This window comes from Actinoplanes sp. NPDC019969 (genome assembly GCF_055562375.1).
Genome location: NZ_JBVHFK010000010.1, coordinates 334,528 through 378,524, shown reverse-complemented (window position 1 = coordinate 378,524; position 43,997 = coordinate 334,528). Strand labels below are relative to the sequence as shown.

The 43,997-nt window shown below is 70.9% G+C and carries 48 protein-coding genes and 1 tRNA gene (1 of these 49 running past the window's edge); 25 read left to right on the top strand and 24 right to left on the bottom strand.

Features of this window, described 5'->3' with window-relative positions; all coding sequences use genetic code 11:
* Positions 1-194: 194 nt before the first annotated feature.
* Positions 195-500, top strand: coding sequence for a hypothetical protein (locus ACZ3II_RS29505; protein ID WP_465521285.1), 306 nt, complete (start codon positions 195-197; stop codon positions 498-500).
* Between the two features lie 4 nt (positions 501-504).
* Here ACZ3II_RS29505 and ACZ3II_RS29500 read toward each other — a convergent pair whose 3' ends face one another.
* Complete coding sequence (locus tag ACZ3II_RS29500; RefSeq protein WP_465521284.1) at positions 505-1,395, bottom strand: aminoglycoside phosphotransferase family protein; 891 nt, start codon at positions 1,393-1,395, stop codon at positions 505-507.
* A gap of 62 nt (positions 1,396-1,457) precedes the next feature.
* On the opposite strand from ACZ3II_RS29500, the gene ACZ3II_RS29495 reads away from it, so the two are divergent.
* The 5 genes from ACZ3II_RS29495 (at position 1,458) to ACZ3II_RS29475 (ending at position 6,658) form a co-directional block, all read left to right on the top strand.
* Positions 1,458-2,033, top strand: a complete 576-nt coding sequence (locus ACZ3II_RS29495; RefSeq protein ID WP_465521283.1) for a sugar O-acetyltransferase — start codon at positions 1,458-1,460, stop codon at positions 2,031-2,033.
* Positions 2,030-2,590, top strand: coding sequence for a TetR/AcrR family transcriptional regulator (locus tag ACZ3II_RS29490; protein ID WP_465521282.1), 561 nt, complete (start codon positions 2,030-2,032; stop codon positions 2,588-2,590). The genes ACZ3II_RS29495 and ACZ3II_RS29490 overlap by 4 nt, the downstream gene beginning before the upstream one ends.
* A gap of 22 nt (positions 2,591-2,612) precedes the next feature.
* On the top strand, positions 2,613-3,809 hold the full coding sequence (locus ACZ3II_RS29485) for an MFS transporter (protein WP_465521281.1): 1,197 nt from the start codon (positions 2,613-2,615) through the stop codon (positions 3,807-3,809).
* A gap of 185 nt (positions 3,810-3,994) precedes the next feature.
* Positions 3,995-5,920 (top strand): endo-1,4-beta-xylanase, encoded by a 1,926-nt coding sequence (locus ACZ3II_RS29480; protein WP_465521280.1) that lies wholly within the window; start codon positions 3,995-3,997, stop codon positions 5,918-5,920.
* Positions 5,921-6,073: 153 nt separating this feature from the next.
* Positions 6,074-6,658: a hypothetical protein gene (locus ACZ3II_RS29475; RefSeq protein ID WP_465521279.1), complete on the top strand. Its 585-nt coding sequence runs from the start codon at positions 6,074-6,076 to the stop codon at positions 6,656-6,658.
* Here the strand turns inward: ACZ3II_RS29475 and ACZ3II_RS29470 are convergent.
* The 4 genes from ACZ3II_RS29470 to ACZ3II_RS29455 all read right to left on the bottom strand — a co-directional run bounded on the left by ACZ3II_RS29470 (position 6,628) and on the right by ACZ3II_RS29455 (position 8,894).
* Positions 6,628-6,942, bottom strand: a complete 315-nt coding sequence (locus ACZ3II_RS29470; RefSeq protein WP_465521278.1) for a hypothetical protein — start codon at positions 6,940-6,942, stop codon at positions 6,628-6,630. The two genes, ACZ3II_RS29475 and ACZ3II_RS29470, sit on opposite strands and share 31 nt — an antisense overlap.
* Before the next feature lie 414 nt (positions 6,943-7,356).
* Positions 7,357-7,950: a DinB family protein gene (locus tag ACZ3II_RS29465; protein WP_465521306.1), complete on the bottom strand. Its 594-nt coding sequence runs from the start codon at positions 7,948-7,950 to the stop codon at positions 7,357-7,359.
* Positions 7,951-7,969: 19 nt separating this feature from the next.
* On the bottom strand, positions 7,970-8,329 hold the full coding sequence (locus tag ACZ3II_RS29460) for a hypothetical protein (protein ID WP_465521277.1): 360 nt from the start codon (positions 8,327-8,329) through the stop codon (positions 7,970-7,972).
* Complete coding sequence (locus tag ACZ3II_RS29455) at positions 8,316-8,894, bottom strand: TetR/AcrR family transcriptional regulator (RefSeq protein WP_465521276.1); 579 nt, start codon at positions 8,892-8,894, stop codon at positions 8,316-8,318. Before ACZ3II_RS29455 ends, ACZ3II_RS29460 begins: the two co-directional genes overlap by 14 nt.
* A gap of 63 nt (positions 8,895-8,957) precedes the next feature.
* Between ACZ3II_RS29455 and ACZ3II_RS29450 the strand changes: the two genes are divergently transcribed.
* Entirely contained in the window at positions 8,958-9,866 is a 909-nt protein-coding gene (locus tag ACZ3II_RS29450; RefSeq protein ID WP_465521274.1) for a TIGR03564 family F420-dependent LLM class oxidoreductase, read from the top strand.
* A gap of 179 nt (positions 9,867-10,045) precedes the next feature.
* On the opposite strand, the gene ACZ3II_RS29445 is transcribed toward ACZ3II_RS29450, so the two are convergent.
* On the bottom strand, positions 10,046-10,489 hold the full coding sequence (locus ACZ3II_RS29445) for a GNAT family N-acetyltransferase (RefSeq protein WP_465521272.1): 444 nt from the start codon (positions 10,487-10,489) through the stop codon (positions 10,046-10,048).
* Between the two features lie 35 nt (positions 10,490-10,524).
* Here ACZ3II_RS29445 and ACZ3II_RS29440 point away from each other — a divergent pair, with 35 nt between their 5' ends.
* The gene (locus tag ACZ3II_RS29440) at positions 10,525-11,034 is read left to right on the top strand and encodes a hypothetical protein (protein WP_465521270.1); all 510 of its coding nucleotides are present in this window, start codon (positions 10,525-10,527) and stop codon (positions 11,032-11,034) included.
* Positions 11,035-11,094: 60 nt separating this feature from the next.
* Positions 11,095-11,541 carry an SRPBCC family protein gene (locus ACZ3II_RS29435; RefSeq protein ID WP_465521268.1) on the top strand — a complete coding sequence of 149 codons (447 nt, stop codon included), beginning with the start codon at positions 11,095-11,097 and terminating at the stop codon, positions 11,539-11,541.
* 549 nt (positions 11,542-12,090) lie between these two features.
* On the opposite strand, the gene ACZ3II_RS29430 is transcribed toward ACZ3II_RS29435, so the two are convergent.
* Positions 12,091-12,765 (bottom strand): maleylpyruvate isomerase family mycothiol-dependent enzyme, encoded by a 675-nt coding sequence (locus tag ACZ3II_RS29430; RefSeq protein ID WP_465521266.1) that lies wholly within the window; start codon positions 12,763-12,765, stop codon positions 12,091-12,093.
* Positions 12,766-12,784: 19 nt separating this feature from the next.
* Positions 12,785-13,750, bottom strand: coding sequence for an NAD(P)-dependent alcohol dehydrogenase (locus tag ACZ3II_RS29425; protein ID WP_465521264.1), 966 nt, complete (start codon positions 13,748-13,750; stop codon positions 12,785-12,787).
* A 96-nt stretch (positions 13,751-13,846) separates the two neighbouring features.
* Here ACZ3II_RS29425 and ACZ3II_RS29420 point away from each other — a divergent pair, with 96 nt between their 5' ends.
* Positions 13,847-14,503, top strand: coding sequence for a TetR/AcrR family transcriptional regulator (locus ACZ3II_RS29420; RefSeq protein WP_465521262.1), 657 nt, complete (start codon positions 13,847-13,849; stop codon positions 14,501-14,503).
* Between the two features lie 2 nt (positions 14,504-14,505).
* Here ACZ3II_RS29420 and ACZ3II_RS29415 read toward each other — a convergent pair whose 3' ends face one another.
* A complete protein-coding gene (locus ACZ3II_RS29415; RefSeq protein ID WP_465521260.1) occupies positions 14,506-15,711 on the bottom strand; it encodes a mannosyltransferase family protein in 1,206 nt (401 codons plus the stop codon).
* Positions 15,712-15,993: 282 nt separating this feature from the next.
* Between ACZ3II_RS29415 and ACZ3II_RS29410 the strand changes: the two genes are divergently transcribed.
* Positions 15,994-16,078, top strand: a tRNA-Leu gene (locus ACZ3II_RS29410).
* 54 nt (positions 16,079-16,132) lie between these two features.
* Here the strand turns inward: ACZ3II_RS29410 and ACZ3II_RS29405 are convergent.
* Positions 16,133-16,684 carry a recombinase family protein gene (locus ACZ3II_RS29405; RefSeq protein WP_465521258.1) on the bottom strand — a complete coding sequence of 184 codons (552 nt, stop codon included), beginning with the start codon at positions 16,682-16,684 and terminating at the stop codon, positions 16,133-16,135.
* Between the two features lie 282 nt (positions 16,685-16,966).
* Between ACZ3II_RS29405 and ACZ3II_RS29400 the strand changes: the two genes are divergently transcribed.
* From ACZ3II_RS29400 to ACZ3II_RS29390, 3 genes are read left to right on the top strand one after another with little or no spacing between them, the layout of a single operon-like run.
* Complete coding sequence (locus tag ACZ3II_RS29400) at positions 16,967-18,154, top strand: NAD(P)/FAD-dependent oxidoreductase (protein ID WP_465521256.1); 1,188 nt, start codon at positions 16,967-16,969, stop codon at positions 18,152-18,154.
* A 10-nt stretch (positions 18,155-18,164) separates the two neighbouring features.
* A complete protein-coding gene (locus ACZ3II_RS29395; RefSeq protein ID WP_465521254.1) occupies positions 18,165-19,385 on the top strand; it encodes a cytochrome P450 in 1,221 nt (406 codons plus the stop codon).
* A 12-nt stretch (positions 19,386-19,397) separates the two neighbouring features.
* Positions 19,398-19,595: a ferredoxin gene (locus ACZ3II_RS29390; protein WP_465521252.1), complete on the top strand. Its 198-nt coding sequence runs from the start codon at positions 19,398-19,400 to the stop codon at positions 19,593-19,595.
* A 72-nt stretch (positions 19,596-19,667) separates the two neighbouring features.
* On the opposite strand, the gene ACZ3II_RS29385 is transcribed toward ACZ3II_RS29390, so the two are convergent.
* From ACZ3II_RS29385 to uxaC, 3 genes are read right to left on the bottom strand one after another with little or no spacing between them, the layout of a single operon-like run.
* Positions 19,668-20,948, bottom strand: coding sequence for an MFS transporter (locus tag ACZ3II_RS29385; RefSeq protein WP_465521250.1), 1,281 nt, complete (start codon positions 20,946-20,948; stop codon positions 19,668-19,670).
* 2 nt (positions 20,949-20,950) lie between these two features.
* On the bottom strand, positions 20,951-21,751 hold the full coding sequence (locus ACZ3II_RS29380) for an SDR family NAD(P)-dependent oxidoreductase (RefSeq protein ID WP_465521248.1): 801 nt from the start codon (positions 21,749-21,751) through the stop codon (positions 20,951-20,953).
* Between the two features lie 19 nt (positions 21,752-21,770).
* Complete coding sequence (gene uxaC / locus ACZ3II_RS29375) at positions 21,771-23,189, bottom strand: glucuronate isomerase (protein ID WP_465521246.1); 1,419 nt, start codon at positions 23,187-23,189, stop codon at positions 21,771-21,773.
* Between the two features lie 100 nt (positions 23,190-23,289).
* Between uxaC and ACZ3II_RS29370 the strand changes: the two genes are divergently transcribed.
* Positions 23,290-24,519, top strand: a complete 1,230-nt coding sequence (locus ACZ3II_RS29370; protein WP_465521244.1) for a lactate racemase domain-containing protein — start codon at positions 23,290-23,292, stop codon at positions 24,517-24,519.
* Here ACZ3II_RS29370 and ACZ3II_RS29365 read toward each other — a convergent pair.
* Positions 24,420-25,508: a LacI family DNA-binding transcriptional regulator gene (locus ACZ3II_RS29365; protein ID WP_465521242.1), complete on the bottom strand. Its 1,089-nt coding sequence runs from the start codon at positions 25,506-25,508 to the stop codon at positions 24,420-24,422. The two genes, ACZ3II_RS29370 and ACZ3II_RS29365, sit on opposite strands and share 100 nt — an antisense overlap.
* 116 nt (positions 25,509-25,624) lie before the next feature.
* Here ACZ3II_RS29365 and larE point away from each other — a divergent pair, with 116 nt between their 5' ends.
* From larE to larC, 3 genes are read left to right on the top strand one after another with little or no spacing between them, the layout of a single operon-like run.
* Entirely contained in the window at positions 25,625-26,464 is an 840-nt protein-coding gene (gene larE, locus ACZ3II_RS29360) for an ATP-dependent sacrificial sulfur transferase LarE (RefSeq protein WP_465521240.1), read from the top strand.
* Positions 26,457-27,125 (top strand): nickel pincer cofactor biosynthesis protein LarB, encoded by a 669-nt coding sequence (gene larB, locus ACZ3II_RS29355; protein WP_465521238.1) that lies wholly within the window; start codon positions 26,457-26,459, stop codon positions 27,123-27,125. Before larE ends, larB begins: the two co-directional genes overlap by 8 nt.
* Entirely contained in the window at positions 27,122-28,429 is a 1,308-nt protein-coding gene (gene larC, locus ACZ3II_RS29350; protein WP_465521236.1) for a nickel pincer cofactor biosynthesis protein LarC, read from the top strand. The genes larB and larC overlap by 4 nt, the downstream gene beginning before the upstream one ends.
* Here the strand turns inward: larC and ACZ3II_RS29345 are convergent.
* The 4 genes from ACZ3II_RS29345 to ACZ3II_RS29330 form a co-directional block, all read right to left on the bottom strand.
* Positions 28,396-28,917, bottom strand: coding sequence for a gluconokinase (locus ACZ3II_RS29345; protein ID WP_465521234.1), 522 nt, complete (start codon positions 28,915-28,917; stop codon positions 28,396-28,398). The two genes, larC and ACZ3II_RS29345, sit on opposite strands and share 34 nt — an antisense overlap.
* Positions 28,918-28,986: 69 nt before the next feature.
* Positions 28,987-30,723 (bottom strand): beta-glucuronidase, encoded by a 1,737-nt coding sequence (gene uidA / locus ACZ3II_RS29340; protein ID WP_465521232.1) that lies wholly within the window; start codon positions 30,721-30,723, stop codon positions 28,987-28,989.
* Positions 30,724-30,725: 2 nt separating this feature from the next.
* Entirely contained in the window at positions 30,726-31,913 is a 1,188-nt protein-coding gene (locus ACZ3II_RS29335) for a glycoside hydrolase family 1 protein (RefSeq protein ID WP_465521230.1), read from the bottom strand.
* Complete coding sequence (locus ACZ3II_RS29330; protein ID WP_465521228.1) at positions 31,914-33,179, bottom strand: mannitol dehydrogenase family protein; 1,266 nt, start codon at positions 33,177-33,179, stop codon at positions 31,914-31,916.
* Positions 33,180-33,306: 127 nt separating this feature from the next.
* On the opposite strand from ACZ3II_RS29330, the gene ACZ3II_RS29325 reads away from it, so the two are divergent.
* The 3 genes from ACZ3II_RS29325 (at position 33,307) to ACZ3II_RS29315 (ending at position 37,356) form a co-directional block, all read left to right on the top strand.
* A complete protein-coding gene (locus ACZ3II_RS29325) occupies positions 33,307-34,134 on the top strand; it encodes a sugar phosphate isomerase/epimerase family protein (protein WP_465521226.1) in 828 nt (275 codons plus the stop codon).
* The gene (locus ACZ3II_RS29320; protein ID WP_465521224.1) at positions 34,131-34,721 is read left to right on the top strand and encodes a TetR/AcrR family transcriptional regulator; all 591 of its coding nucleotides are present in this window, start codon (positions 34,131-34,133) and stop codon (positions 34,719-34,721) included. Before ACZ3II_RS29325 ends, ACZ3II_RS29320 begins: the two co-directional genes overlap by 4 nt.
* A 100-nt stretch (positions 34,722-34,821) precedes the next feature.
* Positions 34,822-37,356, top strand: a complete 2,535-nt coding sequence (locus tag ACZ3II_RS29315) for a family 78 glycoside hydrolase catalytic domain (RefSeq protein WP_465521222.1) — start codon at positions 34,822-34,824, stop codon at positions 37,354-37,356.
* 38 nt (positions 37,357-37,394) lie between these two features.
* Here the strand turns inward: ACZ3II_RS29315 and ACZ3II_RS29310 are convergent, their stop codons facing one another.
* On the bottom strand, positions 37,395-37,991 hold the full coding sequence (locus tag ACZ3II_RS29310) for a TetR/AcrR family transcriptional regulator (protein WP_465521220.1): 597 nt from the start codon (positions 37,989-37,991) through the stop codon (positions 37,395-37,397).
* A gap of 117 nt (positions 37,992-38,108) precedes the next feature.
* Here ACZ3II_RS29310 and ACZ3II_RS29305 point away from each other — a divergent pair, with 117 nt between their 5' ends.
* Positions 38,109-38,924, top strand: coding sequence for an SDR family NAD(P)-dependent oxidoreductase (locus ACZ3II_RS29305; protein WP_465521218.1), 816 nt, complete (start codon positions 38,109-38,111; stop codon positions 38,922-38,924).
* Positions 38,925-39,160: 236 nt separating this feature from the next.
* Here ACZ3II_RS29305 and ACZ3II_RS29300 read toward each other — a convergent pair whose 3' ends face one another.
* The 5 genes from ACZ3II_RS29300 to ACZ3II_RS29280 form a co-directional block, all read right to left on the bottom strand.
* Positions 39,161-39,292: a hypothetical protein gene (locus ACZ3II_RS29300; protein WP_465521216.1), complete on the bottom strand. Its 132-nt coding sequence runs from the start codon at positions 39,290-39,292 to the stop codon at positions 39,161-39,163.
* Between the two features lie 120 nt (positions 39,293-39,412).
* Entirely contained in the window at positions 39,413-39,772 is a 360-nt protein-coding gene (locus ACZ3II_RS29295) for a hypothetical protein (protein WP_465521214.1), read from the bottom strand.
* Entirely contained in the window at positions 39,765-39,956 is a 192-nt protein-coding gene (locus ACZ3II_RS29290) for a hypothetical protein (protein WP_465521212.1), read from the bottom strand. The genes ACZ3II_RS29295 and ACZ3II_RS29290 overlap by 8 nt, the downstream gene beginning before the upstream one ends.
* Before the next feature lie 418 nt (positions 39,957-40,374).
* Complete coding sequence (locus ACZ3II_RS29285; protein ID WP_465521210.1) at positions 40,375-41,646, bottom strand: MFS transporter; 1,272 nt, start codon at positions 41,644-41,646, stop codon at positions 40,375-40,377.
* Between the two features lie 5 nt (positions 41,647-41,651).
* A complete protein-coding gene (locus tag ACZ3II_RS29280) occupies positions 41,652-43,061 on the bottom strand; it encodes an NAD(P)-binding domain-containing protein (RefSeq protein ID WP_465521208.1) in 1,410 nt (469 codons plus the stop codon).
* Positions 43,062-43,149: 88 nt separating this feature from the next.
* Here ACZ3II_RS29280 and ACZ3II_RS29275 point away from each other — a divergent pair, with 88 nt between their 5' ends.
* The 3 genes from ACZ3II_RS29275 to ACZ3II_RS29265 form a co-directional block, all read left to right on the top strand.
* Positions 43,150-43,365 (top strand): hypothetical protein, encoded by a 216-nt coding sequence (locus ACZ3II_RS29275; protein ID WP_465521206.1) that lies wholly within the window; start codon positions 43,150-43,152, stop codon positions 43,363-43,365.
* Between the two features lie 86 nt (positions 43,366-43,451).
* Entirely contained in the window at positions 43,452-43,820 is a 369-nt protein-coding gene (locus ACZ3II_RS29270) for an ArsR/SmtB family transcription factor (RefSeq protein ID WP_465521204.1), read from the top strand.
* 91 nt (positions 43,821-43,911) lie between these two features.
* A protein-coding gene (locus ACZ3II_RS29265; RefSeq protein WP_465521202.1) for an ArsR/SmtB family transcription factor crosses the window boundary here: on the top strand, positions 43,912-43,997 show its 5' portion. The gene runs 244 nt beyond the window's last position; the window shows 86 of its 330 coding nt (coding positions 1-86); it begins with the start codon at positions 43,912-43,914; the stop codon falls past the right edge of the window.

The window sequence follows — 43,997 nt, the reverse complement described above, 5'->3', positions numbered from 1 at the left end:
CCCGGCTCCCCACCCCCCCCACCCCGCCCGCCCCCGCGCCTCCCACCCGCCCCCAAACCCCCCTTTGATGTCGTCCGGTTGGTGGGCTGTGCTGTCTCCCCTGCCCCGAGACAGCACTGACGACCAGCCGGAGAAACCACTGCTGGCTCTCATGGCTGTCTCGCCTGCCCGGAGACAGCCATGAGGACCAGCCGGTGGCCCGGCCGCAGTGGCCGAAGTTCCCCGGCATCACCCGTGACGAGCTGGTGGAGGCCGCCCGGCGCATCATGCTCGGCCGCAGTCCGACGACCCGGACGCCGCTATGCCGGACGCCTCGTCCTCGTCTTCTCCACGCCGAACAGATCGTGGACGAGGCCCTCGCGTACCGCCCGATCGCCCTGCCAGAAGTGTTGAGTTCGGGCGCGCATGACGGCCGAACTCAACACTTCTGTTGGTTGTCGGCGAAGCCGTCCTTCAGGAAAGAAGTGCGGCTTCGCCGCACGACCTTTCAGGCATCCTAGGATTCTAGGCAAGGAGGTTGGTGACGCGGGCGCGGCACTCGGCGACAAACGCCGGGAACGTCGACCAGTAGTAGGCGATCCCGGACACCGCCACCGCGACGGCCCAGGCCCGCGCCCGGCCCCAGGTCACTTCATCGAGATCAAGGGCTTTGCGGTACGCATCCCGCGCCCCCGACGGCACATCCCAGATCGTCGCGTGCTCCGCGTCCGGCAACCCGACCGACAGCGCCCCGAAGTCGATCACCGCCGCCAGCCGCCCGTCCGCGACGAGGAGGTTCGTCGGCTTGAGGTCCCCGTGCAGCCACACGTGCGGCCGCTGCGGCGACGGCAGCGCGAGCCCGGCCCGCCAGATCTCCTCGAGGGCGTCCACCTGCGCGTCCCCGATCAGCGGCCGGCACACGGCCAGGTCCCGGGTGACCCAGTCGTCGCAGGGCTGCAGTTCCCCGCCCCGGTACCAGCTCAGATCCCCGTCCCGCCGCGCTCCCCCGAGTTCCAGAGCGTGCAGTTCACTGACGAACCCGGCCAGATCCGACCCGAACGACGCCCAGTCCTCCACCGTCAGCGGTCCCGACTCGTCACCGTCGATCCACGCGAACACGGCCCAGTCCGCCGGATAGGAGCCGGCCGGGCGTCCGTCGTACACCGGCGCGGGAATCCGCAACGGCAAGCCGGCCGCGAGGCGCGGCAGCCACCGCACCTCCTTGCGCAGCGCGCCGGCTTTCCCCGTCGTGCGCGGGAGCCGGACGAGTAGCGTCTCCCCGAGGCGGTACATGGTGTTCTCGGTGCCCGCCCCGGCCGGTGTCAGCGGGAGCCCGGCCCATTGCGGGCACTGCTGTTCGAGCAGCCGGCGGACCCCGGCCTCGCCGATCGTGATCTCTCCCTCGTGCAGCGTCATGCCGGAATGCTGCCAGCCCGTTGCTGTGTACGCGAGTACATTACATGTGTACGCTCGTACGCATGAGCACCGACACCCGCACCATGCGCGACCGCATGCTCGCCGGCGACCTCTACATCGCCGACGACCCCGAGCTCGGCGAGGCCATGCTCCGCGCCCAGGAGCTCGCCGACGCCTACAACGCGACGTCCCCCCGCAACCCCGCCGAACGCCGCCGCCTCCTCGAGGAGCTGCTCGGCGGGATCGGCGAGGGCGTCGACATCCGGCCCCCGTTCCGCGTCGACTACGGCAGCCACATCACGATCGGGCCCCGCACGTTCGCCAACTACGGCCTGATCGCCCTCGACGTCGCCCCGATCACCATCGGCGCCGACGTGCAGATCGGCACCAACGTGCAACTGCTGACCCCGACCCACCCGATCGAGCCCGGCCCGCGCCGCGACAAGTGGGAGGCCGCGAAACCCATCGTCATCGGCGACAACGTGTGGCTCGGCTCCGGCGCGATCGTCCTGCCCGGCATCACCATCGGCGACAACACCGTCGTCGGCGCGGGCGCCGTCGTCACCAGGGACCTGCCGGCGAACGTGGTGGCCGTCGGCAATCCCGCGCGCGTGGTCCGTACCATCACCGAACCATGACCGGCACCGCGCCCGCCCGGCGGACCAGGCGGCACGATCCGCACCGGCGCGACCGGCTGATCGACGCCGCCCTCACCGTCATCGCCGAGCGCGGCGTCGCCGGAACCACCCACCGCGAGATCGCCCGCGCCGCCGACGTGCCGCTCGGGTCGATGACGTACCACTTCGCCGGTCTCGACGACATCCTCGCCGAGGCGTTCACCCGGCACACCGAATCCATCGCCGGCGTCTTCGACGAGCGTCTCGGCGCCGCCCTCACCCGCGACGAGGCCGTCGAAGCCGTCGTCACCCTGGTCGCCGACGACCTGCTCAGCCCCGGCCACGACCTGGTCCTGACCGTCGAGCTGTACGTCGCCGCCGCCCGCAACCCGCGCCTGAAAGCCGTCACCCAGGCCTGGATGCAGCGCAGCCGCGACGCCCTCGAGCGGCACTTCGACCCGACGACCGCCCGCGAGGTCGACGCCCTGATCGAGGGCCTGACCCTGCACAGCGCCCTGTCCACCGACCCGATGACCCCGGCACAGATCCGGCACGCCATCGAGCGCTACCTGCGCTGAGAAGCCCTTCCGGAGATCCTTCGTGTCCCGCTCCACCACGGCCGCGCCGCCCGCCCGCCGGGCCCGCGCCGCCGTCGCCGCCCTCTTCCTCACCAACGGCGCCGTCTTCTTCAACGTCGTCCCCCGCTACCCGCAGATCAAGGCCGACCTGGGCCTCAGCAACGTCGCCCTGGGCGCCGCGATCGCCGCGTTCCCGGTCGGCGCCCTGCTGGCCGGCCTGTTCGCCGGAGCGGTGATCCGCCGCTACCGGTCGGCCCGGGTCGGCGCGTTCGGTGTCGTCCTGACCACCGCCGCCACCCTGACCCTGCCGTTCGCCCCGGACGTCACCGCCCTCGCGGCCGCGTTCTTCCTCGTCGGCGCCCTCGACTCGGTCATCGACGTCGCCCAGAACACGCACGGCCTGCGGGTCCAGCGCCTGTACGGCAGATCGATCGTCAACTCCCTGCACGGCGTCTGGAGCATCGGCGCGGTCCTCGGCGGCCTGATGGGCTCCGCCGCCGCCGGCCTGAACCTGCCCCTCACCCTCCACCTGACCGTCTCCGCCGTCCTGTTCAGCACGGTGGCCCTGGTCGCCTACCACTTCATGCTCCCCGGCGACGACGTCCCGGACGTTCCTGCGCGGCCCGTCGCCGATGCTCCGGCCCGTTCCGGGCACGCCACCGCCGTACGGCTCCTCGCCGTTCTCGGTGTCCTCGCCGCCTGCGGCGCTCTCGTCGAGGACGCCGGCGCCTCCTGGGGCGCCATCTTCCTCACCGGCGAGCTGCACACCGGCGCCGCCACCGCCGGGCTCGCCGTGGTGGCCCTGCAGACCGCCATGACCATCGGCCGGCTCATCGGGGACCGCGTCGTGGACCGGTTCGGCCAGCGCACCGTGGTCCGCGCCGGCGCCGCCCTCGGCACTCTCGGCATGGCCGCCGCCCTGGCGTTCCCCTCCGTGCCGACCGCCCTCGGCGGGTTCGCCCTGGCCGGCCTCGGGGTGGCGACGCTGGTTCCGGCCGCCATGCACACCGCCGACGAACTGCCCGGCCTGCGCCCCGGCACCGGCCTGACCGTGGTGAGCTGGCTGCTCCGGGGCGGTTTCCTGCTGTCCCCGCTGCTGGTCGGATACCTGGCCGACCAGCACGGATTGCGCGTCGGCCTGCTGACCGTCGTCGCCGCCGGCGTGATCACCTTCGTCCTGGCCCGTTCCCTGGTCAACCGCACCACACCCACCGCCTGACCGCGCTTCCAGAAGACCCGGCCGGCACCGCAGTGGGAAGCGGTGCCGGCACACCCCCTAGAGCTTCCTAGGAACCTAGATGCCTGGCCGACGCCGCAGGCGCCGTCGGTGCACGATTGTAATGGGAGCGCTCCCATGCAACGATGTCGCTCTATCCCCACACTCTCCCCCGAAGGAGCCCGCGGATGCGCGCTCTCCCCCGCCTGCTGGCCGCCCTGATGGTCGCGGTCCCGGTCGCCGCCGCCGCAGCGATCGCGAACGCCGCCGAAGACCCCACCCCGATCACCGTCCTGACCAGCGACTTCGAGGACGGCACCGCGCAGGGCTGGGCCGGCCGGTCCGCCGAGACCGTCGCGCCCAGCACGGCAGCCGCGCACGGCGGCGCCGGCAGCCTGCTCGTCACCGGCCGGACCGCGACGTGGCAGGGTCCCTCGCTCGACGTGCTGGACACGTTCGAGAAGGGCACCGCCTACACGATCTCCGCCTGGGTACGCATGGAGTCCGGCTCCGACAACGCCCGCCTCAGCGTGGAACGGCGTTCCGGCGGGGTCGCCGCCTACGACCAGGTGGTCGGCAACACCGCCGTGACCAGCGATTCCTGGGTCAACCTGACCGGCCGGTACACGCTGGCCTCCGACGTCGACTTCCTCCGCGTGTACGTGGAGACCGCCTCCACGACCGGTTCCCTCTACCTGGACGACGTGACCGCGAGCTACGTGCCGGCGCTGCCGATCCAGACGACCATCCCGTCGGTGAAGGACGTGGTGACCGAGTTCCCGGTCGGCGCGGCGATCACCGGCGCGGAGATCATCGGCGAGCACGGCCAGTTGCTCACCAAGCACTTCGGTTCGGTCACGCCGGGCAACGCGCTGAAGTGGGACGCCACCGAACCCACGGAGAACACGTTCACCTACGCGCAGGCGGATCCGCTTCTCGCGTACGCCAAAGCTCATGGTCTCGCCGTTCGCGGCCACACCCTGGTGTGGCACAACCAGACGCCGGCCTGGGTCTTCACCGGCGCCGACGGGCAGCCGATGACCGCCACGGCCGACGACAAGGCGCTGCTGCTGGCGCGCCTGGAGAACCACATCCGCAACGTCGCCGCCCATTACGGCGCCGACATCGGCGTGTGGGACGTGGTCAACGAGGTGATCGACGAGAGTCAGTCCGACGGTTTGCGCCGCAGCACCTGGTACACGGTGACCGGCCTGGACTACATCCGTACCGCGTTCCGGGTGGCGCGGGAGGTGGCGCCGCACGCGAAGCTGTTCATCAACGACTACAACACCAACGTGCCGGCCAAGCGGGACCACCTGTTCAACCTGATCCGGCAGCTGCGCGCGGAGGGCGTGCCGATCGACGGCGTCGGGCACCAGGTGCACATCAACATCAACTGGCCGGCGATCGCGGAGTCCCGGGCGATGCTGGCGAAGTTCACGCCGCTCGGCATCGAGCAGCAGATCACCGAGATGGACGTGAGCATCTACAGCAGCGACAGCGAGAGCTTCCCGGCCCCGCCGGCGGACCGGCTGCTCAAGCAGGCGTATGTCTACCGCGACATGTTCGCCCTGTTCCGCGAATACTCCGACGAGATCACCTCGGTGACGCTGTGGGGCCTGGCCGACGACAACACCTGGCTGGACACGTTCCCGGTGACCCGCAAGGACGCGCCGCTGTTGTTCGACACGCGGTTGCAGGCGAAATCGGCGTACTGGGGCGTCGTCGACCCCAGCAGGATCACCGACCCGACCGGCTCACCGTCGGCGAGCGTCAGCACCCCGGTCGAGACGGCGTCGTGCGTGGTCGCCTACCGGGTCACCGGCAGCTGGCCGGGCGGTTTCCAGGGCGAGATCAAGATCAAGAACTCTGGCGGTACGGCGTTGAGCTCCTGGAAGCTCGCCTGGCAGTTCACCGGCGGCCAGCAGGTCAGCCAGTTGTGGGGCGGCGCCCACAGCCAGTCCGGTACGGCGGTGACCGTCACCAACGCCACCTGGAACGGCACGATCGCCGCGGGCGGCTCGACGTCGGTCGGCTTTCTCGGCAGCTGGACGGGCAGCAACCCGGTCCCGGCCGCGTTCACCCTGAACAGCACCCCCTGCACCGTCTCCTGACCCGGAATCCGGGGGTCGCCGCGCACTCCGGCGGCCCCTGATCCGGCATGATCACCGCATGCCAGGTCAGCTTCAGCCCGGTCTTCCTCGGCTTCGGCACGCCTCTCTCCTTCAAAACCCGTGGCACGCCACCCGCCCACCCCGGCGCCTGAGATGAGCAGCTACCACACGTACCTGCGGCAGGCCCGCGACCCGCATCTCCCGGACCGCCGGCGGCTGTGGGCGGCCCGGGAGTGCACCCGCCACTTCGCCCCGTACGGTTTCCGCGCCACCTGGCACCACCTCGTCACCAGCGCGCACGTGCCCGAGCCGGGCTCCGCGGCCCGCGCGGCCGACGAACTCGACGAGGCCCGCCGTCTGTGGCACGACCGGCTCGCACTGGCGACAGCATGCCGTCGCCTCGCCAAGGCCGCCGGTCGCCGTCCCGTCCCGCGCACCGGCACCGACGCGTGGATCTGGGCGCCCGGCCCGCCCGCCTACTGCCCGGACTTCACGATCCACCCGCGGGAACGGCTGACCGTGGTCCTCTCCCGGCTGATCACGGCGTACGACGCGGGCGGTTTCGCCGGTCCGGCATGCCCGGTGTGCTCCGCGCCCCGCACGTCGCCCGCATGCCCGCGCTGCGGCGTCGACCCGCTCGCCGAAGCCGTGTACGAGCCCTTCGGCGCCACCGTCCGCTGGCGCATCTTCCTCACCACGACGTGGCCTCACCGGAGCGATCCGGGTACGCCCTCGTGAACCGGAGCCTTCGCTTCCGGGCGGGCGGCGCGCCGCAGGGCCGCCTGGACCCGGCGGTTGCTGGTCATCGTCGACGTGACCGCGGTCATCGTGAGAAGCAGGCCGGCGCGATCCAGGCAGGCGCCCGACCGCCGGTAGAAATACGCCTGCTGGACGGCCGTCGTCGTGAACGCGATCGCCGCCAGCCCCGCGCCCGCGATCTGCCAGGCCGGGTCACCGCCCGCGGCCCGCAGCACCACCTGCGCCGCGAACAGTCCTGCTGCGATGCCGAACCCGGCCCCCACCCGAGCCGCCGCAGCCGGGTCGCCTCGGCCACCGCGAGTTCCCGCTCGCCGGGCGGCAGTTCGGCGCCCGTGCGGATGGCCCGGCCGACCCGGGCCCGCACCCGCCGGGAGGCGCCCCACAACGGCGACACCACCACTCCGGTACGCCGTTTCAGCAGCCAGAACACCAGCACCGCCGCAATCGCCGTACCCACCAGGACAGCACCCGTGACGACGGCGACGAGCCCTGCGGACGCCTTCCCCGGCGAGCCGGCCAGGAACCCGGCGAGGACAGCGAGGGCTCCCGGCCCCAGGACCAGAGCCACCATGATCCACATCCGCCGCCGGGCCCGCCGGCGCATGCCGGAACCGTCGTCCACACCGGACCGCTGCCCGCCGTACCCACAACCCGAACCGGAACCCGTGCCGAGCCGGTCAGGGCATCGCCTCGACTGCGCCATGGGGAACGGACAGACCCGCAGCCCGCTCGATCTTCGCGCGGTGTGCCGCCCGGGCCGCCGTGTCGATCTCCGGCTCGTACTCAGCCCTCAGCCCGGTGCGGCCGTCGAGCCGCTCCCGCAGGATGTCAGCGTGGCCGGCATGCCGGGTGGTCTCCTGCAGGACGTGGATCATGACGCCGAACAGCGTGACATCGGGCCGCGGCCACCACGGCACGTGTCCCGGCGCGCCGAGAGGAAGCTCTCGGATCGTCGCGTCCGCATGTTGGCCGGCACGCCGGTAGAAGCCGATGATCTGCTGGCGTGTCTCGTCCGGGGTCACCCACAGGTCGCTGCCGTCCGCGTCCTTCCACCGCCCGAGCGGCTCCGGGGACGGGCGGCCGAAGACCTCACCGAAATACCAGGCCTCAACGGTCGCCACATGCTTCACCAGGCCGAGGAGGTTGGTTCCCGTCGCTGTCAGGGGACGCCGGATGTCGTACTCGGACAACCCGTCCAGCTTCCAGACCAGCGTCTCCCGGATCGTCGTGAGCCGGCCGTGCAGGAGGTCCTTCGCGACATCATCGATCACGGCGACGAGCATGCCAGGGTCAGGTCCGGCACGTGAAGAGGAGCGGAGCGATTCCACAGCAGGAGATGAAGAGGGAGAAGGTGATCGCGACCGTCGTACGGAGGGCCGCTCCGGCCCGGCCCTCCTGGCCGGACCCGAGAGCCTGCTCCACGATGACGGCCGTGAGCCACACGAACACGAGGGCCGGTAGATAGAAGTCCCAGTCGGAGTTCCGGAAAGCGCTGAAATCACCGTTGCCGCCGGCGATGTACTGGGGACATTCCTTCAGCTCGGTGGCCGGATCGAGGACCACGAGCAGGACGCCCAGGATCAGGCCGCCGACGCCGAACGACCACAGGCCACGTAACGCCGACGGACGTGACTGATCATCTCGTTCCACGGGCGCCACGATACAAAGGCCCGGTGTAGCCGGTGGCGAGGAGATCGAGCAGCCGGTCGAGGCGGCCCGGGTCGGCGGGCATCCGCTCGCTCGCCCAGGCCAGGGCGTTGACGGCGGTCAGCAGGTCGTCCACGGCGACCGCGACGGGGTTGCCGGTGCGGTGCAGGAGCGCTGCTCCGACCGTACGGATGGAATCATGGCAGCCGGCCAGAGCCGCATCGCCTGCCGCGACCAGCAGCTCGGTGGCCACCAGCCCGCGCATCGCCGTCGCGTGCGCCGCCACCTGCCGCAGCCAGAGCCGCAGCGCGGCGTCCGGCGAGGGGTCGTCGAGCAGCGCGTTCCCGGCGGCGCAGAGGGCGGCCACGTCCTCGGCGATGATCGCCACGAGCAGCGCCTGCGCGGTCGGGAAGTGCCGGTAGAGCGTGCCGGGACCGACCCCCGCCCGCTGCGCGATCTTGTTGAGGGAGGCGGCCGCGCCGTGGGCCGTGAACTCGGTGCGGGCCGCGGCCAGCACCCGGTCCCGGTTCTGCTGGGCGTCACTGCGCACGTAACCTCCCGTTGCCATCTGGAGAACCTCTCCGTATATTACCGAACGTCAAACGGAGAACCTCTCCAGATGGGGTGGAGCATGCGGATCAGCATCATGATCGGTGAGGTGGACGGCCCGGTCACCGCCGCCGAACTGGCCGGGCAGGTCTACGCCGCGGACGGCGCGGCAGGGCTGTGGTCGGCGCAGGCGCTCGGCTGGGACGCGCTCACCGCGCTCACCGTCGCCGGCACGCACGCGCCGGACATGCCGCTCGGCACGGCCGTGGTCCCGGTGCGGCAACGTCATCCGCTCACCCTCGCCAGCCAGGCGCTGAGCGTGCAGGCCGCCACCGGCAACCGCCTCACCCTCGGCATCGGCGCGGGCATCGGCGCGATGGTCGGCGGCATGTTCGGCCTGCCCACCAGCGCACCGGTCCGTTTCCTGCGCGAGTACCTCGCGGTGTTGCTGCCGCTGCTGCGCGGCGAGGCGGTCGCGCGTTCCGGCGATCTCCTGACCCTTTCCGGTACGGTCCACCTCCCCGGAACCCTTCCACCCCCGGTCCTGCTGGCCGCTCTCGGCCCGGCGATGCTGCGCCTGGCCGGCTCGTCCACCGACGGCGCCGTCACCTGGATGGCCGGCCCCCGTACCCTCGCCTCGCACGTCGTCCCGCTGGTCACCGCGGCGGTCCGGGACGCCGGCCGGCCCGCGCCCCGGATCGTCGCCGCCCTGCCGGTGTGCGTCACCGGCGACGAGGCCGGCGCGCGGGCGGACATCGCGCGGCGGTTCGGCATGGCCGGTCAGGTCCCGGAGTACCGGGCGGTGCTGGACCGGGAGGGCGCGCCCGGCCCCGCCGACGTGGCGCTCACCGGCGACGAGGACACGGTCACCCGGGCGATCGGCCGCCTCGGGACGACCGGGATCACCGAGTTCGTCGCCGCTCCGGTGGGGGACGCGGCCGCCCGCGGCAGAACCCTGGAGCTGCTACGTCACCTGCGCCGACAGCGGTAGGCCAGGACACCGAAGCAGACGATCCCGAGCCCGGTGAACGCGTGATGCCACAGCGGCCGGCCGCCACGCTCACCACCAGCGCGGCCACCATGAGCAGGAGGCCCACGACCTGGGGCGCGTGCCGGGGCTCCCCGTCGGCGTAGGCGAACACGGCCACCGCGGCGAGGACGGTCCGCCCTTTAGCCAAGGCCGTGCCGGTAGGTGTACACGATGAATCCGTGGTGGTCGGCGACCGTGTCGTACAGCGCCCGCGCAGCGGTGTTGTCCTGCTCGGTGTTCCAGTAGAGCCGCGGGAACCCGTGCTCGGCGCCGTCACGCGCCACCCAGGCGAGGACGTCGGTGGCGATGCCGCGCCGCCGGGCTTGCGGAGCCACGAACAGGTCGGCGAGGAAGCAGCGACCGCCGGACCACAGGCCGGCGTGGAAGTAGTAGTGGGCGATCCCCACCATCCGGCCGTCGAGCCGTGCCCCGGCCCCGCGGATCTCGTCCCGGGCGACCAGCCGCTGCCAGGTCCGCTCGTACAGCTCGTCGCTGGTCACCGTCCCGAAGTGCTCGTTGAAACGGCGGGCGAGCGGCTCCCACTCGGCCCGATCGGTCGCGGTCAGCAAGCTGATCTCCACCACACCGTCCATGGTGCGCCACCGCTACGGTAGTGGGGATGGGGAACATCTTCAGCGCCGACGGTTCGACCGGGCCACGAGATCTGGATCTGACCAACGGCGGCACCGACGTGTTCTACGACGTGCTCACCCTGGCCGGCTGCGCGATCGCGGAGACGCCGTGGGAACGCAACCTGGTGGTGCGCTTCGCGGACGGGCACCGGTGGGGCCGCGGATGCGACGGCTTCGACCTCGGGGAACTGCCGTGGACCAGCGACTGGCCGGCGGAGAAGGCCTTCCTCGACCGGTTGATCGCGCTCGCGTCGGCCCGTCACGGCTGGGACCGGCTGACGTACGATCCCCCGCGCGCCCCGCAGTACCTGGCCAGGTTCCGGGCGATGGTCGCCGGTTTCACCCCGTCCCCGGTGCCGGAGCCGGCGTGGGGTGACTGGCGGGTGCCCCCGGCCGCCGAGCTGACCGCCCGCTGCCCGATCCACGACCTGTTCGCGGGGGAGGCCGGCTGCCGCTTGTGCGACACCTACATCCAGCCGTTGCCGCCGCCCGGCTGACGCGGCCGGTCCCCGGGAAGGGCTATGGACGGCCCTGGGTGGGTGTGCTCCGATGAGGGGATGCGGTTCGACGTCGACACGACGGCCTCGCCGGAGCAGGTGTTCCGGGCCTTCACGGCGTTCGGCGACGAGCGGGCACGCATCTGGAGCCGCACGCTCGATCCGGAGAAGTACGAGCTGCGCGACCGCGGCGAGACGTGGGCGGTGGCCCGGGAGAGCACGCCCGGCTCACCGTTCTGGGTGACGTCCCGCTACGACTGGTCCGACCCGGCGGTGATCCGCTGGACCGTCGTGGAGAGCAGTTACGGTGGCGGCGGCGACGGGTTCGTGCAGATCATGCCGGGCCCCGCCGGGGGCAGCCATCTGCACGTCGAGTGGACCAACACCGGCGCACGCGTACGGTGGAGGCCGTTGCTCTTCCTGCTGCACCTGCGCCCCATGAACCGGCTCCTGGCCCGGATGTACACCACCACCCTCGACCGCTACGCCGGCACCGATCGCCACTGACAGGGTTTCCGGGCACCATGTGCCGATGGCCGGTACCGCAGCCCTGCTGACCGTCTACGACGCGGGTGACCTCCCCGCGCTGCGCACCCGGCTGATCGAGCGGGCGGCGCGGATGCTGCGCGCCCGGGAACCGATCACCCTGCGTACGCTCGTCGCCGGAACCGGCATGTCGACCATGGCCGTCCACACCCACTTCGGCGGCATGGACGGCCTGTGGCGCGCCGTCCGCCAGGAGGGTTTCCGCCGTCTCGCCACCGAACTGGCCACCGTCCCGCGGACCGACGACCCGGTCCGTGACCTGGCCGCGCTCGGTGCCGCGTACCTGTCGAACGCGCTGGCCTCCCCCGACCTCTACCGGGTCATGCTCGACGCCGGGTTCGGCCTCGAGGACCCGGCCGCCGCCGACGAGACCCTGCAGAGCCTGGTCCACGGCGCCGACCGCGCAAAGCAGGCCGGCCGCTCTGCGGCGACACCCCCGCCCTCTGCCGAACCTCCGTCGAACAGGGCTGGCGGATCCGACTGCCCCGCCCCTGACACCCATGCCGGCCCTCAGGGGACCAGCGGACGGGCGAGCACCTGCTCCGCAGCGTCCCGATCGCCGGCGAGCCGCTCCCAGGGCCAGGCGACCCGGCCCCACAGCGCGAGCATCAGCTCCTGCGCCGTACCGCTGATCGTGGCGACCGCCTCCCCCGGCCCGAGCACCCACGCCGCCGCGGTGTCGGTGGCGTGCAACCGCACCGCCGCCTCGGGCGCCTCGGCCCGGCCGAGCCTGATCTGCCGGGGCAGGAACATCTCGATCACCTCGGCGACGCCGTCGGCGCACAGCAGCGGGTCGAGGTCGCCGGCCCGGCCCAGGGCGTGTTCGGCGTCCCAGCGGTGCACCACCGTCTCCAGGCAGCGCCGCCGACGCCAGAACCCGACGGTGCGCGGCGGAGCGAACGTCCACGCCCCGGCCTCCGGATCCCGGGCGAGCGCGTCCGTCAGCGTCCGGGCGCTCCGCGCGAACCAGGCGGCGAGATCCGCCGGCGGTGGCTGCTCCTGATAGCGGCCGTGGCCGTCGGTGATCGCCGTCGCGGCCCAGAGGTTCCCCTGGCCGAGATGCACGACGAGGTCCCGCAGCGTCCAGTCGCCACAGTGCTCCACGGGGGCGGTCAGATCGCCGTCCAGACAGTCCTGGAAGGCGGCGAACTCGTTGTCCAGCAGGGTCAGATAGTCGATGGTCACGGCGAGACGGTAACGCCTGTCAGGCGACCGTCACGACGATCTTTCCGTCGACGCGGCCCCGGTTGATCCGGTCGAGAGCGTCCGCCGCCTCGTCGAAGGGATACGTCCGCTCGATCACCGGGCGGATCCGGCCGGTGGTCACCATGGACGCCAGTTCGGTCAGGTCCGCGCTGTTCGGCCGGGCGGTGAAGGTGCGCACCCGCCGGCCCCCGGTGACCACGCCGGCGAGGATCCGCCGGGCCGGCCCGAGCCAGCGCCCGCCGGTGCCGACCGATAGCACGAGAGTGCCGCCGGGTGCGAGGGCCCGCCGCAGCGCCGGCAGCGGATAGTTGCCCGCCAGGTCCAGGATCACGTCGAACACCTGCCCGAACGTGGCGAGGTCGGCGGCGGTGGTCTGCTCGTAGTCGATGATGTGCTCGATCCCGAGGCCGTGCAGCATCGCCACGTTGCGGCCGGCGCAGACCGCCGTGACCCGGGCGCCCTGGGCGGTGGCCAGCTGCACGGCGAAGGTGCCGACCCCGCCCGCGGCCCCGGTGACCAGCACCCGCTGCCCGCGCCGCACGCCGCGGAGGCTCTGCAGCGCTGTCGTCCCGGCCACCGGCAGCGCCGCGGCCTCGGCATAGGACAGCCCGGCGGGCATGGCCGCGGCGAGCCGGGCCGGCACCCGCGCGAACTCACCGACCGCCGCCGGGCTCTCGGCCAGCACGTCGTCGCCGACCGCGAAGTCGTGGACGTCGCCGCGAACCTCCTCCACCCGCCCCGCGACCGCCCTGCCGACGACGAACCCGGCCCGGGGCCGCAGTAACCCACCGGCCAGCGCCCGGACGGCATAGGGCTCGCCGCGCAGCAGGAACCGGTCCGAGGCGTTCAACCCGGCCGCGTGCACCCGAACCAGAAGGTCGCCGTCTCTCAGAACCGGCCGCGGCACCTCCCGCAACGCGAGGGCGTCCGGTGACCCGTACCCCGTCTGGATCAATGCTCTCATCGCTCTCCGCCTCTCCTGCTTACACAGTAAGCTTACGTCGTAAGCAAGAGTGCGCTAAGGTCGAGCCGACCCGCAACTGATTCGAGAGCCGATTTCATGCCAACCTCGCGAGCGCCGCTCAACACACGCCGCGTGCTGCAGGCCGCCCTGGAGCTGGCCGACTCCGGCGGCACCGACAAGCTCACCATGCGCCATCTGGGCCGTGAGCTGGGCGTGGAGGCCATGTCGCTCTATCGCCACGTCGCCAACAAGGACGCCGTCCTCGACGGGATCATCGACCTGGTGGTCAGCGAGATCGACCTGCCCGAGACCCGGCAGGACTGGAAATCGGCCATGCGCCACCGCGGCGAGACCGCCCATCGGGTGCTGACCCGCCACCCCTGGGCCCCGCCGCTGCTGATGTCACGCACCAACACCGGCCCCGCCATGCTGCGCTACATCGACTACACGCTGGGCGTTCTGCGCGACGCGGGCTTCTCCTGGCGGCTCGCCGACCACGCCTGGAACACCATGGACAGTTTTGTGTATGGGTACACGATCCGCCGCCTGACCTTCCCGGTGGCGCAGGCCGACTACGCGGAGACCGCCGCCGCCCACGCGCACCTGCTGGCCGGCGGCGGCTTCCCGCACATGGCCGAGCTGACCCGGGAGGTGGCCGAGGGCCGCCATCCCGGCGACCCCGACATCACCTTCGGCCTCGACCTGATCCTGGACGGCCTCGAGCGCCTGCGTGACGCCGAGACACCGCCATGACCTCACGCCACGAGGAAGGTGCCCGCCATGAAGGTCACCAGGAAGACCGCCTGCAGGGCCACCCCGACCATCAGCACGGTCCGGTCCACGATCTGGTTGGCGCCCATCCGGGCCAGCACGAGGAAGACCGCGACCGCTTCGAGGGTGTAACGCGCCGCCGACTGCATGGACCGGCCACCCACCTCGGTCGACATCAGCAGCAGCAGGGTGAGCCCGGCGTGCACGACCAGATAGACCTGGTCCCGGCGGAACCGGAAACGCCCGGTCACACAGAGCACGAGCAGCACCACGGCGATCAGGATGGTGCCCGCGTCCAGGATCGCCCCCAGCGACGACGGCGACAGCAGCGGCTGCTCGGTCATCTGCCGCACCGAGATCAGCCACGCCTCCCCGGGGAAGGTGTAACGCCTCCCCCACTGGTCCTGGGCGATGCTGAAGGCGAGCGGGCTGCCGAGATCCACCAGGCAGTAGACGCTGTACGCGACGACACCCATCGGCACCATCATCAGCCCGATCACGTCCGGCCGGATCCGGCGCGGCCGCCAGCCGACCTGCCGCAGGTATTCGACGGCCAGCGGGATCATCAGCAGCACACCGAACAGCCGGGTCGCCGACGACAGCGCGCCCAGCCCGCCCGCGAGCCACCAGTGGCCGCGGCGCCCGGCGTACAACGCCCCGACCGACAGCAGGATGAACAGCGACTCGTTGTACCCGATGAACAGGAAGAACCCGGTCGGGAACGCGGCGAGGTACCAGGCCGCCCGCTGCGCCACCCGCGGGCCGAACTCGTGGTCGGCGAGCCGGTACAGCACGGCCAGGGCCCCGTACGCCGCCGCGTTCGCCACCACGATCGCAGCGGCCAGCGCACCACCCGGCAGCACCACGTCGAAGACCCGGATCAGGATCGGGTACAACGGGAAGAACGCCGGGAAGCCCGGCCCCAGGTGATAACCGCTCTCCGCGATCCGTACGTAGTGCCCGGCGTCCCAGCTGTTCCAGCCGAGCGCGACCATCCACAGGTCCGGCGCCCGCTCGGCCTGCCGGGGCAGCCAGGCCAGCGCGCTCACCGCCAGGTGCGTGACGCTGCTGGCCACCCAGACCGCCAGCGCCGCCAGCAACGCCGACCGCCACGGCCGGCGGGTCTGCTCGACGATCCGGTGAGCCGTCGTCTCCAGCACCGGGTCGGCGGGAAGCATCAGCGACTGCATGCGGCCTCCCCGGTCCCGGACACCGGCAGGACTACGGACAGTTGCGGTACCGAGGCAGGTTCACCTCTGCCGAAGCTGTCGGAGTTCATGCGACGTCCCCCATTCCTGATCTTCACGGAGCAGAGGTTGGCCGAGGTCAGCAGACCACGGCGAAGATCAAGTAGGGGGTTGGCACGATCCTGGGAGTTCCGTCAGAGTTTCCTCATAAGTTCCGCACAATCCCCACCGACAGCCACCCCCGCGACGGGTGCGGAGCACCGGCCTGTAAGGTTTCCCAGGCAAGTCCGGGTGGCGGAATGGCAGACGCGCTAGCTTGAGGTGCTAGTGCCCTTTATCGGGCGTGGGGGTTCAAGTCCCCCTTCGGACACGTTAAACCCCATATCGATCTTCGCGCTCGTCGCAAGATCGGATGGGGTTTTTGCTACCTGGCCTTTCTAACCCAGCGCGGCGCGTCCTCAGAAGCTGGTTGAGCACCGGTGTGCCCATGCCGGCAGCGGTAACCGGCCCGGCCGTTCACCCAGTGCCCGGACATCCGCCGCCCGCAGGCCACACAGATCAGCAGCCCGGTCAGTGCGTACCGGTGCTGCATACCGCCCTCAGGTGTGGCGCGGGCGGTGATCTCCTGGACCGCGGTGAAGTCCTCGTCACTGACCAGCGCCGGATGAGTACGCTCCGGGTGAACCACCCAGTCCGTCCGGCGATTCCAGGCCCAAACCGGGCCGAGACTGGTCCGCCGATCCCCCGGCACCGCCTCCCGATGATCGGTGAACTGCCGATTCCACACCTGCCGACCCGTATACCGCGGGTTCGCCAGAATCGCCGCCACCGTCCGCAACGTCCACACCGCACCCGCACGATGCGGATTCCGGGCAGAGTCGTAGACACCCGGCGACGGCACCCGCCGCTCGTTCAACACCCGCGCGATCCCCGCGGCAGCACAACGCTGCCCCTGGTCTCTCTGGCGCGACGGCACTCTTCAACCAGGACAGGATTGAGTGTCTCGTCCACGCCGGGACACAACTGGCGAAAGCCACGAAGGCAACACCTGGCAACTCTTTGCGCTCAGTTCGGGTGAACTGGACGCTTGGCGCATGGCAACGGATCCCCTCTCCCAGACCGCCATCCCGAAGCGGCTGTCGTCCGTCATGACGCCGATGCAGCATCAGTACCAGCCGCCTCGGCCGCCGAGCGCGCCGTCGCCTTCCGCGGCGCCGCCCTGCCAGACCCGCACCTGCACCGCGGCCGGCGGTGACATATGACCACTCCAGCCGATGTGCTGGTCGTGGGCGCCGCCGCGGCGGGTCTGTCCACCGTCGTCGCGCTACGGAGACGCGGCTACACCGGCCGACTGACGATTCTCGGCGCCGAGGCGCACCCGCCGTACGACCGGCCGCCGCTGTCGAAGCAGATTCTCTCCGGTGCCTGGGAGCCTGACCGGGCTCAGCTGCGTGCTGACGAGGCGTTGTCCGCGCTCGACGCGACGTGGCTGCTGGGTGATGCCGCGGTCTCACTCGACACGGTCAACCGAACTGTTCGTACCGCCGCCGGCCGGAGTCTCGGCGCGGACGCGATCGTCCTGGCCACCGGTGCCTCACCCCGGCTGTTGCCAGGGCAAGGCCTGGTAACCGGTACGCACGTCGTGCGGACCCTGGACGACGTGCTCGCGCTGCGCGCCGATCTCGGCGGCCACCGCCGGGTGGTCGTGGTCGGCGATGGGGTGCTCGGCACGGAGGTCGCGGCGACCACGCGGCAGCTGGGTCACGACGTGACTCTCGTCGGTCCGCAGCCGGCACCGATGTTCGCGCAACTCGGCCCGCGGGCATCCCAGGCTCTGGCCGAACTGCACGCCGGGCACGGTGTGCTGATCCGGTCCGGCGCCGGTGTCAGCGCCCTGGTGGCCGAGCAGTCGCGGGTGACCGGAGTACGCCTCGACTCCGGTGAGGTTCTGCCCGCCGACGTAGCCGTCATCGCGTTGGGAGCGGCCCCGGCGACCGGTTGGCTGACCGGCAGCGGGCTGATCGTCGACGACGGCGTGGTCTGCGACGCGCGATGCCAGGCCGGGGACGGCATTTTCGCTGTCGGCGATGTGTGCCGCTGGTACCACGAAACCTTGCAGGCGTCGGTACGCCTGGAGAACCGGACGAACGCGACCGAGCAGGCCGACGTCGTGGCGGCGAACATCCTCGGCGCGCGGATGTCGTACACCCCGGTGCCCTTTTTCTGGACCGACCAGTTCGGCGTCAAGGTCCAGGTGCACGGCACGCCGTCGCCTGAGGCGCACGTGGAGCTGCTCGACGGCGACCCCACCGCCGGCCGTTTCGTGCTGCTCTACCGCCGGGCCGGCGTACCCGTCGCGGTCCTCGGCTGGAACATGCCCAAACAGACGCGTCTGCACCGGCGGCTGCTCGATGCAGTGACAGCCGCCCCTTCTTCCCTGCCCTGAAAGGAAGATCATGACCACTGCCTTCTCGAAGGACACCGAGACACCGGAGTTCCCGCTGCCCCGAGCCTCCGGATGCCCTTTCGACCCGCCACCGGAACTGGGCAGACTGCAGCAGCAGGAACCGATCACCCGGATGCGGATCTGGGACGGCTCCACACCTTGGGTGGTGACCCGCTACGCCGACCAGCGGCGGCTGCTCGCCGATCCCCGGGTCAGCGCGGACGCCCGGCGCCCGGGTTATCCCAGTCCCACCCGCAGCGCCGACCAGGGCAACGCGTCCTTCGGGTTCATCCTGATGGACGATCCCGAGCATGCCCGGTTGAGGCGGATGGTCACCGCCCCGTTCATGGTGAAGAGGATCGAGGCGATGCGCCCGGCGGTGCAGCGGATCGTCGACACGCTGATCGATGAGATGCTCGCCGGCCCGAACCCGGTCGATCTGGTGGAGGCGTTCGCGCTACCGGTTCCCTCACTGGTGATCTCCGACCTCCTCGGCGTCCCGTACGCCGACCACGATTTCTTTCAGCGCAACAGCAAGGACCTGATCAGCCTCGCCGTCACTCCGCAGCAGCGTGGGGCCGCCTTCAAGGCGCTGTACGAGTACCTGCATGCCCTGATCGAGTCGAAGATCGCCTCGCCGGCCGACGACGTCCTGTCCGGACTGGTGCCGCGGATCACCGCCGGTGAACTGACCGTGGCGGAGGCCGCGGGCATCGGAACACTGCTGCTGCTGGCCGGCCACGAGACGACGGCGAACATGATCGCCCTGGGCACCGTTGCCCTGTTGGAACACCCTGAACAGCTGGCCCGGGTCCGCGACACCGACGACCCGAAGGTCGTCGCCGCCGCGGTGGAGGAGCTGCTGCGGTACCTCAACATCACCCACAACGGCCGCAGCCGGGTCGCCGCCGAGGACATCGAGTTCGACGGGCATCTCATCCGCGCCGGTGACGGCATCCTGATGCCGACCGAGATCGGCAACCGGGACCCGGAGGCGTTCACCGACCCGGACCGGCTCGACGTCGGCCGCGACGCCCGCCATCACATCGCCTTCGGATTCGGTGTGCATCAGTGCCTGGGGCAGCCGCTCGCCCGGATGGAGTTGCAGGTGGTCTTCGGCACCCTCTATCGCCGGATCCCCGGCCTTCGGCTGGCCACCGCGGTGGACGCCGTCCCGTTCAAGCATGACGGCGCTGTCTACGGCGTCTACGAACTGCCCGTGACCTGGTAAGGGAGGAAGATCGTGAAGGTATTGCTGGATCAGGAGAAGTGCGTGGCCTCTGGTCAGTGCGTCGTCGCCGCCGCCGACGTCTTCGACCAGCGTGACGAGGACGGCATCGCCGTCCTGCTCGATGCGGAGCCGCCCGCGGAACTCGCCGGTGACGTCCATCAGGCGGCCGCGGTGTGCCCCGCCCTGGCGATCATCGTCGAGAACGACTGACGCAACGATACGAGCGCCGCCAGGGTTGCCCTGGCGGCGCTCGCGCATGGTGGCCTGAAGGCCGGTAGGTTCCTACCGGACGGATTTGATTCGGGTGAAGACGATGAGCCCGCCGATCAGGGCGAGCACCGCTCCGGTCAGATACAGCAGGGTGTAGTTCTTGTCGCCGCCGCTGGCGCCGATCGCGATGATGAACGGTGCGATCAGTGGAGCGAGCGCGCTGGGCAGTTTGTGGGCGAACTGCACGACGGCGATGTACCGGCCGGCCTCTTCGCGGCTGGGCAGCACCGCCAGCACGATGGCCTGGTCGACGGCGCTGAAGAAGGCGATGGCGAGCTGCATCAGCACCGAGCCGATGAGCAGCGTGGGGAAGGAATAGGCGAAGGCTTCCACGATCGCGCCGACGACGAAGAACAGCGACCCGATGAGAGCGAACAGCCGCCGCCGCTGCAGTTTGTCCGAGAGGTAGCCGCCGCCGAGCGCACCGGCTGCCGCGGCGAGGACACCGATCACGCCGATCAGGGCCACGGTGCCGGCGACCTCACGGACCGGCAGGTCGAGTCGTTGGGCGTAGAAGAAGGTGCTGAACGTGGTGTTGAAGTAGAGGCCCATGAAGAAGGCCAGCCGGCCCAGCCAGTTCCAGCCGAAGTCGGGGTGCTTGCGGGGGTTGAAGACGTAGCTGGACAGCAGGGTCCGGGCCGACACCGGTGCGGCTGGCGGCAGGTTCCGGCTGTCGGGCTCCTTGCCGGCGACGAGGAAACCGGCGAGCAGGGCCGCGCCGATCAGTCCCGGCAGGACGAAGACGAGGAACGTGCTGCCGCTGACCAGTGAGGTCACGCCGACGCCGAGGATCGGGGCGATCTGGCCGGTCAGGCCGGTGAAGCCGGAGATCCGGCCCCGTTGCTCCTCGGGGATGCGGTCGGCCTGCATGCTGAGGATGAGCTGGGAGACCGTGGCCCAGCCGAGCATCGCCAGGATCCAGCCGGCGCCCACGAGCAGCAGCGTCGGTGCGGCCGCGATGGCTACCAGGGCGGTCAGGCCCAGGACGGCACCGGCGAGCATGAGGGGCCGGCGGCGACCGAACCGGCTGCGGGTCCGGTCGCTCCATACCCCGATCAGTGGACTGAGGATGAGGAAGACGGCCTGGGCGGTGCCGGTGACGTAGCCGAGCACCTCCTCACGGCCGGGGGCGAGTTCGTCGATGCGGACCGCGAGCGAGAAGGCGATCGGGACGATGAACGCCATGGAGACGCCGAAGTTGGCGGCCATCATCCAGAAGATGTAGCGGCCGCTCACCTTGGGCAGGTCGTCGGGCTTGTCGACGCCGACCGGTTCGAGGGGTGTTGAGTCCACGGTCATCCCTTGATCAACTCCTGCATCTTGCGGGTGATGAGGTTCGCGGCGCGCCGCGGGCTCAGGCGGTACATCCGGTCCATCAGCCGGGCGTCCCGGCCGACGAGCACGCGGTAGGCATTGGCCTCAACACCGTCGAGGATCTCGCGGGCGGCGCGCTGCGGTGTGGTGATGCTGTGATTCGCGGTCGTGCTGTCACCGCCCGCTCCGGGCAGGGCCACACCGGAGTTGGCCGAGATGTTGGTGGCCACGGCCCCGGGGAAGGCGACCGTGACGTGCACGTTCGTGCCGGCACATTCGGCGTGCAGACCTTCGGTGAGCAGCTTGACCGCGGCCTTGGACGCCCCGTAGACGATCTGGCCGGGCACCGGCAGGAAGCCGCCCATGCTGGAGACGTTGAGCAGGTGCGCCTCCGGCCGGCGGTGCAGCACCGGCAGGAAGGACTTCGCCAGGTACAGCGTGCCGTGCCAGTTGACGGCGAAGACCCGGTCGATCGCGTCGTCGTCGAGGTTGTCGAGGGTGACGAACGGCTGGATGATGCCGGCGCAGTGCACCAGAGCGTCGGCGGGGCCCAGCTCCGCCTCGACCTTGCCGGGAAGTTCCTGCACAGCAGTACGGTCGGTGATGTCGACGACGTGGGTGGACAGGCGGCCGGTGGCGAGTCGTCCGGTCTCGGCGAGGGCGGCCGGGTTGAGGTCTACAGCGGCGACCCGCGCTCCCCGGCGTATCGCTTCGAGGGCGACTTCTCGGCCGATGCCGCTGCCGGCGCCGGTGACCACCACCGTCTTGGCGGCCAGTTTCATATGTGTCTCCTGCGGGGGTTCAGAGTTTGAAGACGTGCGTGGGCTGAGTGGTCACCAGGCGGGTGAGGATGTCGTGGGCTTCGTCCTCGTCGAGCCGGTGGGCGGCGACGAGTTCGGCGAGGTGGCCGGCGTCGAGGCGGCGGGCCATGTCGTGGCGTGCCGGGATGGAGCAGAACGCCCGGGTGTCGTCGATGAAGCCGGACAATCGGGAGAATCCGGCGATCTCGGTGACGGCCTGTTGGAAGGAGCGGATGGCGGAGGGGTTGTCGAGGAACCACCACGGCACGCCGGCGTAGACCGACGGGTAGAAGCCCGCGAGGGGCGCGATCTCCCGGCTGTAGACGGTGGCGTCGGTGGTGAACAGGACCAGGTGCAGGTTGGGGTGGGTGCCGTACCGGGCCAGCAGGGGTTGCAGCGCCCGGGTGAACTCGACGGTGGTGGGGATGTCGTGGCCGCTGTCCGGTCCGTACGCCGCAAGGGTCTGGGGGTGGTGGTTGCGGTGGATCGCCGGGTGCAGGGTCATGACCAGGCCGTCGTCGCAGGACATCCGGGCCATCTCGCAGATCATGTGACGGCGGAACGCGGTTGCTTCGGCCCCGGTGGCGTGCCCGGCCAGCGCGCGGGTGTAGATGCGGTCGGCGTCGGCGTCGTCGAGGGGTTCGGCGGCGGCGTCGGCGTGGCTGTGGTCGGTGGACACCGCGCCGTGGGCGGCGAAGAACCGGCGCCGGTCCTCCAGGGCGGCGAGGTAGCCGCGGTAGGTGCCGGTGTCGATGCCGCTGACCACGCCGAGGGCTTCGACCGTGTCGGGCCAGCCGGGGCGGGCCGGTTCCAGGTAGCGGTCGGGGCGGAACGTCGGCACGATCCGGGCCGTCACGTCCGGGTCGGCAGCCAGCGCGGCGTGGGCGTCGAGGGGGTCGGCGGGGTCGTCGGTGGTCGCCAGGAAATCGATCTTGAAGCGGTCGAGCAGTGCCCGGGGGCGGTGGCTGTCACGGGTCAGCTGGGCGGCGACCTGGTCGTAGATGTCGTCGGCGGTGGCCGCGGTGGGCCGCCGGGTGACGCCGAAGACGTCGGACAGTTCGCTCTCCAGCCAGTAGCGGACCGGGGTGCCGGCCAGCAGCGGCCAGTTCGCGCACATCAGCCGCCACGCCTCACGGGCCCGCCCGGCCGGCAACGGGCCCTCTCCCACGCCGAGCCGGTCGAGGGGCACACCACCGGCGTGCAGCAACCGGGTCACGTAGTGATCGGGTTGCAGGAACAGGGCGGTGGGGTCGGTGAACGGGATGTCCTCGGCGAGGACGCGCGGGTCGACGTGCCCGTGCGGGGAGATGATCGGCAGGTCACGGACCGTCTGGTAGAGCCGTCGCGCGATCGGCCGGACCGGTTCTGTGGCGGGCAGCAGCCGGTCGGGATGCGGGTTCAGAGTGGGGTCCGTTGCCATGCCGCTGAGAGTGCGGATTGTTTCCGCCGTGTGGCAAAGAGTTGCCATCTGTTGCACGGCGTTGTTGCGGCTCTGAGGTCCGGGAGCGCACGGTTCGCTGATGGATAACATCATCGGCGCCGCCGGACAGATCCTCACGGACGCGGAGGTACGCGCGTTCGTGCTGGCCCGGCTCGCGGACGAGGACCTCGACGGCCGGCGGGTGTGTCTGATCGTCCCGGACGCCACGCGCAGCTGCCCGCTCCCGCTGCTGCTGGGCGCCGTGCACGAGGCGCTGCACGGGCGGGCCGCGGCCGTCACGGTGCTCATCGCGCTCGGCACCCATGCCCCGATGACACCGGACCAGCTGGACAAGCACCTGGGTGGCCCGTACCCCGGCTTCGAGGTCCGCAACCACGAGTGGTGGCTGCCGGAGGCGCTGGTGTCGCTCGGCGGTATCGCCGCCGAGCGGGTGGCGCAGTTGTCGGAGGGCCGGATGCGGCAGAGCGTCGACGTCACGTTGAACCGGGCCGTGGTGGAACACGACGTGTGCCTGGTGATCGGGCCGGTCTTTCCGCACGAGGTGGTCGGCTTCTCCGGTGGCAACAAGTACTTCTTCCCCGGCGTCGCCGGTCAGGAGATCATCGACTTCTCGCACTGGCTGGGCGCGCTGATCAGCAGCGCCGAGATCATCGGTACGCGCGGTCTCACCCCGGTCCGGGCGCTGATCGACGAGGCCGCCGCGATGATCCCGGCCCGGCGGCTGGCCCTGTGCCTGGTGGTGCAGTCAGGTTCGGGGGCGCTGCACGCGGCCGCGTTCGGCCCGCCGGAGCAGGCGTGGGCGGCGTGCGCGGACGTCTCGGCCGAGACCCACGTGCGCTACCTGGACACGCCGGTGAAGCGGGTGCTGTCGATCGTGCCGGAGAAGTACGACGACATGTGGACCGGGGCGAAGGGCTTCTACAAGGTGGAGCCGATCGTCGCCGACGGCGGCCAGGTGATCATCTACGCCCCGCACATCACCCGGATCTCGGAGATGCACCCGGAGATCGAGCAGCTCGGCTACCACTGCCGGGACTACTTCGTGAAACAGTGGGACCGGTTCAAGGACCATCACTGGGGCGTCCTCGCGCACTCCACGCATCTGCGCGGCGCCGGCACCTGGGATGCGGTGGCCGGGGAGATCCCGCGGGTCACCGTCACCCTGGCCACCGGCATTCCCGAGGCAGTCGTACGGACGGCGAACCTCGACTACCTGGACCCGGCGGCCGTCGAGGTGGACGCCGTGGCCGCTGACCCGGAGACCCTGGTGGTGCCCCAGGCCGGGGAGGTCCTGTTCCGCCTGCGGTGACCGGTCGAGGCCCGCACCACCAGCTGAGCGGGCAGGCTGACCGGCCCGTGCGCGGTCGGCCGGGCCCCGCGGGCCAGGGCGAGGAGGTTACGCACCGCGGCCTGGCCCATCGCGTGCAGCGGCGCCGCGACCGTGGTCAGTGCCGGGGTGATCAGCTCGGCGGCGAAGATGTTGTCGAACCCGACCACGCTGACGTCGTCGGGCACCCGGACGCCCATCGCGGTCAGGGCCCGGATCAGGCCGATCGCCATCAGGTCGTTGTAGGCGATCACCGCCGAGGTGGGATGCCGGGCCAGGTCCGCGGCAGCGGCGGCGCCGCCGGCCACGGTCGGTTCGTACGGGCCGAGCCGGTGAGCGTGCAGATCCAACTCGTGGACGGCCTCGTGCAGCGCCCGCCATCGGGTGCCGTCGGCCCACGACGCCTCCGGCCCGGCCAGGTAGGTGATCCGCTCATGACCGAGCTCGCCGAGATGTTCCACGGCCCGGCGCATGCCGCGCGGGTTGTCGGTGACCACGCTCGGCACATCGGTGACGGCCCGGTTGAGCACGATCACCGGCCGCTGCTTGGCGATCATCCGGATCGCCGAGTCCGACATCCGTGACGTGGCGAGCACGATGCCGTCGACGAGCGAGACAGCCCGTTCCAGCGCCTCGCGTTCCTTCGCCCCGGATTCCTGCGCGTCGGTGAGCAGCGTCGTATAGCCGGCCTCGGTGGCCGCCGCCTGCGCCCCACGGATGATCTCGTTGTAGAACGGGTTCGTGACGTCCGAGATCACCAGGCTGATCATGGAGGTGCGGCCGGTGGGCAGGGCGCGTGCGAGGGGGTTGGTCCGGTAACCGAGCTCGGCGGCGACCTTGCGAATACGCTCGGCGGTCTCGGCGTTGACCCGGCCGGGCCGGGCGAACGCCCGTGAAACCGTCGAGGAGGCGACACCGGCGGCGCGGGCCACGTCGTAGATGGTCGGTGACTTCGCCACCTGCTCCGTCATGTTTCCCCCCTGCTTCCCGGCGAGGCGACGCTAACCGGCGGCGCAACATTTGGCAACCGCTTGCCAGGGTCTGCGAACTGCGATGAGCTGGGGATCGGCGACGAGGGGAGATCAGGATGGGCAGCACGGAAGTCGACGTCGCAGTCGGGCGGCTCGGTGGGATGCTGACCGGCATCGACCGGCTCGCGGTGGCCTTCTCCGGCGGGGTCGACTCGTCGCTGCTGCTGGAGCTAACGGCACGCGCGCTGGGCCGGGACCGGGTCCTTGCCGTGCTGGGAGTCTCGCCGAGCCTGCCGGAGCACGAACGGGCCGCCGCGCACGACGTCGCCCGGCACATCGGGGTTCCGGTCGTCGAGGTGGAGACCCGCGAAGGCGATCGGGCGGCGTACCGGCGCAACGGCCCGGACCGGTGTTTCCACTGCAAGGACGAGCTGTTCACCCGCATCGGCGACGAGATCCTCGCCGAGCACCGGGTGGATGCGGTGGCGTACGGGGAGAACGCCGACGACGTACGCCGCCCCGACCGGCCCGGCGCGAGAGCCGCCACCGAGCATCGGGTGCTGCGGCCGCTGGCCAAGCTGGGGCTGACCAAGGCAGATGTACGCCGCCTCGCTGTCGCCTGCGGTCTGCCCTGCGCCGACAAGCCCGCCGCACCGTGTCTGGCGTCGCGGATCCCGCACTTCCACGATGTCACCCCGGAGAAACTCGCGCAGATCGAGCAGGCTGAGGCGGGATTGCGGCGGCTCGGTTTCATCGACTTGCGGGTACGCCACCACGGTGACATCGCCCGCATCGAACTGCCCCCGGACGATCTCGCGAGGGCGGTCAGCGGTCCGCTCCGCGACGCGGTGCACGCCGCCGTGCTGGCCGCGGGCTTCCGGTTCGCCGCCGTCGACATCGCCGGGATCCAGTCCGGCGCGTTCACCCTGCCGCTGGTGCAGGCCTCCGGTGTCTGACGCCCTCGGCTACGCCGACCTCGATCTGGACCGGACCGCCCGGCGTGGCTATCCGGAGGCCGTCTACTGCGCGGGCAAGACCCCCGCCCAGGTCGCCGGCATCGCCGCCGTGGTTCGTGAGCGCCCGGACGTGGTCACGCTCTTCACCCGCGCCGATCCCGACCACGCCGCAGCGGTGCTGGCCGCACTGCCGGACGCGCGCCACGACCCGGACGCCGGTCTGCTGGCCTGGCCCGCCGAGCCACCACCTGCCACCGGCGGGCTGGTCGTGGTGGTCGCCGCCGGAACCTCCGACCTGCGGGCCGCCCGCGAAGCCGAACTGACCGCCCGCTATCTGGGGCGGCCCACCGAGCTGGTGGTGGATGTGGGAGTGGCCGGGCTGCACCGGATCCTCGCACGCGTCGACCTGCTGCGCCGGGCGAGAGCCGTGGTGGTCGCCGCCGGCATGGACGGGGCCCTGCCCAGCGTCGTCGCGGGCCTGGTCGCGGCGCCGGTGGTCGGCCTGCCCACCTCGGTCGGCTACGGTGCGGCCTTCGGCGGGGTGGCGCCGCTGCTGACCATGCTGAACGCGTGTGCGCCGGGGGTCGCCGTGGTGAACATCGACAACGGGTACGGCGCGGGTCATCTGGCCGCACAGATCGCCGCGGACCCGGTGGCATGAGCGGCCGGCACGCCTGGATCGACGCGTCCGCCGGGGTGGCCGGGGACATGCTGCTGGGCGCGCTGCTGGATGCGGGCGCCCGGCTCGCACGGGTGCAGGCCGCGATCGACGCGGTGGTACCCGGCTCGATCCGGGTCAGCAGCACCGAGGTCACCCGGGCCGGGCTGCGCGCCCGCAAGGCGCACGTCACAGCGCTCGCCGACAGCCCGCCGCACCGCACCTGGACGTCGATCCGATCCCTGCTGACCGGAGCCGCCCTGCCCGAACCGGTACGCGAACGGTCCGTCGCGGTCTTCGCGCGGCTGGCCGAGGCCGAAGCCCGGGTCCACGGCGTCGAGCCCGGCGACGTGCACTTTCACGAGGTCGGCGCGCTCGACGCCATCGCCGACGTGGTCGGTGTCTGCGCGGCACTGCACGACCTTGAGGTCACCTCGGTCTCCGGCGGGACGGTCGCCGTCGGATCCGGGCACGTCCGCGGCGCCCACGGCCGCTTGCCGGTGCCGGTGCCGGCGGTCGCCGAACTGGCCCGGGGGTGGCGGGTGTCCGCCGACGGGCCGGGTGAGCTGGCCACCCCGACCGGGATGGCGCTGGTGCGGGCTCTCGCGGAGGTCTGCGAGGACCTGCCGCCGATGACGCTCGACGCCATCGGCGTGGGCGCCGGAGGACGGGATCGCCCGGACCGGGCCAACGTCGTCCGAGTCCTGCTCAGTGCGCGAACCGCGGCCGGCGGCGATCTCGAGGACGCCTCGGGTGGGAGCAGCACGCGGACGCCAGCCGGTCATGATCCAGCCGAAGCCGCGGCCGTGGGCAGCACGGAGGTGGACGACGCCCGGTCGGAGGAGGCGGTGCTGCTGGAGGCCAACGTCGACGACCTGGATCCACGTCTGTGGCCAGGTGTCCTGACCGGGCTGATGGAGCGGGGTGCCGCGGACGCGTGGCTGACACCGATCGTGATGAAGAAGGGCCGTCCCGCGCACACCCTCGCTGTGCTCTGCGCGCCGGAGCAGGTGGAGGGTCTGCGTGCGCACGTGTTCGAGCACACCAGCACCCTCGGTGTCCGCGAATCCGTTCGCCGTAAGACGCCCCTGGACCGTCTCTTCGTGAGCGTCCAGGTACGGGACACCGCGATCGCGGTCAAGGTGGGCCATCGCGACGGCGTCATCGTGCAGGCCATGCCCGAGTTCGATGACGTCGCGGCCCTCGCCCGCGCCAGCGGTCTGCCCGAGCGGGTGGTGCTGCAGGAGGCCCTGTCGGTCGCTGCCGCCGCCGGCTACATCCCCGGCGGCAAAGTGACGCTCACCTGAGCGAGGATCTGCTCGACCACGATGGCGGGCGTGGCGCCGATGTCGGCGACGAAACCTGTCTCGCCGGTTTCGAGTTCCTCGAGGGTCTCCAGCTGCGAGGCCAGCAGCGCCGCCGGCATGAAGTGCCCCTGCCTGGCGGCGAGCCTGCCGGCGAGCAGATCAGCACCGGCGTGCAGATGGACGAAGTGGATCGGGCCCGCGCCGGAGGTGAGCAGGTCACGGTAGCGGCGGCGCAGCGCTGAGCAGGCCAGCACGACTGGCCGGCCGGCGGACCGCTGGGCGGCGACCGCGGCCGCACACGACCGCAGCCACGGCTCGCGGTCGGAGTCGGTGAGGGGAATGCCGGCCGCCATCTTCGCCTTGTTGGCCGGCGGGTGCAGGTCGTCGGCGTCGAGGAAGACGGCGCCGGGGACGGCGGCGGCGAGCAGGGCTCCGACCGTCGACTTCCCGCACCCGGACACCCCCATCACGACGATGGCCAGAGACATGCGTGAGCTCCTCGATCAGGTGGTGGGCCGGCGGCGCGGGCAAGGGGTCCCGCACCGCCGGTGATTCGATCAGGCCGGTTTGCGGGTGCCGAGTTCGCGCCAGCGGCGGCGCAACTCCTGGGCGGCGGCCTTGGGACGGCGCTCGCGGGTGAAGACGCCCTTCTTGTTGCCGTCGACGCGGTGGATGCCGTGCGAGGTCTGGAAGTCGGCGAAGTTCCACACGTGTTCGCCGACGAAGCCGTCGATGCGGTCGAAGACGCGGTGGTGCATGGCCAGGAACGCGGACTGGTATTCCTCGGTCCACGGGGTGTCCCAGATCGAGTGCAGGCCGGCTTGGGTGTCGGCGCCGTACTCGCTCATCATGATCGGCTTGCCGAACCGGGCGAGCCAGCCCCGCAGGTCGGCTTCGAGGTACTGCTCGGCGGTCTCCAGGTCGCCGGTGGCCACGTACCAGCCGTAGTAGCGGTTGATCGACAGGACGTCGAACAGGTCGGCGATCTGATCGTTGGCGGCGGTGGCGAACATGACCGCCGAGTAGGTCAGCGGCCGGGTCGCATCCAGGGTGCGGGCCAGCTTGACCAGGGGTTCGAAGTATTCGCGGGCGCCGTCCTCGTTGGAGGCGGGCTCGTTGGTCAGCGACCACATGACGACGCTGGGATGGTTCTTGTCGCGGGCGATCAGCTCCCGGATGGCCTGGGCGTGCGCGTCGCGGGTCTCGTCGCCGAAGGTCTCCGGGGAGAAGGTCTGCCGCGGCGGGGCGCCGGTCAGCCCGGACACCACGGCCAGGTTGAGGCCGACCGCCGCCGTCTCGTCGATGACGACGATGCCGTGCCGGTCGGCGAAATCCATGACTTCTTCGGCGTACGGGTAGTGCGAGGTCCGGAACGAGTTGGCGCCGATCCAGTCGAGCAGCTGGAAGTCGTGCACCAGGTAGGCGTCGTCGTGGCCCTTGCCGCGGACCGGGGTGTCCTCGTGCTTGCCGAACCCGGTGAAGTAGAACGGCTCGCCGTTGATCAGGAAGTCGGTGCCACGGACCTCGACGGTGCGTACGCCGAAGGGCTGGTCGTAGACGTCGTGGCCGTCGATCGTGGCCTGCAGGGTGTAGAGGTAGCCGGCGCCCGGTTTCCACAGCGTCGGGTCGTCGACCTTCGCGACGCCGTCGGTTCCGGTGGCCACCGCCGCGCCGGCGGCGTCGAGGATGCGCACCTGCACGTCGGCGGGCTCGCTGGTGGTCACGTCGTAGGTGACGGTGCCGTCGAGGGCGGTGACCACGGTGACGTCGGTGATGTGCACGGCGGGGACGCTGTGCAGCCAGACCGAGCGGTGCAGGCCCGCGTAGTTGTAGAAGTCGTGCTGGTACTGCTGCCGCTTGCGGCCGGCGGCGTCAACGGTGATCGTGCCGGGCGGGATGGTGGTCTCGGTGAGCTCGTTGTTGACGCCGATGGTCAGCGTGAACTCGGCGCCGGCCGTGACCAGATCGGTGATGTCGGCGTCGAACGGGGTGTACCCGCCGACATGCTCGGCGACCAGGGTGTCGCCGACGTAGACCCGGCCGCGGTGGGTGGCGGCCTCCACCCGGATCAGGATCCGTTCGCCTGACCAGCCGCGCGGGACCCGGACGGTCCGCCGGTACCAGACCCAGCCGACGTGGTCGCGGATCTTCGGGTCGGTGAACAGGTCGTTGTAGCTGGCCGGGACGGGTGCTTCCAGGGTGGTGTCCGGGTCGGCGGAGTCGCCGGCCGAGAACTGCCAGAGGCCGTCGAGGCGGATCTGCTCACGGGTGGCGGTGGGGCGGGGCTTCAACATGGTCAGAATCCGTTCCGGCGGGCGACGGAACCGAGCCAGGCCAGGCTCGGTTTGGGGGTGCGCTCGAACGTCTCGCGGTCCACCGCGATCAGCCCGAAGGTGGGCGCCCAGTGGCCCCACTCGTAGTTGTCGAGCAGGCTCCAGTGCAGGTAGCCGCGTACGTCCACGCCGTCCGCGACGGTCGCGGCGAGACCTTCCAACGCGGCTTCGGTGTAGGCGATGCGCCGGGTGTCGTCGTCGGTGGCCATACCGTTCTCGGTGACCAGGATCGGCACGCCGCCGGTGCGTTCCCAGGTGTGCCGGACGGCCATGCCGAGCGCGTCCGGCCGGTACGCGGTGCCGACGAGGGTGTTGTCCGGGTGGACCGGGTGCGGTTCGATGCCGTTCTCGTTCACCCACATGCTGGAGTACGACTGGACGCCGACGAAGTCGTCACCTTTCGCCCCGTCGAGGTAGAGGTCCTCCCGGGCGTACCGGACCTCGCGCAGTCTGTCCTCGCCTCCCGGCCGGGCGACCAGGGCCTGGTTGGCGACGGTCCAGCCGACCTTGGCGCCGGTGCGCTCGCGGACCAGGTCACGGACGGCGTGGTGGGCTTCGACGAGGCGGTGGCCGATGGCCGGGTCGGGGCTGGGCAGCACCGGACGCTCGCCGGTGTCCACGGTGGGGCTCTGCCATTCCCCGGAGGCGGCGAGCCGGGCCATCATCGTCATGATCGCGAGCATGTTGGGCTCGTTCATCGTGCACACCCACGGCACCCCGTCGAGGATTCCCGAGACAGCGGAGGCGTAGGACCGGAACCGGTCGATCGCCCGCTCCCCCATCCAGCCGCCCTCGGCGGCGAACCAGCGCGGGTTGGTGAAGTGGTGCAGCGTGACGACCGGGGTCAGGCCCAGGTCCAGCGCGGTGTCGATCATGCGGCGGTAGTGGGCGAGCTCGGCGCGGGAGATCAGGCCCGGTTCGGGTTCGATGCGGGCCCACTCGATGCCGAACCGGTACGAGTTCAGGCCGGCATCGGCGAGCAGGCGCATGTCCTCGGCGTACCGGTGGTAGCTGTCGCAGGCGTCGCCGCTGCGTTCCATGCCGGGCATCATGCCCTCGGCGGCCCAGAAGTCGCTGTTGACGTTGTTGCCCTCGATCTGGTGCGGCGCGGTGGCCGCGCCCCAGAGGAAGCCGTCGGGGAAGGTGGTCATCTACGGGGTCCTCATCTGTTGCACGGTGATGCGGAAGTCGTCGTCCGCGGCGAGCCGCGGATCGATCTCGGTCAGGTCGAAACCGGAGGCGGCGATCGCGGTCGCGCATCCGGTGGCGGGCCGGCCGGCGGCGCGTTCGAGCCGGGTGACCGGGACGATGCGCAGCCGCAGTTTGGTGAGCGCGTCCTCGGCGATCTGGGCCAGACGGTGCTCGATGCGTGGGTTGGTGAACCGGTCGGCGAGCGCCTTGCGGTAGTCGTCGATCTCCAGGGCGGGCAGGTGGCGGGCTGCCTCGTCCCACAGCGTCTCGACCTCCACGCGGCAGGCGGGGTCGGTGAACGCCTGCGCGACGCATGTGTGCCCGCGGCGGCGGCCGGCTGCGGCGAGCAGCGTGTGCGCGCCGTTGAGCAGCCACAGCTTGCGGTTCTCCCACGGGCCGATGTCGTCGGTGAACCGGGCGCCCGCGGTCTCCCACGCCGGGCGGCCGGACGGGAAGTCGCCGCAGAGCACCCAGTCGGCGAACGGTTCGGTGACCACCGGCGCCTCGTCGCGGTAGCCGAGGGCCGTCTTCACCCGGGCGGTCTCCTCGGGCGTGACGCGCGGGGTGATCCGGTCGACCGAGGTGGAGACCACGCTGACAGCGGTGTCGAGCCACTCCCGCAGTTCGGGTGACACCTGTGCGGCGAGGGTTTCCAGGGCGATCCGCACGGCTTCGCCGTTGGCGGCCAGGTTGTCGCAGGGCACGATGGCGAGCGGGCCGGCGCCGGCCCGGCGGCGGGCTTCGAGACCGAGCAGGATCCGGCCCAGCACGGTACGGGGAGCCACGGCCGGATGCTTTCCCCGTACCGGAAAATGCTCTATGTCCGCACGCACCGCATCGTCGGAGAGATCCGGACCGCCGCCCGGGGCCAGCCGGTAGGCCGCCTCGGTGACCGTGAGTGTCAGGATCGCCGTGCGCGGATCGGCCGTCGCCCGCACGAAGGCGTCGATGTCGGCGCCGGGGACGGCCCGCACGATGCTGCCGACCGTGGTGAAGCGGTCGCCGTCCGGGGCCCGCTCGACGAGCGTGTAGGCGCCCTGCTGGGCGGTCAGTTGTGCGGCGAGCCCGGCGCTACGACCGGTGAACGCGACGATGCCCCAGTCACCGGCGTCGGCGGCACGGTCGGTGTACCAGGCCTGGTGGGCACGGTGGAACGCGCCGAGGCCGAGGTGCACGATCCGCTCCGGCCGGTCACCGAGGGTGGCGCGGGAGGGAAGGGGGCTCATGGCGACCATCAGAGCCGGGGTCCGGTGAGAGGGTCAATCGGTTGCCGCTTGTTGTCGACCACCCCCCGATAATGATTGCCTCAACGGCAATGTTGCAAATTTTGCAACCAACAGTGATGGTGGGGGCATGACCGAACACGCCGCCTCCGGCCCCCGGCTGTCCGTGCAGCTCTACAGCGTGCGTGACCAGCTCGCCGCCGACCTCGACGGCACCCTGACACGTCTGGCGGCCCTCGGCGTCGACGCGGTCGAGCCCTACACGGTGTTCGACCGGCCCGCCGAACTGGCCGAGGCTCTCCACCGGCACGGCCTCGCCGCGCCCACCACGCACGCGCCGTTCCTGTCCGACGAGATCGAATATCAGGGTCACCTGGTGCCGCTGCCGCCACCCGCCACCGCCTTCGAAGCCGCCCGGGCACTGGGCGCCGAAGTCGTCATCGACTCGATGACCTCCCCCGCCCGGTGGCGGAAGCCCGGCGATGTGGCAGCCACCGCCGCCCGGCTCAACGCCGCCGCCGAGACAGCTGCGGCATTCGGGTTGCGAGTGGGCCACCACAACCATTCCTTCGAGTTCCACCACAGCTTCGACGCTGTCAGCGCGTACGAGTACTTCGTGTCGCTGCTCGACGAGGCGGTGCTGCTGGAGGTCGACCTGTATTGGGCGGCGCTCGCCGGCCAGGACCTTCCGGCATTGCTGGGACGCCTCGGTGACCGGGTGCACGCGGTGCACGTCAAGGACGGTGCTCTCGTCGCCGACCCGTTCGTCTCGTCGGTGACCTACGACGCCACGCTGCTGGGGCAGCAGCCGGTCGGCAGTGGCGAACTCGGCATCGCCGCGGCTCTCGGCGCGGCCCGCAACGTCGCCCTGCACGTGGTGGAGTTCGACCACGCCGACGACCCGTTCACCGCGATCGGCGAGTCCGTGCGGTACCTGCGCGAGAGGGTGACGGCATGACACAGCCGGGACTGCGGGAACGCAAGAAGGCGGCCACCCGGGCGACGCTGAGCCGGACCGCGTGGTCGATGATGCTGGAGCAGGGCCTGGACGCGGTGACACCCGAATCGGTGTCCGCAGCCGCCGACATGGCGCCACGGACGTTCCGCTACCACTTCCGCAACCGCGAAGAGGCGATCCTCGACGAACTGGCCCAACAGCATCTGACCCTCGCCGACCAGCTCCGGGCCCGCCCGGAGCAGGAACCGATCTGGGACAGCCTGCTCGCGGTCCTTCCCCCGGCGGTCGCCCGGATGTGCGGCGATCGCCACGTCTTCGCCACGCTCATGCAGGTCATCGGTGACAACCAGGCCATGCTCGCGCAGAACCTGGTGGTGCTGGAACACAGCCGGCGCTCCCTCGCCTCGGTCATCGCGGAACGGACCGGCACCGATCCGCACACCTCCACCGTGCCGAACCTGTTCGCCGGTGTCGCCGTCACCGCGATCAGCACCGCCGTCACCCACTGGGCACAAAACACCGCCGACACGGATCTGGCCGACGTGCTGACCGGCTGCCTGACCCGGCTGCGGACGGGACTGCCATGATCCGGCTGATCTGCAACCCGATCGACCTGCTCGACGTCGACACGTTCGACGCCGCCGGTGTCACCCGCGGCACCCCCGTTGCGATCGAGGAGACACCCCGGTGACCACCCCCTACGACCTGCGCGCCGACACTTCCTCGCCCCGGCCCCTGTTGTCCTGGAAGCCCGGTGGCAACGGCGCCTGGCAGCTGCACGCCCGCATCGACGGCGTCGAGATGCCGCCTGCCACCGTGTCACAGCACCTGTTCGCCACCTGGCCCTGGCGTGACCTTGCCAGCGGTGAGACGGTCGCATGGCGGGTCGGCGACTCGGACTGGAGCACCTTCGAGGTGGGCCTGCTCGACGAGGACTGGACCGCGTCCTGGATCTCCCCCGCCGAACCGCACACGCCGCCGCTCGGGCAGCGGCCCGCCTACACGCTGCGCGGCCGTTTCCAGGTGACCGGTGAGGTGGCCCGCGCCCGGCTGTACTCGACCGCGCTCGGCGTCTACGAGGCCTTCGTCAACGGCGACCGCGCCGGCGACGCCGAACTCACCCCCGGCGCCACCTCCTACGCCGACACCCTCTACGCGCAGGCCTGCGACGTCACCGCCGCCCTGCGGCCCGGCGCCAACACCCTGGAAGTGCTGCTGTCCGACGGCTGGTACCGCGGCATGAACGGCACCTGGCGCAAACCCGGCGCGTGGGGCGACCGCACCGCCGCCCGCGTCGAACTTCACCTGCGCTATACCGACGGCCGCACCCAGGTCATCGGCTCGGACGGCGACTGGACCTCGCAGCCCAGCGCCGTCACCGCCGCCGACCTGATGAACGGGCAGACCACCGACTTCACCGTCACCGCACCGCCACCGGCGCCCGTGCTCGTCGGCGCGGTCACCGCACCGCCGGTCGGCTGGTCGCCCGCCCCGCCGGTCCGCCGCGTCCAGCAACTGCGGCCGCGTGACGTCCGCCGGCATGCCGACGGGTCCTGGATCGTCGACTTCGGCCAGAACGCCGCCGGCTGGATCCGGCTGAGCGACCTCGGACCGGCCGGCACCCGTACCGTCATCGATCACGGCGAACACCTCGACCCGACCGGTGATCTCGACACCGCCCACCTGGACAGCGCGAGACCCGGCCAGCCATCGATCCCGTTCGTCCAGCGCGACCAGGTGATCTCGTCCGGGACGCCCGGGGAGGTGTTCGAGCCCCGGCACACCGTGCACGGCTTCCGGTACGCGCGGATCAGCCGCAGCGACGTACCCCTCGACCCGGCCTCGATCGTCATGCAGGTGGTCCACACCGACCTGCGCCGCACCGGCACGTTCACCTGCGGCGACGACGACCTGAACCGGCTGCACGAGATCGCCGACTGGAGTTTCCGCGGCAACGCCGTCGACATCCCCACCGACTGCCCCACCCGCGAACGCCTCGGCTGGACCGGCGACTACCAGGTCTTCGCACCCACCGCCGCCCGGCTGTACGACGTCGACGGGTTCAGCCGCAAATGGCTGCGCTCGGTCCGCGACGACCAACTCGATGACGGCCGGATCGTCAACACCTCCCCCGACCACGCCCGCCTCAAGACCATCGCCAACCCTGAGGCCGACATCATCACCGGCTCCGCCGGCTGGGGCGACGCCATCGTCCACGTGCCGTGGGTGCTCTACGAGACGTACGGCGACCATCAGGTCCTCGCCGAGAACTTCGACGCCATGACCCGCTGGGTCGAGTGGGCGCTCGGCAAAGCCCGCGACAACCGTCACGCGTCACGTGTCGAGCGATCCGCCGACCCGCTGCCGCACGAGCAGTTCCTCTGGGACGGCTCGTTCCACTGGGGCGAGTGGCTGGAACCCGACGGGCTGTCCCCGGCGAAGGACCCGATCGGCTGGTTCATGGCCGACAAGGGCGAGGTCGGCACCGCCTACCTGTACCGCTCCACCCGGACCCTCGCCACGGCCGCCGAGGTCCTGGGCCGGCGGGCCGAGGCCGAGCACTACGCCGGCATCGCCGAGCAGGTCCGCGCCGCCTGGCAGACCGAATTCCTCGACGGCGGCAGCCGTGCGCAGGCCTTCTACGTCCGCGCCCTCACCTTCGACCTGGTACCGGATCACATGCAGGCCCGGTACGCCGAGGAGCTGGTCGCGCTCGTCGAAGCCGCAGGTTTCCACCTCGGCACCGGCTTCCTGTCCACGGCCGACCTGCTGCCGGTGCTGGCCGACACCGGCCACGCCGACGTCGCCTACGCGCTGCTGTACCAGCGGACCACGCCGTCGTGGCTGGGCATGATCGACCGCGGCGCCACCACCATCTGGGAGGAATGGGACGGCGTCGACGCCGACGGCGCCGCGACCGCGTCGCTCAACCACTACAGCAAGGGCGCGGTCATCCGGTTCCTGCACACCCACACTCTTGGGCTGCGCCAGGCACCCGGCTCGATCGCCTGGGAGCGGTTCATCGTCGCGCCGGTCCCCGACGATCGGATCGGCTGGGCAAGGGGCACCTTCGACAGCCCGCGAGGCACCATCACCGTGAGCTGGCGCCTGGAAGCGGGGAAGCTGCTGCTCGACGTCGATGTTCCGCCAGGATCCACCGCGGAGATCGTGCTGCCGGACGGCCGGGGGCGCACCGTGGGCCCGGGACGGCATCACGCGTAACCGCGATGCCGGTACGGCCCCGGCCGGGGCCGTACCGGCTAACGATCGAGGGTGCGCGACGGCGGCAGGACCGCGCCGAGGATGCGAGCGAGATCCGCCTCCGACGGAGGCGTGCCGTGTGCCTGCTCCCACATCACCACGGCTTGGAAGATGACGTAGGCGATGACGGGCACGTCGCATGCGGCGCTGATCTCGCCACCGTCGACGGCGCGATCCAGCACCCGATGGAACGGCGCAAGGGTACGGGCGTTGGCGGCACGGACCAGCTCCCGTAGCTCAGCGGCGCCGGTGATCGCCGCCGTGACCATCGCACGGCCCTCGGGTGTGGCGGCGTTGTCCCTGATCAGCACCGTCAGCGCCAGTAGATCGCCGGCCACCGAGCCGGTGGCGGGATCGACGTCGTAACGCTCCAGAAGTGGCTCCACCACCATCTGGAGCAGAGCCGCCTTCGAGGGCCAGCGCCGGTAGATCGTCGGGCGGCTCACCCCTGCCGTCTTCGCGACGGCGTCGACGGTGAGGTTGATGAAGCCGGTCCTCGACAGCTCCGTCAGGACGGCGGCCCGCACCTTTTCGACCACCTGGATGCTGCGGGGGCCTCGTTGAATGCCGCGAGTGGGCCGGTTCGGTGCCGTCATCAGGCCTCGACCTTAACGAACGACCCGCCAGCCAATGAATGTTTACACTCTGTTGCCATCTGGCGATCGAGGACCTACCGTCGGCACTCACCACGACTCATACAGAAAGGCCCCACCATGTCCACTGCTGAGGTATCCAGCAAATCCCTGGCCGAGCTCCTCTCCCTGACCGGCCGCCGGGCCGTCGTCACCGGCGGGGCGCGAGGACTGGGCAAGGCGATCGCGCTGCGCCTGGCCGAAGCAGGCGCCGACCTGATGATCGGCGACATCGAGGAAGGCCTGGCCCTCGAAGCAGCCCAGGACATCGCCCAGCGTCACGGGGTACGGGCCGTCGGAAGCGCTCTGGACGTCACGGACTCGGCTTCGATCCGGGCCGTCGCGGACCGGGCGGTCACCGAACTGGGCGGCCTGGAGATCTGGGTCAACAACGCCGGAATCTTCCCCAGCGTCCCGCTGCTCGACATGACCGACGAAACCTGGGACAAGGTCCTCGACGTCAACGCCCGAGGCACCTTCGCCGGCGCCCGGGAAGCCGCCCGGCGCATGACCGCCGCAGGCACCGGCGGCGTCATCATCAACGTCATCTCCACGGCGGGCTTCCGCGGAAGCGCCCCGGGCCTGGCCGCGTACGTGTCGTCCAAACACGCCGTACGAGGACTCACCCGCGAGCTCGCCCTGGAACTCGCGCCCCTGGGCATCCGGGTACTGGGCGTCGCACCGAGCCACGTCCCCACGGAAGGCAACATCGCAGCGGCGACCGCCGCCGGAGTCCCGGCCGAACAACTCTCCGCGATGGCGCTGATGATGACCGGCCCGATCGGGCGCCCCGGCGTCCCGGACGACATCGCCCGGGTCGCGCTGTTCTGCGCCTCGGACCTGTCAACCTTCATGACGGGCAGCACCCTATTGGCCGACGGCGGCACCACCGCCTGACAACGTCCACATCGCGGCCGCCGCGGGCAGGCCGGGATCATCCGGTGTTCGCCCTTGCCACAGCCGTAGGTGTGGCAGAACGAACGCTACGGACTGCAGGCACCGTACGGGCGCCGCCGGGGCGAGCCGGCCAACTGTCGGCGCAGCGACCCGACGTCGATGCCATGGCGGAGTGCGTCATACATGGCGCCGTGACCCCGCCGGCGCTCCGGTGCCAGCAACGACCCCACCAGGGTCTACACCGGCCCGTCGATGCACAGCAGGGTGTCCGTCAGCTCGAACAAGGCGTCGGACCGCCTGATCATGCATCGATAGAGCTGCTCACGGCAAACCGCCAACACATCGATCGCCTGCGCCTTCATTGTCACGGCCGCCACAATGAGCGTCGATAGGTGCCAGATGCGCCCATCCCCGCGTGAACTCGCAGGGCCGCCAGTGTTCGATCTCCATAGGGGCTCATTCGCGAAAAGTGCGCCGGAGCCCCAAGCTCACGAACAAAGCCAGCTCGAGCCACGTTGGGTACTCGCGGCCACCTCGTTGATCATGTCGATGCTGATATGTTCGGCTTCCGCCAGCCGGCTCTGGGCCGCCAGAGGCAAGGTGACGCCGAGACCCGCTGCAGCGTTCACCGCCATGGCCGTGTCGCGGAGCGCCGCAGGCAATGCCAAATTCGGTACGGGGTTCAGCAGCTCCGTAGCCACGTACGCGTCGGTGTCATCGGCGTTGGCAATGGCTCTGATCGCCGCAGCAACATGATCAACATCTTCTCCGGCCGCGAGCTCGCAGACGGTAAGTCCGAGTCGGACGGCGAAGACTGCCGTCTCGCCGTCCGACTCGAGTTCATGCACTGTCGGTGGCGCCGGCCCGCTCGACGGCGTCCGCCACGTTCTGCAACCACGGCCCTGTAAGCCATTGCCGGCTTCTGACGGCACCTCTGGCCAGCAGATCCAGTGAGCTCTGCGCTGAGCGCCGTTCGGACAGCCACTCGTACTTATTGCTCGCCATGGCGATCTGCGGGTGCAGGGTGATCACGCGCTGGACTCGTTTCCAGTCGCGGTCGATGTCGTCCTTCTTGATACCGCGTCGATCAACGGCTGCTTGATGTCCTGGGCACGCAGCGGAGCTGGTGAGGCGCGGATGATGTCGACGAACACGGAACCCGGATCTTTCCCGAACTGCCTGACAAGACCCTTTATGCCCACGGCTCACCGCTCCCAGCCAGAGTCACCTATTCCCGGATGATAGTCATTCGAAAGAGGCGAAAACGTGTCAGCTGAGCGACAGAGGACATCCGTTCTGATCAATGCCACGTCGGTGCTAAGAGACTCGGCGTTCCCCCGCCGCGACCGCTCGTCACGTTGCCGCGCGGCCGCACGCGACGGAGGCGGTCCGCCTGCGCACACTGCGGTGAGGGACTGTCAAGAAGACGGCTCTGGCGCAGAAACGGCGGTCAGCCGGCGCGTCCGGCGGCCCCGGCTGTTGTGGGCGACATGCTGGGTGGTGGTGCGGCGCCGGCGCGGGCCAGGATGCCGGTCGTGGCGACCAGGCCGGCGGCTCCGATGGTGAGCAGGATGATCAGGTAGCCGCCGGAGGTGGCGAGCAGCGCGGCGGCGGCCAGGGGCGCCCCGGCTTTGGCGAGGGTGACGCATGCGGACAGGGTGCCGGCGATGCTGGCGTACGCGGTGGTGTCGTACCGGTCGGCGAGCAGTTGCGGGGTGGCGAGGCTGGCGACGCCGAAGCCGAGCCCGAAGCAGGTGACGGCGAGGATCGCCCCGGCCCGGCTGCCGGCAACGGTGGGCAGGCTGAATGCCGCGGCGGCTTGCACGGTGAAGATGGCGGCGACGAGGCGGTGCAGCCGGATGCGGCGACCGGTAATGGTCAGCAGGAGCCGGCCGGTGACCGACAGGACGCCGAGGAGCCCGGCCACACTGGCGGCGAAGGTGGCGGGGTGGCCCCGGCTGATCAGGTAGCCGACGAGGTGGACGGTCATGGTGGTCATCGCGGCGGCGTGGGCGAGGAACGCGCCGGCCAGCCACCAGAACCGGGGGTCGCGCATCGCTGCGCGGATCAGGATGCGACGGTGCTCGACGGTGTGCCGGGCCGGATGGGTGGTTTCCGGTGGGCGGCGGACGACGAGCAGATGCAGGGGTACGGCGACGGCTGCGTACAGGGCGGCGAGGAGCAGTACGGTGGTACGCCAGCCGTGGTGCTGATTGAGCCAGCCGGTGAGCGGCATGAAGATGGTGCTGGCAAACCCTGCCACGATGATCATGCCGAGGATGGCTTTCGGCCGGCGGCCGGCGTCGAACCAGGACACCAGCACGGCGGTGGCCGGTTCGTAGAGGGCCATCGCCTTCGCGATGCCGAGCCCGGCGAAGATCAGGTACAGCTGCCCCACGGTACGGGCGTGTGCCCAGGCCACCAGCATGCCGGCGCCGAGCAGGGCGCCGGTGGTCATCAGGGCGCGGCCGCCGTACCGATCGAGGCATCTGCCGACGGGTACGGCAACGGCGGCTTGGACCAGGATCGCGGTGGTGAAGGCTCCCGTGACGGCTGCGGGTGTGGTGTGCAGGTCGGTGGCGATCGGGTGCAGCAGGACAGCGAAGGCGTAGTAGAGGCTGCCGTAGCCGATGGTCTGGGTGATGGCGAAGGTCGCGACGATCCACCAGCCATGGAACACCCGCCGGCCACCGGTGGTGGCCGGCGGGTTCTCAAGGCTCACGATTGTCAGCAGCAGGAGCCGGTCTGGTCCTCGGCGGGTTTGTCGCCGAGGGTGATCAGGTTCAGCGGTGCGGTGAGCAGCCCGCCGGCGATGCCTGTGGCCAGACCGCGTCCGGCCGGCTCCACGGTGGGCGCACCGCAGCAGCCGCCACCGGCGGCGACGGTGTCCTCGCCCTCGACCGGGTTGCTGTTACAGACACCGGTCTCCGGCAGGTCGAGCCGCACATCGCGGGCGGCGTCCCAGTCCCCGGCCAGCGCGGCGACGACCGAGCGGGCCTGTTCGTAGCCGGTGGCGAGCAGGAACGTCGGCGCACGGCCGTAGCTCTTGACGCCGATGGCGTAGTAGCCGGGCTCGGGGTGGGTGAGCTCGGCGACGCCGTGCGGCGGGACGGTGCCGCAGGAGTGCTCGTTCGGGTCGATCAATGGCGCCAGCGCCCGGGTGGAACCGAGGATCGGGTCGAGGTCCAGGCGCAGTTCACCGGTGATCGTGTGGTCGGGCCGGAAGCCGGTCGCTGACACGATCCGATCCACCGTGACCGGCCGTTCGCCGTCGGACACCGTCACCGCGTCCCCGTCGGCGGTGAGGCTCTGCACGGCGAAGCCGGTGTACAGGGTGATGGCGCCGTTCTCGACGTGCTCGCGCAGCCGGGACCCGAGCGCGCCACGGGCGGGCAGGGCGTCGGCGGTCTCCCCGCCGTAGGTGCGCGCCGGGCTGATGGCACGGACCGCCCAGCTCACGCTGGTTCCCGGCGTCTGGGTGGCGAGGTCGGCCAGGGCGAGCAGGGTGTTGGCGGCGGAGTGCCCGGCGCCGATGACGAGGGTGCGTTTGCCGGCGAACCGGTCGCGGTCGCGGCCGAGCACGTCCGGCAGCGCGGACTCCACGAACCGGGCGGCGCTGCTCTCACCGTGGGCGGGGATGCCGGAGGCGCCGAGCACGTTGGGAGTGTCCCAGGTGCCGGAGGCGTCGATGACCGCGCGGGCGAGAAGATCCTCGCCGGTGGCGAGGCGGATCAGGTACGGGGTCTGCTCGCGGCCTGCGCTGCGCACCCGGTCGAGGCCGAGGCGGGTGATCGCGGCAACCCGGGCGCCGTAGCGGATGTGCGGCTTGAGGGCGGGCAGGTCGGCCAGGGGCTGCAGGTAGTCGGCGGCGAGTTGGGCGCCGGTGGGCAGCTTGTCGTCGTCGGGGCGCACCCAGCCGGCGTCGCCGAGGAGGCGGGCGGCGGCCGGGTCGATGTTGAACCGCCACGGCGAGAACAGCCGCACGTGTCCCCACTGCCGGACCGCGTCGGCCGGGCCGTTGCCGGCTTCGAGTACCACGAAGGGCAGACCGCGGTCGGCCAGGTGAGCGGCGGCGGCAAGACCGACCGGGCCGGCGCCGATCACGGCGGTGGGCGGCTCGGGGAGGTTGCTGGACATGCGGATGGCTCCCTGTCTGAGATGACGATAGAAGGTGGTCGAGGCCGGGGTTTCAGATCGGCGGGGTCAGCCGCAACAGCCCTGGCCGGTGGCGATCGCAGTGGTCTTGGCAGTGCTGCCGCAGCAGGAGCTGTCGGTGGCGGCTTCGGCGCTGGTGCCGCAGCAGGGAACGGCCTCCGGATCAGCCGGTGCGGTGCCGGTGCCGGTGGGGCAACAACCGGCGGCGGCCGTGGCCGGCGCGACGGTGGGATTGCCAGGAACGGGTGCGGGGTGGCTCATCGTCGGTCCTCTCCTCGGTGACTGACCGAGCGTGGTTTCGATGGATGCTGGATCCGATGGTTATCGAAACCAAGACTTGCACGCGGCTTCGATAGTTGTCAAACTCGATTCATGTCGAAACCGGCCGCCCTCTCCCCCGTCCCGTCCGTCGCTGATGAACAGGTGCCGTGCTGCCCGCCGATGGCACAGCAGCGCGTCGACGCCGGCACGGCGGTGAACCTGTCGGCGGCGTTCAAGGCCCTCGGTGACCCGGTCCGGTTGCAGCTCATGTCGATGATCGCCTCCGCGCCCGACGGTGAGATCTGCGTCTGCGACCTCACCCCCGCCTTCGAGGTGTCCGGCTCGACCATCTCCCACCACCTGAAGACCCTGCGCGAGGCCGGCCTGGTCGACGCCGAGCGCAGGGCGAGCTGGGTCTACTACCGCCCCCGCCCCGCCCTGATGCGGCAACTCGCCACCCTGCTCACCCCCAACGACTGACCCGAGACCTCAACTGCCGAGCCTCACCGCGATGCCGCTTCACCCGGTGTTCGTTCGACCATGCAAGGTTGACTCAGCGATCATTGAGTCAATGAAAGCTGATACTTCCTCGTTGCCGGCGTGGGCCCGGGTGCACGCCGCGCTCGGCGATCCGGCCCGCCTCGCGATCGTCGACGC

What these genes read in the sequence shown, in the direction of transcription:
- ACZ3II_RS29415 (WP_465521260.1), bottom strand. Translation starts at nt 15,711, where the DNA reads ATGCAGTCGCTGATGCTTCCCGCCGACCCGGTGCTGGAGACGACGGCT.
- ACZ3II_RS29305 (WP_465521218.1), top strand. Translation starts at nt 38,109, where the DNA reads ATGTCCACTGCTGAGGTATCCAGCAAATCCCTGGCCGAGCTCCTCTCC.
- ACZ3II_RS29475 (WP_465521279.1), top strand. Translation starts at nt 6,074, where the DNA reads ATGAGCAGCTACCACACGTACCTGCGGCAGGCCCGCGACCCGCATCTC.
- ACZ3II_RS29480 (WP_465521280.1), top strand. Translation starts at nt 3,995, where the DNA reads ATGCGCGCTCTCCCCCGCCTGCTGGCCGCCCTGATGGTCGCGGTCCCG.
- ACZ3II_RS29455 (WP_465521276.1), bottom strand. Translation starts at nt 8,894, where the DNA reads ATGGCAACGGGAGGTTACGTGCGCAGTGACGCCCAGCAGAACCGGGAC.
- ACZ3II_RS29370 (WP_465521244.1), top strand. Translation starts at nt 23,290, where the DNA reads ATGGATAACATCATCGGCGCCGCCGGACAGATCCTCACGGACGCGGAG.
- ACZ3II_RS29400 (WP_465521256.1), top strand. Translation starts at nt 16,967, where the DNA reads ATGACCACTCCAGCCGATGTGCTGGTCGTGGGCGCCGCCGCGGCGGGT.
- ACZ3II_RS29365 (WP_465521242.1), bottom strand. Translation starts at nt 25,508, where the DNA reads ATGACGGAGCAGGTGGCGAAGTCACCGACCATCTACGACGTGGCCCGC.
- ACZ3II_RS29395 (WP_465521254.1), top strand. Translation starts at nt 18,165, where the DNA reads ATGACCACTGCCTTCTCGAAGGACACCGAGACACCGGAGTTCCCGCTG.
- ACZ3II_RS29420 (WP_465521262.1), top strand. Translation starts at nt 13,847, where the DNA reads ATGCCAACCTCGCGAGCGCCGCTCAACACACGCCGCGTGCTGCAGGCC.
- ACZ3II_RS29325 (WP_465521226.1), top strand. Translation starts at nt 33,307, where the DNA reads ATGACCGAACACGCCGCCTCCGGCCCCCGGCTGTCCGTGCAGCTCTAC.
- ACZ3II_RS29280 (WP_465521208.1), bottom strand. Translation starts at nt 43,061, where the DNA reads ATGTCCAGCAACCTCCCCGAGCCGCCCACCGCCGTGATCGGCGCCGGC.
- ACZ3II_RS29270 (WP_465521204.1), top strand. Translation starts at nt 43,452, where the DNA reads ATGTCGAAACCGGCCGCCCTCTCCCCCGTCCCGTCCGTCGCTGATGAA.
- uidA (WP_465521232.1), bottom strand. Translation starts at nt 30,723, where the DNA reads ATGTTGAAGCCCCGCCCCACCGCCACCCGTGAGCAGATCCGCCTCGAC.
- ACZ3II_RS29435 (WP_465521268.1), top strand. Translation starts at nt 11,095, where the DNA reads ATGCGGTTCGACGTCGACACGACGGCCTCGCCGGAGCAGGTGTTCCGG.
- ACZ3II_RS29500 (WP_465521284.1), bottom strand. Translation starts at nt 1,395, where the DNA reads ATGACGCTGCACGAGGGAGAGATCACGATCGGCGAGGCCGGGGTCCGC.
- ACZ3II_RS29495 (WP_465521283.1), top strand. Translation starts at nt 1,458, where the DNA reads ATGAGCACCGACACCCGCACCATGCGCGACCGCATGCTCGCCGGCGAC.
- larC (WP_465521236.1), top strand. Translation starts at nt 27,122, where the DNA reads ATGAGCGGCCGGCACGCCTGGATCGACGCGTCCGCCGGGGTGGCCGGG.
- ACZ3II_RS29310 (WP_465521220.1), bottom strand. Translation starts at nt 37,991, where the DNA reads ATGACGGCACCGAACCGGCCCACTCGCGGCATTCAACGAGGCCCCCGC.
- ACZ3II_RS29425 (WP_465521264.1), bottom strand. Translation starts at nt 13,750, where the DNA reads ATGAGAGCATTGATCCAGACGGGGTACGGGTCACCGGACGCCCTCGCG.
- ACZ3II_RS29345 (WP_465521234.1), bottom strand. Translation starts at nt 28,917, where the DNA reads ATGTCTCTGGCCATCGTCGTGATGGGGGTGTCCGGGTGCGGGAAGTCG.
- ACZ3II_RS29330 (WP_465521228.1), bottom strand. Translation starts at nt 33,179, where the DNA reads ATGAGCCCCCTTCCCTCCCGCGCCACCCTCGGTGACCGGCCGGAGCGG.
- ACZ3II_RS29490 (WP_465521282.1), top strand. Translation starts at nt 2,030, where the DNA reads ATGACCGGCACCGCGCCCGCCCGGCGGACCAGGCGGCACGATCCGCAC.
- ACZ3II_RS29320 (WP_465521224.1), top strand. Translation starts at nt 34,131, where the DNA reads ATGACACAGCCGGGACTGCGGGAACGCAAGAAGGCGGCCACCCGGGCG.
- uxaC (WP_465521246.1), bottom strand. Translation starts at nt 23,189, where the DNA reads ATGGCAACGGACCCCACTCTGAACCCGCATCCCGACCGGCTGCTGCCC.
- ACZ3II_RS29380 (WP_465521248.1), bottom strand. Translation starts at nt 21,751, where the DNA reads ATGAAACTGGCCGCCAAGACGGTGGTGGTCACCGGCGCCGGCAGCGGC.
- ACZ3II_RS29440 (WP_465521270.1), top strand. Translation starts at nt 10,525, where the DNA reads ATGGGGAACATCTTCAGCGCCGACGGTTCGACCGGGCCACGAGATCTG.
- larE (WP_465521240.1), top strand. Translation starts at nt 25,625, where the DNA reads ATGGGCAGCACGGAAGTCGACGTCGCAGTCGGGCGGCTCGGTGGGATG.
- ACZ3II_RS29335 (WP_465521230.1), bottom strand. Translation starts at nt 31,913, where the DNA reads ATGACCACCTTCCCCGACGGCTTCCTCTGGGGCGCGGCCACCGCGCCG.
- ACZ3II_RS29450 (WP_465521274.1), top strand. Translation starts at nt 8,958, where the DNA reads ATGCGGATCAGCATCATGATCGGTGAGGTGGACGGCCCGGTCACCGCC.